The sequence below is a fragment of the Trueperaceae bacterium genome, assembly GCA_019454765.1.
GTDB lineage: Bacteria > Deinococcota > Deinococci > Deinococcales > Trueperaceae > JAAYYF01.
On the sequence record JACFNR010000002.1, the window covers coordinates 1 to 55,952 of the forward strand.

A 55,952-nucleotide genomic window follows, 5' to 3' on the forward strand; every position below is an offset into this window, starting at 1 on the left:
CAGGCGCGTGACCGACTGGCTGACGAGCTTCGGGCGGGCCGTGGCGGTCGGCTGAGCCGGGCGCCGAACCGGCCGAAGGGCCGGCTACCCCAAGAGGGCGCCCAATAGGGCGCCCAATAGGGCGCCCAAGACGCCCACGATCGTCAATCGGCGTCCCAGGAACTCAGGCGCCCAAGCGCGCCAGGTCGACTTCCGACGCGATGGTGCCGAAGGCGGCGTGGTGGCCAACGGCGACGACACGTTCGAACACCGCCTTGGCCTCCTGGACCCGCCCGTTGTAGTAGTACCAGTTCCCGACGCCGTAACCCTGCGTCGCGAGCGTCTTCTTGTCCCCATCGGTGGGGGAGAGTACGCTCTCGGGTTCGGCTCGACCCTTGTAGAGTTCGACGCGACGGTAGTAGGACGGCTCATTGACGTGCAAGTCGAGGCTCGTCGCCTCCAACAGGCGGGCGGCCTCGTCCGCGCGGCCGGCCCGCCGCAGGCTCATGTACAGCCAGTCGGTGGTGGCGACGGTCATGTCGTCGTCAACGCAGAGCTCCAGCGCCTGCGCGTACTTGGCCACCGCCTCGTCGAACTCGCCACGCAGGTAGTGAGCCAGGCCGTAGTGATACCAGGTGCTCGATAGGAGGGTTCCCTTGTACACGTCGCGGAGACGCTCGAGGTTGGTCGCCGTGATGGGTGTCGGTGTGACCAATAGCCGCGGTTCGTGCCCGAGGATCAGGCGCTCGACCTCGGGCATGAGCTCGGCCTGGTAGTACTCGATCTCGTCTGCTTGACCCTCCAGCAACGCGACGGCCTTCGCGAAATCGTCGACAGCGGCTGCGAACTGCCGCAGCGACACGTTGAAGTGGCCACGGTGGCGGTACAGCATCCCGGACCGAGGGTGGTTGGCGATGCCGTCCGAGAGCACGCGGACGGCCTGGTCATGGCGGTCCTGATACGAGTAGACCTTGGCGGCGAGCATGTAGCGAAGCGGTTCGGCGCTCATTCTGGTGGATCTCCTTGGGGTAGGACTCGGACGCCAGTGGCGGTCCCGGAGGGGAAGACCGAGGCTTGGAACGTGGTCGGGCCGTTAGGTGCCGTCAACATGGCGCGGAGCCGGCCCGCGGACTCTTCGGTGAGCGTGAACTCGAGCTGGAAGCGGTGCGACTCCTTCACCCCGCGGCGTTCGAGGTGGGGCATCATGCCGAAGGTGTACAGGTGGGTAGCCGCGGAGTGCTGGTCCCAGGCCTCGGCCGGGGAGGATTCCGTCAGGACCGCCAGCCCGCGGACGTCAAGGTTGCTGTACTGGGCAAGGAGCGTGAGGGCGCTGCCGACGTTGCGCGACTCCGTGACGAGCACGTGGGCCGAACTAGGCGTGAGCCGGCCGAGACTCGCCTTGGTTGCGGCTGTCAGTTGCGCCGTTATCCCGACCACTTCGCTTCGCAAGGAATGGGTCCTGAGTGCAGCGTCGACGCGAGGGACGAGCGTGCTGAAGGTGAGGGTGAAGTAGGCCTCGGCGTAGGCCGCGACCGTGGCCGCTTCGCCGCTCTCGAGGTGCTTTATCGAGGCCGAGTGGAAGGTCGGCACGACGCTGGCGGGAAGGACTTGGGCGACGAGGCGCGAGTACTTATCAGCTGCCGGGACGCTGGGCATGACCATGACGAGGGGCACTCGCCGCAACTGGCGTTGGAGTTGGGTGCCGAGGTGCTGTCTGACTCCGGCCGCGTCGAAGCCAAGAGCGTATGCGCGCCCCACGAGGTCCGCTAGCGCCTCTGTGAGTAGTGACTGCCGCAACTCGAGTCGGCTGGTCTCCGTCACCGCGGAGGACACGAAGGTGCCGCGGCCCCGGCGGCTCTTGACCAGGCCTTCTTGCTGCAGCGTGCGGTAGGCGAGGGCGACGGTGCCGGAGTTGATCCCGTTCTGCCCCGCGAGCTCTCGCACGGGGGGGAGCTGCGCCCCGGCGACGAGTTCGCGGCTGATGATGAGGTAGCGGATCTGATGCACAACCTGCAGGTAGAGGGGGATGTGCTCGTCGTCGGTCAGGAGCAGGGCTAGGGGCACCGGACCGCCCCGTCCAGGTGGTGGGGGCGTCGTAAGGTTCGGCGCCCCCACGGTAGGCGACATGGCCGGTTACGTCAGTGGGGAAGGGTAACGCCCTGCTCGGCGGCGCGTTGGGTGAAGGTCTTGCCGCCTTTCCCCCAGACGTCCATCGGCAGTTCGTAGAGGATGACCTGGGTGCCCTCGGAGAGCGCTCCGTTGGCGACCATCACCTCGGTGATCCCCTTGATGATTGCATCGCGCTGCTCTTGCGAGCGGCGCCCTAGTTCGACTCTCACGATTGCCATTTCGCTCCTTCGCGGCCGCAGCTACGCGGGTCTTCGTAGATGTCTGGCTCACCAGCGGATCCCCGCTGTGAACCTCCGACTTGAACTGGCCCGTCTGCCTGGCGGCACCCACCGCTGCGTCGCGGGTCTAGGCTTCGTCTTCCACTTCCTGTCGTTGAGCTGTGTATCAATGTACTGGTACGCAGACCATATCGCTTCGCTTCGCTCGAGTCAAGGCCAGGAGTTGGTGGACGGCAGCAGCATCTCTTGGTTCACCGCGCTCGTGTAAATTGCCGTCTGGCGCGGACGGAACCCTGGTCTCGTCCTGCCCGCTTCGGCCCCCTGCCACACCGCATTGACAAGCGAGCTCCTCGCCGCGCATGATGCGGGGCGTACTGGTACACCGACATGCGTTCGGGCAGTTGGACAGGTTGCCGCGCACGTGGCCTAACCCGTGCCCACGCCCCGCACCCACGGGACCCGAACGACGAAAGGACACGGCATGCGCATCGCCCTCGCCCGGTTCATCTCGGTCATGCTGGTAGCCACCCTGGGTGTGACCGCCTTCGCGCAGGAGACACCCACCAAGCGCGGCGGAGTGGTCCAGATCCCGCTGGCGACCCAGCCAGCGACGTTCAACCCCATCCTTCCTTCCGAGCTCGCCGCCGCCATCATCAACTGGACGATGTTCTCTCCCCTCACGGCGGTCAACCCGTGGACCAACACGCTCGAGCCCTACCTGGCCGAGTCGTGGGAAGCCGACGCCGACCTCACCACCTGGACCTTCCACCTGCGTGACGGCGTGCGGTGGCACGATGGCGTGCCACTCACCGCCGCCGACGTGAAGTTCACGTTCGACCGTGCACGCGACCCCGACGAGGGAGCGAACAACGCTGCGGACTTCGCCAAGGTGGTCTCTGTCGACGTCGTCGACCCGCTCACTGTCAAGGTGACACTCGAAGCGCCCGACGCCTTCTTCGCCGCGCGCCTCGCGCTCGGGGGTAACGAGATCATCCCGGAGCACGTACTGGGTGGCTATGACCTCCTGGCCGACGCCGTCGAGTTCAACAGTAAGACGCCGATCGGGAGTGGGCCGTTCAAGATGGTGCGCGCGGTCCCGGGCTCCTACTTCGAGCTCACCCGCAACGAAGACTTCTTCCTTGGAGCTCCCTACCTCGATGGCCTCGTCTTCCGCGTCGTGCCCGACGGCAACACCCGCGTGACTCAGTTGCTGACCGGCCAGCTCGACTGGGTCGACATCGAGCCGCCACAGCTTCCGGCCGTGAGCAAGGTCCCGCACGTCCAAGTCACAACCTTCGACAGCCTCGGATACCAACTGTTCGCCTGGAACCTTCGCAACCCGTTGTTCCAAGACACCCGGGTTCGCGAGGCGATGATGTACGCCGTCGACCGACGCAGCATGATCGCGACCGTCTCGCCCGGCCTCGGTTACGTCGATGACGTGTACATACCCCACAGCATCGATTGGGTGCCGCGTCCCGACGTGCAGTTCCGCGAGTACGACCCCGCCAAGGCTCTAGAACTCATGGCGGAGGCCGGCTGGACCAAGAACGCTCAAGGGATTCTGGAGAAGGACGGCGAAGAGTTCTCCTTCTACATCCTCGTCGACCGTGGTGACGTGCAGCGTGAGCAGATGGGCCTGATCCTGCAGCAGTACTACCAAGATCTCGGAATGAAGGTCGAGTACGTGCTGGCGGAGCGCGGCGGCCGCTGGCTGGAGGAGACTCAGAAGCGCACGTTCGACACGCGCCTGGCGGCCTTCCCGATGCCGAACATCGATTGGGCGCAGCGCCTCTACACCACCGATGGACCGTACAACTCGCAGTCGTACTCCAACGCCGAAGTAGACGAGCTTTTCTCCCAGGTCCTCGCGACGATCGACCAGGACGTTCAGGCGGCCCTACTCGAGAGGATCGGCGAGCTGCTTTACCGGGATCCGCCCAACATGGTCCTGCTCTTCCGCGAACGCATGACCGCTTCGAACGCCAACATCGGCAACATCCCGCCCAACAACATCAAGGACAGCATGCCGTACTCGCACCTGCTGTTCCGCCGCTGAGGTCGTAGCCCTCTTAGGGTGGTGGAACGCTTCCGCGATCCACCACCCCCACCCTGACAGGACGCGCGAAGAAGATGGCCGAATATCTGGCGAAACAACTCGTGGCCAGTGCATTGGTGCTGTTCTTGGTCATGACGGCCACCTTCTTCCTGGTGAAGATGGCGCCCGGCCAGCTCAGCATCCTGGCCGACCCGACGATGGACCCGGCCGTCGTGGCAAGCGTCGAGAAGCGCTTCGGACTCGACCGCCCACCCTTCGAACAGTACCTGCGGTGGGTGTCTCGCATGAGCCAAGGGGACTTGGGCACTAGCCTGGTCTACGGTCGCCCCGTTCTAGCGATGGTGACGGAGCGGTTGCCCGCCACCCTGCTCCTCGGCCTTGTCGCGCTCAGCATCACGGTACTCATCGGTATCCCGGCCGGGATAATCGCGGCGCGTTGGCCCAACTCGATGGTCGACCAAGCGCTGAGCTTCGTGGGAATCGTGGGCCTGGCGACACCCAACTTCTGGCTGGGCATCCTCTTGATCATCCTCTTCTCCGTCAAACTGGGTTGGCTGCCAGGGTCCGGCATGCAGACCATAGGACAGCCGTTCTCGCTCCTGGACCGTGCGAGCTACCTCGTGCTTCCCGCGATCGTGCTGGCGACCTCGACCACCGCCGAGATCATGCGCTATACGCGCTCCAGTTGGCTGGAAGTCATGAACCAGGATTACGTTCGCACCGCCCGTAGCAAGGGCCTCGCCGAACCGCGGGTGCACCTCAAGCACGTGTTCAAGAACGCCCTCATCCCGGTGCTGACCATCCTCGGGCTCGCGTTGCCTCGCCTCGTGGGCGGCTCCGCCATCGTCGAGTCGCTCTTCAGTTGGCCGGGCATCGGCTCGATGGCGGTCAACGCTGCCGTGAGCCGCGACGCCACCGTGATCTTGGGAACGACGCTCTTCGTGTCGGCCGGGGTGATCGCGAGCAACCTGCTCATCGACGTGCTATACGGCGTGGTCGATCCTCGCATCAGGTACGACTGATGCCTGCGAGTGCGACAAGCCGGCGCACCGCTCTTCAGGTGTTCCTTGCCAGCCTGCGGCGCAACAAGTTGGCGCTCTTCGGTGGGGCGTGGCTCGTCCTCACCTGTGGAATCATCCTGCTCGAGCCGCTACTCCCCTTGCCCTCGCCAACGCGCATCGACCTCGCCAACACGTTCGCCCCTCCCAGCGCAAGCCACCTGCTGGGGACGGACGAGAACGGGCGCGACGTTCTTGCCCGCCTCATCGACGGGGGCCGCGTATCGATCCTCGTGGGTCTGGTAGCCGCCCTGCTCACCATGATCGTGGGAGGAACGCTAGGGGTGGTGTCGGGATACGCCGGCGGCGCGATCGACCGGGTGATCATGCGGGTCACGGACGGCGTCTTGTCGATCCCGGTCTTCTTCCTGCTCTTAGCGGTAGTAGCCCTGTTCGGCTCGAGCATCACGGTGCTGGTCCTCGCGCTCTCGTTCACACGCTGGATGGGTCCGGCGAGGTTGATCCGCGGCGAGATCATGCGGGTCAAGGAGTTGGAGTACGCGGCCGCAGTGAGGGGCCTGGGCGCAGGTCATCTACGCATCATGTTCCGCCACCTGTTGCCACAGGCGATGCCGTCGCTGATAGTCGCCACCTCCATCGGCGTTGGGAACGTCATGCTCGTCGAGGCGGGCCTTAGTTTCCTCGGGCTGGGCATCACTCCTCCGACGCCCTCGTGGGGCAACATGCTCACAGCCAGCCAGTTCTACATGTGGTCGGCGCCGCAACTCGCCGTCTACCCCGGATTGATGATCCTGCTGACCGTGCTGGCGTTCAACGCCGTTGGCGACGTCATCCGTGACACGCTCGACCCTCGCCGCCGCGCCGGTGGGGAGTGAGGAGTAAGGTGTCGGGTCACGACCAAGAAGCAAGACAGTTCCACGTGCTGGTGAGTCACATATACGAAGAGCACTATGTCGAGGAACTCAGGCGCCTGTTCCCGGCCGTTGAGTTCACGCAGTTGCCGCCAACGGCGCCGTGGCCCGACCGGACGCCGACCGCGGACGCCATGTTGTATGCGGGCCTTAGGAAGCCGGACTTGAGTGCGCTGCTTCGGCACGCGCCGCGCCTCAGATGGCTTCACACCGGTTCCGCCGGCTTCGATTGGGTGATGGTCCCTGAGATCGAGGCTCAGGGGATCGTCGTGACGCGGTCCGCAGACGTGATGAGCATCCCGATCGCCGAGTTCGTCCTTGCCGCGATGTTGAGTCACGCCAAGAACCTGGCCCGGTTAGCCGAAGCTCAAGCGCAGCACGAGTGGATCCTCCCTCTACATCAAGAACTGCACGGCAAGGAGGCCCTCGTCGTTGGCGCAGGCAGCATCGGAACGCGTGTGGCGGGGCTTTGTCGTGCGTTCGGCATGCGGGTGGTCGGCGTGAACCGCAGCGGAGACATGGTCCCGGGGTTCGATGCCGTCCATGGCGCCGACTCGCTCGATGGTCTGTTGCCTAGCGCCCATTACGTGGTGCTGACGGCCCCCGGGACCAGCGAGACTCGAGGGATGTTCGGCTCCCGGCGTTTCTCACTCATGCGCCAGGGCGCCTACCTTGTGAACGTGGCGCGCGGCAGCCTGGTGGTCGAGGACGCGCTCATCGCCGCGCTTGCCTCGGGCCGGTTGGCGGGGGCCTGCCTCGATGCCTTCGCCGTTGAGCCGCTTCCTGCCGACAGCCGACTGTGGGAGACGGAAGGCGTGCTCGTGAGTCCCCACACCTCGTACCGCACGCCCGAGATCCGCCGTCGGGTGTTCGAGGAGTTCGCGGCTAACCTAGGTGCGTTCATGACAGGTGCCCCGTTGAAGGGACGCATGCGCAACCCCGAGCTTGGTTACTGAGGCGCGCACCTGTGGCCGTCCCCGACGCGCTACTTGCTCTGCGACAACGCGAACCCGCGCATGAACTGTTCCTGCAGCAGCATGAAGACGAGCAGCGGCGGCAGGATGGTGATGAGGGCGCCGGCCATCACGTAACCCCACTGCACCCCCTCGCCGGTCCCGATTATGAGGTTCAACCCCACCTGGACCACCTGCAGCTCCTCGCGCCGGATGATGACGCGCGGCCACAGGTACTGGTCCCACACGTAGACGAACTGGATGACCGCCAGCGCGCCGATGGTGTTGGCGCTCATGGGGACGAGTATGCGGGCGAGGAAGCGGAGGGGGCCGGCGCCGTCCATCTTGGCGGCGTCCGCCAGTTCGCGCGGGATGGAGAGGAAGTGCTGGCGGAAGAGGAAGATGCCGGTGGCGGACGCTAGGAACGGGATGGTGAGGGCGAGGAAGGTGTTGGACCAGCCGAAGCCGTGCGGGAGCGGTTGGAGGAACACCTTGGCGGGGTTCTGCAGCCACGCCCAGAACGCCGCCCACGACGCGGGTGGTCGCTGCGAGATGAGGTCGAAGAGGGGGACGATCAGGACCTCGGTCGGCATCATCAGGGTCAGGAGGATGAGGATGAAGACCAGCCCCTTGAACCGGAAGTCGAAGTAGACGAGGGCGAGGCCTGCCAACAGCGCGGTGAACGTCTTGCCGAGGGTGACGACCAGCGCGATGAAGAGCGAGTTGCGGATGAACATGCCGAGGCGGGCCTTCACCCACACGGCCTCCACGTTGGCGATGAGCTCGCTGCCGGGTACGAGGCTGGGGGTCAGGACGGCGGCGTTCGACTGCGTCGACTTGATGAGCGCGAAGAGCACCGGGGCCATCACGAGTAGGCACGCCAGGCCGAGGAGGAGGTGGATGGGCCAGCGCCGGGGCAGCATCACGCGCCTCCGTAGTACACGCGCCGCCCGCCGAAGCGGAACTGCAGGATGGTGATGAAGCCCACGAGCAGCAGGAGCACGACGCTCTCGGCCGCCGCGAAACCGAGGTTGGCGGCGCCGCCGAAGCCGTCCTGGTACACCTTGTAGATGAACGTGGTGGTGACGCCCGCCTGGTCGAAGGGCGGTGAGCCGACCGGTCCACCGGCGGTGAGGATGTCGATGAGGCCGAAGGTGTCGAAGAAGGCGTACACGAGGTTCGTGAAGAAGAGGAAGAACGTCATGGGCGAGAGCAGCGGGAAGGTGATGGCGAAGAAGCGTTGCAGCGGCGTGGCGCCGTCTATCTGCGCCGCCTCGCCGAGCTCGGCCGGCACGTTCTGCAGCGCCGCCAGGTAGAACACGATGTTGTAGCCGAGGTTCTTCCAGATGGCCGCCATGCTCACGACGGCGAAGGCCAGCAGCGGCGTGTCGAGCCAGCGGGGCTTGATGCCGAAGGTGGCGTTGAGGAGCTGGTTCACGACCCCGACCTCGGGGTTGAACATGAACAGGAAGATGGTGCCCGCCACGGCGGGGGAGAGTGCGAACGGCCAGATCAGGAGTAGGCGGTAGACGCGCGCGCCCTTGACCGGCTGGTTCGCGAGCGTCGCCAGCGTGAGGCTGACGGCGAGGCCGGCGATCACGACCACGCCGCTGAACAGCAGCGTCTGGAGCAGCACCTGGCGGAACCCGGGCGCCAGGACGCCCGTGAAGATGTTGCCGAAGTTCTCGAGCCCGATGTACTTCTGCGTGCCGAGGAACAGGTTGCTGCGGTAGAGGCTGAGCACGAACGACTGGATGACGGGGAAGTACAGGAAGACCAGCAGGATGATCAGGGTCGGCAGGAGCAGCAGCCACGGCAGGGAGCGGCTCCTGAAGACGGGGCTACCTCTCATGCGCACCTTCCGGAATCAGCGAGGGGGCCGCCGCGTGCGTCACGCGGCGGCCCCCGAAGGGACTCGGGGTCTGACCGAGGGTCAGAAGTTGGCGTTGTACTCGGCGAGCGCAGCGTCGGCGAGCTTCTTGGCCTCCTCGAGCGCGGAGTCGACGCTGGCGCCGGCCAGCACCTTCTGGATGGCCTGCTCGACGATGGTGCGGGTGGCCTGGAAGGTGCCCATCAACGCGCCGGCGGTGGCGGTGTTGGGGATGGTCTCCAGCAGCTGATCGAAGGCGGTGCTGGCGTTCGGGAACTCCTTGAACCAGCCCTCCTCGCGGAGGAGGTCGACGCTGCTCACGCGCACGGGGTAGTAGCCCGTGGCCTTGTGCCACGACACCATGTTCTCCGGGTTGGTCATGTAGAGGACGAAGTCGCGAGCGACGAGGAGTTCCTCCATCGGGTGGTCGCGCACGACCCACACGCTGGCGCCGCCTATCACTACGCCGTTGCGCGTGGTGCCGTCGGGGATGGGCAGCATGCCCGTCACCATGTCGAAGCCGCCGCCGATGGCGTTGGTGATGTTGACGAGGTCGGCCGTCGAGGTGATGTGGAACATGACCTTGCCGTTGGTGAAGATGGCGTCGGAGCCGTCCCAGTCCTCGAGCTTGCCGGTGTAGGTGTAGTAGCCCTTGTCGTTCATCGTCTTGAAGAAGTTGAAGACGTTCTTGACGGCGTCGGAGGTGAGCAGGACCTCGGTGGCGCGCGCCGAGCGGCCGTTGTCGTTGTTGGTGAGCATGGCGCCCTGCTCGGCCACCCACTGCTCGAGGAACCAGCCGTTGAGGCTCACGCCGAAGCACTTGACGTCGGACGTCAGGACGCCCGCCGCCGCGGCGGCGTCGCACGCGGCCTCGATCTCGCCGAAGGTGGTGGGCACGGCGGCGACGCCGGCGGCGTCCATCAGCGACTTGTTGGCGTAGAGGATGGGGCTGGAGGAGTTGAAGGGTATCGAGTAGACCTGCCCGCCGATGGTGTAGTAGTTGAGGACGGGCGCGATGTAGTCGGCGGTGTCGAAGTCGCCGAGCTCGCCGACGGGGATGAAGATGCCAGAGTCGACGGCGATCTGGCTACCGACCTCGTACAGCTGCACGAGGTGCGGCGGGTTGCCTTGGCGCGCGGCCAGGACGGCCGCCTGCTGCGTCTCGGGGTAGCTCCCCTTGCGTTCTCCCACCATCACGTATGGCCGGCCGTCCGCGGCGAGTTGAGCGTTGAACTCGCTCATGCGATCCTGGATCCAACCGGAACGGTTGGCGTCGCTGAAGGCGTACCAGAACTCGATCTCCGTCTGCGCCAACACCATCGACAGCGTCATGAGGGCGACAACGGCAACGACGATCCGCTTCATTCCTGACCTCCCTTGGGCCACGCGAAAGCGTTCCCCACGCGGTCCGTTTCACTAGACGTTACGGGAGTCTACCACCTGCCGCCCGCTCGAACGCCGCAGGGCTCGGGTCGGGCGTGGCCGTCTCGCGACCGACTCAGTCGCGCGGGTCGAAGCTCAGGGCAACCGAGTTGATGCAGTAGCGCAGTCCGGTGGGCGCCGGACCGTCCGGGAACACGTGACCGAGGTGGGCGCCGCAGCGCGCGCAGTTGACCTCCGTGCGCAGCATGCCGTGGCTGCGGTCCTCCGTGGTCGTGACGCGCCCCTGGCTCGCCACCTGGGAGAAGCTCGGCCAGCCGCAGTCGGAGCGGAACTTGTCGCCGCCCTCGAACAGGAGGGCGCCGCACACGACGCAGTGGTAGGCGCCGGCGGCGAAGTTATCCCAGAACTCGCCGCTGAAGGGCGCCTCGGTTCCTGCCTCCTGCGTGACGTGCCAAGCGAGGGCGCCGAGGCGCGCGCGCAGCTCGGCCGGCTTCTCCGTGCGGGTCTCCTCGTCTCTGCTCATGTCGCGAGTCTAGGTCGCTCGCCCCGCCGGCGGTGGCTCACTCGTACCTGAGCGCGTCTATCGGGTTCTGCCGCGCCGCCCGGCGAGCCGGGAGCGTCCCGGCGAGGAAGGCGATCGTCATCACCACCAGCGTCACCCCGAGGACCTGCAGCGGGTCGAACGCGAGCACGCGCAGCCCGGACAGGTCGGCGAGGGGGCCGCGGGCGAGCCTGTCGCTCACTATCGTCCCGAGGGCGATGGCCGCGAGCGCCCCCACCGCGCTGCCCAGGAAACCGATGACCACCGCCTCGGTGGAGAACAGCGCGAATATGCGACCGGCGCCCATGCCCATGGCCTTCATCAACCCGATCTCGCTGGTGCGCTCCTGCACCGCCATGAAGAGCGTGTTGACGATGCCGAAGCCCGCCGCCAAGAGCGCGATGCCCGCGAAGGCGTTGAGGACGCCCACCAACCCCATGATCACGCTGTTGACGGCGCCGAGCTGGTCCGCCAACGTCCGCCCCAGCATGCCGTGCTCGCGCAGGGCCGCCTTGAGCGCCGCGACGCCGTCGCGGCCGAGGGACGGCGTCATGTGGATGGTCGCGCCGCGGAAGACGCCGGTCACGGCCGCGGGGAGGCCGGTGGTCTGCGCGGCGTACAGGGCGTCCACCAGCGGGGTGGAGGCGGCGACCGCGTCCCCGAACAGGCTTGGTTGCTGTACTCCCGCCACCACGGCCTCGACGACGTGGAGCTTCGCGAAGCGGTCGGCGACGCCGATGGTGAGCGTCGCGCCGACCGCCTCGGCGGGGGAGGCGAAGCCCAGGGGCGTCACGTAAGCCAGCGGGAGCAGCAGCTCCGGCAGAGGAGCCCCGCCCCCGCGCGGTTCACTCACGCCGGCGGGCGAGATCTGCGCGCCGGCGGCCAGGTCGACGGTGAGGCCGCTAGGGGCGGGGGAGACGAACAGCTCGTAGCGCTTGCCGTCGCCGTGCTGAACGTACCTGGGCGCCACCAGCCGGACGGGCTCCACGCTGGCGACCCCCGGCAGGCCCCTCATGAGTGCGAGGTCGGCCTCGTCGAGCGCCTCGAGGTTGAAGCCTGGTCCGACCTGGATGACGGCGCGCTCGGGGTCGTACTCCTTGGGGCCGTCCGTCTGGCCGAAGGCGCCGCCGTCGCCCGACGACTTCGAGACCGCCATCAGGTCCTGCCCGCCCAGGCCGAGGATCTGACCGTCGATGTAGCGCGTGATGCCCGTGCCGAGGCCGTTCGTGAGTGTGAGCGTGAACGCGCCGACGAAGATAGCCAGCGCCGTGAGCGTCGTGCGGACCTTGCTGCGGAAGGTGTTCTGGATGGCCGTGGCGACGAGCTCGAGTGGCGTCACGGCAGGCATTGTCGCACACGCCCGCCGCCGCGCCGGTCGCCGGCTCGCGCCCCGACCAGCCCGGTGCGGGTGCCTAGCGCCGCGCTCTCATGGGTTGACGACCGCGAAGCGCGCCCCGTTCTCGTCGGCGCACACCGCGACGCGGCCGAAGGGGGAGTCCGTCGGTCCGGAGAGGACGTCACCGCCGCCGGCCTGCACGGCCGCCACGGCGGCGTCCGCGTCGTGCACCTGGAAGTAGACCGTCCAGGCGTCTTCGCCGGGGTCCGAGGCGCGCGCGCTCACGCCGGCGACCGGCTTGCCGCCGAGCTTCAGGAGCTGCCCAGGCCCGGACTCGCGGGCGGCGCCCTCGAAGCCGAAGAGCGCGCCGTAGAACGCCACCGCGGCGGGAGCGTCGGTCACGCTGACGTCGCACCAGACGAAGGCGCCGTGCTCGGCGCGCGCGGCGAAGCCGTGGTTGTGGAACGCCTGCCACATGCCGAAGCGCGCCCCGCCGGGCGCGACCGCGGCCGCGATCATCGCCTGCTGCGGGATCTCCGTTGGCTCCATCACGATGACCGCGCCCAGCTCGTTCGCCTTTGCCACGGCTTTGCGCACGTCGTCGACGGCGAAGTAGACGGTCCAGTCGGCCGGGCTGTCGGGGCTGGGGAGGACGCCGAGGCCGGCCGCGGCCCGCCCCGCGTCGAGGGCCGTGTGGTAGTAGGCGAGCTCGGAGGGCGCCACGCGGTACTCCCAGCCGAACACGTGCTGGTAGAAGTCGGCCGCGGCCGGCACGTCGGCGGCGGTGACGTCTGCCCACACGGGCAGCCCCTGCTGGATGGCGGTCTTCTCGACCATGACTACCTCCTGGCGCCCCCTGGGGCGCCCTGGCGCGCCAGGGCGCGCCCGCGGGCGCCGCGGTCGTCGGGGACGGCCGTCACCAGTACCTTAGCGCGCCGTCGGCGCTAGACTTCCGGCATGACCACAGGGGCTAACGGGAGGTGGTGAGCGGGCGCAACGGTGCCCCGGACGAGGCCGGCGCAACCTGGCGCCGGCGGCTGGCGCGCCTGCCGCCCGAGTCGTTCGCGCTCGTCATGGCCACCGGCATCGTCGCCAACGCCATCGACCTGGTCGGGTTGGGCGGGGCCGCGCTCCTCCTCACCTGGCTCAACCTCGTCACCTACGCCGCGCTCTGCCTCCTCTACCTCGCCAGGCTCGCACTCTTCCCCCGCAGGGTCGTGGCCGACTTCGTCGATCACCGCCGCGGACCCGGCTACTTCACCTGGGTGGCCGCCACCTCCGTCCTAGGGGGCCAGGCGCTCCTGCTCCTCGGCGACCGTCCCCTCGCCGTGGCCCTCTGGTGGCTGACGGCCGGGCTCTGGCTGTTCGTCACCTACGGCTTCTTCGCGGCGGTGACGCTGGGGCGGCGCAAGCCGCGCCTCGACCAGGCCATCGGCGGGGCCTGGCTCCTGGCGGTGGTGGCCACGCAGTCGGTCGCGCTCCTCGCCGGCCAACTGGGGTCGACCGGTTGGGGCGGCGCGGACGCCGCCTTCGTGGCGCTATGCCTCTTCCTGGCCGGAGGCATCCTCTACCTACTGGTCATCGGGCTCATCTTCTACCGCTTCACCTTCCTGCCCCTCGACGCCGCCCACCTCGCCCCGCCCTACTGGATCAACATGGGTGCGCTCGCCATCGCGACCCTGACGGGCGCGACCCTCCTCGCTCACCGCGCCGCCGAGCCGTACTGGGCGGGGTTGACGCCCTTCCTGCTCGGCTTCACGCTGCTCTTCTGGGCGTTCGGGAGCTGGTGGATCCCACTGCTCGTGGTGTTCGGCAGCTGGCGGCACCTGGTGGCCCGCTACCCGCTCGAGTACGCGGCCGAGTACTGGGGCCTCGTGTTCCCGCTCGGCATGTACTCCGTGGCAAGCCGCCAACTGGCACTCCACGTCGGCGTGGAGCTTCTGGGTTGGGTGGCGGACGCGTTCGCCTGGCTGGCGCTCGGCGCCTGGCTGCTGGCCTACGGCGGCATGTGGGCGTCCGGCTTCGGGTCGGGCTGGGGTCGAGGGCGGCGCCGGCCGGGTCGGCGGTGACGGCTACGACGGGCGGGGGGCGGCGCGGGTGAGACGATAGCGCCTGATGGCGCGCCTGCTGCACGTCGTTCATTGCGTCGACACGGAGGGACCGCTTCACGAGTCGCTGGAGGCGACCTTCGAGCGCGTGCGGGCCATGACGGGCGTGAGCCTGGCGCCGAGCCGACAGAACCTCGCCGCCCTGCAGGCCGGCGCCATCGACTTGGGCGGCAGCGAGGAGGCGGTGCGCGTGGCCGTCGCCCCCCGGCTGCTCGCCTACAACGACGACTGGGGCAAGGTCGACGCCATGCTCGACGAGCTCATGAGCCCCGCCTACCGCCTGCGTCACGCCGACCCCGCCGGCCGGCCGTGGACCTTCAACTGGTTCTGCGTGGACCACGTCGGTTACGACGTCAACCCCCGGCGCCGCGACATCGGCTACCACAACGTCTTCGACCATTACCGCGCCCGCCTGGCCGCGGCGGGCGGCCCGGACGAGGTCCACTGGCACGCCCACCCCATGCCCCCTTCGCGCGAGGCGCACCGCAACGCGACGTCCTACCTGCGCTCGCCGCACGTCTTCGAGACGCTGGCGCGTCGCATCCTCGAGCGGGAGTACTTCCCGAGCGTCTTCAGGCCCGGCTTCCACGTCGAGCGGCCCGACAGTCACTGGCTGCTCGAGCAGTACGTGCCGTTCGACTACGGCAACCAGGCGATGCCCGCGGGCGGCATCGAGGAGGCGCAGGCCGACCTGGCGGGCGGCCGCTGGGGCGACTGGCGCAGGGCGCCCGACGACTGGTCGCCCTACCACCCGGCGCACGACGACTACCAGGCGCGCGGCGCGTGCCGGCGCGTGATCTTCAGGTGCCTCAACGTCGGCACCCGCCTGCGGCTCCTGGACGAGGCGGAGGTGCGCCGCGCCTTCGCGCGCGCTGCCGCCGGGCGCACCACGGCGCTGGCCTTCACGGACCACGACTTCAGGGACATGCGGCCGGACGTGACGTTCGTGCACGAGCTGGTGCGCCGCGTGGCGGCCGACTTCCCCACCGTCGAGTGGCGCAACTCCGGAGCGCTGGCGGCGGCGCGTTCGGTGCTCGAACTCGCGCCACCCGGCCCGCTCGAGCTGAGCGTGAGGGTCGAGACCGGGGCGGGATCGGCGCGCGTCGACGTGGCCGCCAATCACGCCATCTTCGGGCCGCAGCCGTTCTTCGCGGTGCGCACGTGGGGCGGCGGCTACGCCTTCGACAACCTCGACGTGCAGGAGCCGTTCCGTGCCTGGAGCTACGTGTTCGACGAGCAGACCTTCCCGCCGCGCGCGGTGGAGGCGTTCGGGTTCGGCGCCGCGGACGCCTACGGCCAGACCGTGGCGGTGCGCGCGACCCTCTGACGGGCACGAAGCCAGACCGAGGACGGCCCGGCGGACGCCGGACCCCGGCGGACGCCGGACCCCGGCGGGCGCCGGACCCCGGCGGACGCCGGACCCTCTCAGGCGGCCTCGATGAGCCCGGCGCCTACACAGCGCGCCGCCGCCGCGTGCAGCTCCCCGAGGGCGATGCCGCTGCGCTCGTGCACCGCCAGCAGGTCGTGCTCGCCGTCGGCGAAGTTGAGCACCCAGAAGATGGCCTCCTGGGCGCCCACGTTGCTCGCGCCGACCGTAAGGTCCGGGTAGAGTCCGCGCCGCCCCAGTTGCGGCTCGCCGTAAGGCGCCAGGCTGCGGTAGCTGGCGCCGCCGATGTCGACGGCCCGGCACCACGCCTCGCAGGCGTCCACCGACTCCTGCAGCCGCTCGAACGAGATGAAGGCCTTGTCGTCGTCCGACGTGTGGTACTCGGGGTAGGTGCCGTACGCGCTCCGCATCAGGCTCCCGACCGGCAGCGCGAAGCCGGGGGAGGAGTACTGGCGTTCGTCGGAGCCGAGCGGTGAGAAGTCGCGCCACCTGGTCCCGCCGAAGGCGGGCAGCGCGACCCGCGCCGCGCGGTCGCCGAGGGCGTCGCCCTGCCGCGAGCGCTTGTAGGTCAGGGGCGCGCGGTCGCCGAGGCAGGTGAGGACGAGGCCCGCGTCGACGTGCGCCACGAGGTGCTCGCCGTGCAGGCTCAGGTAGGCCAGCGCGCCTATCGTCTCGGGGCCGAGCACGAAGCGGTAGCCGAGGCGGCGGGTGGGCCAGGCGGCCAGCCGCGCGTACAGGGCCGCGGCCACGAGCGGTCCGGAGAGCTCGTTGTTGGCGAGCGACGGGTGGCAGGTGTACGTCGACAGGAGCACCTCCCGCCCTGACGCGCCCGGCAGCAGGCAGTCGGACAGCGTCATGGACCCGCGGAACGTCTCCGTGTCGACGACCACCTCGTACTCCCCTTCAGGCAGGGCGTCGCGGCGCCGCTGCGTGAGGCAGAAGCCCCAGCGCGGCGAGTAGTAGGAGGTGGCGTAGGGGACGGCGTCCGGGCGATCGGGCAGCGAGTAGAGGTGGCGGTCGAGCTCCGCGCGCGTCAACCTGCCCCTGAACGCCGTCGAGTAGCCGAGCAGGTGCAGGTTCGAGTCGGCGTGATCGACGACCCTGGTGCCGTCCGGCCCGACGACGTAGGCCGCCCTGACGCGCCACTCGTCGGGCACCGTCCAGTCGAAGGCCCGCGTGCCGCTCGCGACCTCGAGCCTCGTCAACGGCATCGTCTCGCCCAGGATGTCGTGGGTGCGCCTGACGCCGTCGCCGGTGAGGCTGCGCGGGAGCGGCCACAGCCGGTCGAAGGTGGCCTCCAGCCAGGCGCGCTCGGCGCGCCGCGCGGCCGTGTCGGTCACGCGGCTCACGCGGCCGCGCTCACGGCGCGCTCGTCGGTCCCGGCGGTCGGCGCCGCGCCGCGACTCAGCGGGACGAGGCCGGGGAGCGCGGCAGCCTCGAGCCGGTGCTCGGCGGCGGCCGCGCGCAGCCGGGCCCGCAGGGCGTCACCTGCGAGCCGGTGCTCGGCGACCAGGGCGGTGACCCGCGCCACCGACCCACCCAGGTCGAGCGCGTCTCCGGCAGGCTGGGGCATGCCGAACTCCTCGGCCAGCGCCCGCAGCTTGTGCGAGTTGGAGCTGAGGGGCACGAACGGCGTGCCGCCGAGGAGCGCGAAGATGGCCGGGTGCCAGCGCCCGCCCACGTAGACGTCGGCTCCCGCCAACACGTCGAGTGCTTGCGGCACGGGCGTGGCCAGGCCGATGAGCGGCAGCCCGAGCTCGGCCGCCAACGGTCGGAACAGGCGCTCGTCGGGCAGGTCCGAGGCGGTGAGCACCACCTGGGTGCCGGCCGCCAGCAACGCGGCGGCCAACGCCGCGAACCCCGCGCGCGCCTCAGGGGAGCCCGCCGCGCGCACCAGGAGTGCGCTGCCGCCGACGGCGACGTACGGGCGCCCCGGGTCGAAGCGCGCCCGGTCGGGCCACACGTCGAAGTAGCCCGGCCGCCGCGCCTGGGGGAGCCACTCGTCGCGCGGCGACGGCGTCAGGGTGAAGGCCGCGTCGGGCACCAGGCGGCCGCCAGGTAGGAAGGCGGCGCAGGCCGCGAGCGACAGGCCGTCGCGGAACGTGACCAGGTCGAGGGTGGGGTAGACGCGCTCGGCGAAGGCCGCCATGGCCGGGTCGGCCAGGTCCGCCGTGTGGTTCACGAGGCCCACCCACTTGCCGAGCCGCTCCTTGGCTACGTGCGCCAGGAGCATGAGCGCGCGCCCCTTGCGTTGCGCGCCGTACACGGCGCCCTCGCCGTTCACCACCACGCCGTCGACCGGCCGTAGCCGCTCCAGCATCGATTCGAGGATGGCGCCGGCCAGCATCCGGTCCTCGGCGCGCTCCAGGCCGGACCGGTCCGCCGGGACGACGTCGGGCAGGTGCGGCCTTACCTTGTCGTACGCCGTCGCCGCCAGGGCCCGCACGAACGGCCGCCGGGGACCGTAGCGCGCCAGGAAGGCCGTGACCCGGCGCGTGCTGCGGCGGTCGGCGGGCGTGAGGCCCTGCAGCTCCTCCAGGTAGATGGTCGTCACGACCTCGTGCCCCGCCCCCTCGAGACCCTCCCTGAGGGCCGTGCTGGTGGCGCGGCAGCCCCAGTTGGGGTTGTGGGAACTGTCGTTGACGAGGCAGAGTCGCATGGCGTGGTTACCTGGTGGCCTCCGCCATCACCTCGGCGACGATCTCACCGGCCGTGTGGAGCGTCTCCTCGGGCAGCGTCGGGTGGACCTGGAACATCAGCGACGTCTCGCCGAGCTCGTGAGCGACATCGAGGGTGGCGGTCGGGGCGCGACCGGTGGTCGCGAACGCCAGCTCGCGGTAGACCTCGCTGCAGCTTCCCACCAGCACGGGCACGCCCGCCTCGTAGATGGTGGTCTGGACGCGGTCGCGCGTCCAGCCGGCTCGGAGCGTCTCTGGTCTCACGTAGGCGTAGAGCTTGTAGTAGGCGTGTTCGCTGCCCGTGGGCGGCCGCGGCACCCGCAGGCCGGGCAGCGGCTCGAGGTGGGAGCGCAGGATGGCGGCGTTGCGGCGCCTGTCCGCCACCGACTCCTCGAGCCGGGCGAGCTGGATGCGTCCGATGGCGGCCTGCACCTCGGTCATGCGCCAGTTGGTGCCGAACGACTCGTGCAGCCAACGGTAGCCGTTCGGGTGCTGCCTGTTGAAGACGGCGTCGTAGCTCTTGCCGTGGTCCTTGAACGACCAGGCGACCCGCCACGAGCGCTCGTCGTCGAGGGCGAGCAGGCCCCCCTCGCCGCCCGTGGTCATGATCTTGTCCTGGCAGAAGGAGAAGGCGGCGGCGTGCCCGATGCTCCCCACCGGCCTGCCGTGGTACGCGGCGCCGTGCGCCTGCGCGCAGTCCTCGATCACGGTGAGGTCGTTGGCGGCGGCCAGTTCGAGGATCGGGTCCATGTCGGCGGGCCAGCCCGCCAGGTGGACCACGATGATGGCCTTCGTGCGGGGCGTCAGGACGCGGTCGATGGTCTCGGCCGTGATGTTGCCGCTGTCGGGGTCGACGTCGGCGAAGACGGGGGTCGCGCCGCGCATGACCGCGGCGCTGGCCGAGGCGATGAACGTCCGCGGCGAGGTGACGACCTCGTCGCCGGGTCCCACGTCGAGCGCGACGAGGGCGAGTTCCAACGCGACGGAGCCGTTCATGACGGCGACGGCGTGGTCGCGGCCGAGGAACGCCGCGTACTCTCGCTCGAACGAGAACACCTCCTGGCCGGTCCACTGGTTGACCTTCCCCGACGTCAGCACGCGCTCCACGGCCGCGATCTCGTCCGGCTCGTAGTGGGGCCAGGGGGTCCAAGGTGCCCGCAAGACGTGATGGGTCATCTGGGCCATACGCTCACTCCCTCCGCGTCACGGTCGCGCTCGCGCTCGCGTTGGCCGCGACCAGCTGATCTCTGATGGTGCCGGCCAGCAGGCCGGCGTTGGCGGCGCCCACCGCCCGCCGCAGGGCGGCGACGACCGTGTGCCACAGGGTGAGTAGTTCGAAGCGCAGCGAACGGTCGTCGACGTGCGCCATGGCGATGCGCACCTTCGCCGGGACGAGGACGTCCTGGTAGAAGCCGTCGGGGTCGGCGGCGTCGGCGAGCAGGCGCTCCTCGTCCACCAGTTCGAGGCTGGCCACGGACGTGATGCCGGGCGGCACGTCGAGCACGCGGCGCATCTGCTCCGTGTAGTTTGCAACCACCTCCGGCACGTCCGGGCGCGGCCCGACCAGGGCCATCTCGCCCCGCACGACGTTCCATAGCTGGGGCAGCTCGTCGAGCTTGGTGCGGCGCAGCACACGCCCGAGCGGCGTGATGCGCGCGTCCGTCGAGGTGGTGACGCTGCCGCCCATGCGGTCGGCGCCGGCCACCATGGTGCGGAACTTCAGGATGGTGAACGGCGCCCCCAGGTAGCCGACGCGCACCTGACGGTAGATGACGGGGCCGGCCGACTGCAGCCTGATCACGAGCGCGATGGCCGCTAGCAGCGGCGACAGCAGGAAGAGGCCGGCGCCGGCCACGACGAGGTCGAAGGTGGAACGGGGGCGCAGGCGCAGGCTCGGTCGGAGCCGCGGGCCTGGCGCGTCGCGCCACGGCAGGGCGCTGCGCTCGAACGGCAGGCGCCCGGACGCCACTCGCGCCGCGCCCAGGAGGATGCCCAGGCCGTAGGTGACGTGGTAGGCGAGGAAGGAGGGCGGCAACGTGAGGAGCAGGCGCGGGTCGCGGAACGCGGCCGCCTGCTGGGCCGCCGCGGCGAGCGCCAGGAGGGCGTAGACCCCCGCCGTGGCGACGGACAGCACGCGCACGGCGGGCACGAAGGCGCCGAGCAGCAGGCCCACCAGCATGGCGGCGACGAAGATGGCCGGCACGACGTGGCGAGGCCGGAGCGAGTACGGCGCGACGTACCAGGTGAACGCGTTCCAACGCCCGGTGAGCAGGGCCTGACGCAGCAGGCCGCGCAGCGAGCCTTGGTTGAAGTACTCGGCCACGATGGTGGGGTCGAGCCACACGGTGCCGCCGGCCGCCCTGAGGCGGGCGTTGAACTCGTAGTCCTGGTTGCGCACGAGCCTCTCGTCGAAGAGGCCGTACCGCTCGAACGTCGTGCGCGGGTAGCAGCCGAAAGGGACGGTGTCGACGTAACCCGCCGCGCCGCCCGTCCGGAAGCGCGAGTCGCCCACCCCGAACTTGTGACACGACAGCGCCGCGACGGTCTCGGCGCCGAGGCCGCCGCCGCGGGGGAGGGTGCGCACGACCCCGCCCACGTTGTCGGCGCCGCTCGTCGCGAGGGCGGCCAGGCAGGCGGCCAGGTAGTCGGCCTGGTAGACGCAGTGGACGTCCATGCGCGCGACCACGGGCGCCGTGGCCCGCTCCAGCGCGACGTTCAGACCGGTCGGGACGATGTGACGGGGGTTGTCGAGCAGCGTGACGCGGGCGTCCGTTGCGGCGCGCGCCGCCACGATCTCGCGGGTGCCGTCGGTCGACATACCGTCGATCACGATCACCTCGAGCGTGCGCCCGTCGAGGCGCTGGGCGAGGAGGGAGTCGAGGCAGGGGCCGATGAAGCGCGCCTCGTTCCGGCACGGGAGGATGACCGACACGTCCGCCGTCATGCCGGCACCTCGTGAGCGGCGGCGGTGGCGCGGCCGCCGCCCGGAGCGGGCGTCGCCAGGGGCGTCGCCAGGGGCGTCGCCAGGGGCGCCGCCAGGGGCGCCGCCTCGGGCAGGTCGAGGTGATCGGCGAAGCGCCTCAGCCATACCTCCAGCGCCAACCTGGCGAAGATCTGCCGGTACCAGACGCCGCTGCGGCGCTCCCCGCGCTGCGCGTACCGCGCGTAGGTGGCCAGCAGCGGTTCGCGCCGGATCAGGCCGTGCCGGAAGAGGAGTGCGTCCGGGCCGAACATCTCGAGGGTCTTGGGGCGCAGCGCGCCTCGCAGCCACTCGCTCTGCGGGAGCGTGAAGCCCTGCTTGTCGCGGCGCCACACGGTCTCCTCCGGCAGGTCCGCCGCGAGCGCGCTGCGGAACACGTGCTTCGTGAAGCCGTCGCGCACCTTGAGGGCCGGGTCGAGGGGGAGGAGCTTCTCGACCAGGCGGTAGTCGAGGAACGGCAGCCGCACCTCGCGCCCGTGCGCCATCGACATGCGGTCCTCGTAGTGCGTCAGCTGCGGCACGCTCAGGGACGTGAGGTCGAGGCTCTGGCGCTCCTGCACCGTCATGCCCGGCGCCAGGCCCACCGGCACGTCGCGGCCGTACTGAAGCGCCGAGCCCAGGTCGGAGCCGACCACCGAGCCGACGCCGGGGAGGTAGCGCCTGGCCTCGGCGAGGCTGAACTGCTGCGCGAGGGTGCCGTGGCGCAAGGCCGCCCCCACTTCGCGCAGGGCGGCCGTCGGGTGGCGCGCCCGCAGCAGGGCCTGCAGCTGGAACCCCACGTACTTCCGGTAGCCGCAGAGGAGCTCGTCGGCCCCCTGCCCGCTGAGGACCACGCCCACGCCCAACGAGCGGGCCGCCTGCATGAGGAGGTAGTGCGCCACCGAGGTGAAGCTGCCGACGGGCTCGTCGTGATGCCAGGTGACCGTGTCGAGGAGGTCGAACGCCTCGTGCGGACCGAGGTCGATGGGCACCTTGTGGGTCTCGGCGCCAAGGTGGTGGGCGACGGCGTCCGCGTGCCGCGACTCGTCGAAGCGGGCGTCGGCGCTGACCGCCGACAGGAGGGTCAGCTTCACCTCCGGCCGCGCCGCGGCGGCCGCCGCGATGGCGCTAGAGTCGACGCCGCCCGAGAGCAGCACGCCCACGGGCACGTCGGCCCGCAGCCGCAGCCTCACCGCGTCGAAGAACAGCTCGCGGATCTCGGCGCGGAGGTCGTCCTCGGTGGTGGGAGGGGCGACGCGCGCGGCGTCCGGCGCCCAGTAGCGCCGCACGTCGACGTGGAGCTCGGCGGCGCGCAGGTCGATGGTGGCGTAGGTGCCCGGCGGGAGGCTCTCGATGCCAGCGAAGAACGTGGCGCTCGAGTGGTCGATCAGTGCCTGTTGCAGGTACGCCCTGACCGTCGCCAGGTCGAGGGGGCGCCGGCGAGCGTCCATGGCGAGCAGCCCCTTGATCTCCGAGGCGAACGCCACGCGCCCGTCGGACACGTCGAGGTAGAGCGGCTTGATGCCGAGCCGGTCGCGCGCCAGCACGAGCCGGCCGCCGCGCAGGTCCAGCCAGGCGAGCGCCCACATGCCGTTGAAGGCGTTGAGGGCCCGCTCGACGCCCCATTCGCGCAGCGCCGCGGCGACGACCTCCGTGTCGGAGTCGCTCGCGAACGTGACGCCCTCCGCGACCAGGCGGCGCCGCAGCGCGGCGTAGTCGTAGACCTCGCCGTTGTAGACGATGACGTCCAGTCCGTCAGGACCGGTCATCGGTTGGGCCGCCCTGTCGCTGAGGTCGATGATCGCCAGGCGCTGATGGCCGAGGCCCACCCACCAGTCGCCGACGCCCTCGACGAGGCGACCGGCGCCGTCGGGACCCCGGTGCGCCTGCGCCGCCTCTGCCAGGTCGAGGCGGCCAGCGACGGCCTCTCGCGGCATAACGCGCCGCCCCACGATCACGCCATCAATCCCGCACATGAACGGCTCCTCTCGTCCCCAGCGCGGCCCGCCACGCCACCAGGTAGGTGGAGATGGCGGAGTCGAGCGAAAAATGCTGCAGGGCCCACTCCTGGCCGGCCCGCGCAGTCGTGGTCCTGACGGCGGACCGCTCCAGGTAGCGCAGGCAGGCGTCGGCCGCGGCCTCGACGTCGTGGATGGCGACCACGCTGCCGTGCGCCGAGTCGGGCACGAGATCCCGGATCGCGAACGTGTCGGAGACCACGCAGGCGCAACCGGCCGCGAGGGCCTCCTTGACGACGTTCGGCACCCGCTCGGTGAGCGACATGAACAGGAAGACCTCGGCCCGCGCCAGGGCCTCCGCCACCGCCTCCTGCGGCAGGTGACCCGCGAAGGTGACGTCGCGCAGGCCCAGCTCGGCGGCGCGGCGCTCCAGCTCCGGGAGCTGGTCCCCGCCGCCCAACACCTCGAGCGAGGCGTATGGGGCGGCGGCGACCACGCGCGCGAAGGCCTCCAGCACGTCGAGCATGCCCTTCTCGGGGTCCAGCCGCCCGACGCTGACGATGCGGCCCCGCACCCTCGTGCCCGCGCGGCACTCGAACAGCCTGGTGGGGATCCCGTCGGGCACGACGTCGACGCGCCACTCCGCCACGCCGAACGCCGCGCAGATCTCCGCCACGTTGTCGTGCGAGAGCGTCCGCAACCAGGTGGCGCCCTGCGCCACGCCGGCAGTCAGACCGTAGCGCAGGTCGATGTCGTACGCGCTGAACGACATGGAGAGGACGGTGCCCGGCAGCTCGCGCTCGACGAGGAACCCGACCATGCTGGGGTAATGCGCCCAGCAGAGGTGCACCACGTGCGGCCTGCGCGAGCGGATCTCGCCGAAGACCTCGAGCACGCGCGGCAGGAGCACGAGGCTCCGGGCAAGCAGCTCCGGTTGGCGCCAGAGGCTCGTCACCAGCGCCCGCAGCAGCGCCAGGGCCGCGGCGGGGATGGTGGCGGCGACGCCGACGCCGCGGAGGAGCGAGGCGAACCGCGCCCGCGTCACCGTCACGGCGGCCAGGCCCCGCTCCCGCGTCAGGCGCGCGCTCGCCGGGTGCGCCGGCCTGAGAGCGTGCACCGTCACGGCGGCGCCGCGGCGCGCGAGCTCCCTCACGTCGTGCGACGTGAACGTCTCCGACGGCATGGGGAACCCCATGGTCACGTAGCTGATGACCAGGCCGTCGGCGCGCGGGGTCACGGCGCGACCTCGCGGGCGGGGAGCCGACGCGGCGCGGCGCGGGCCAGCAGGGCGGGCCCCACGTCGCAGGTGAGGAGGGCGAGCAACAGCCACGTCGACTTGTCGTAGGCGGAGCCCTTGGGCAACATGGCCACCACCAGCGTCAGGAACAGGAAGATGCGCGCCAGGCGGGCGGGCGATGGCGGCGCGATGAACTGGGCGAGGAGCGTGAGCGCCAAGGCGGCGACGTAGAGAGCCAGCCCGACGAGGCCGGTGCCGACCGCCACCGCCAGGAAGGCGTTGTGCGGCGCCCAGCCGTTGCCGAGGATCGGGCGGACGGCCGCGCGGAAGGCGTTGTTGCCGTAGCCGAAGGCGGGCCGCCCGATGAGCGCCAGCCACCCGCCGTGCCAGATCTCGGCGCGGCCCGTGAAGTCGGATTGGGTCAGGTCGTGGCCGAGGGTCGAGATGCGCTCCATGTTCGGCAGGGCCCGCTCCGCCAGGTCGGGTGGCAGCAGCGCCAGCGTGGTGACGGCGGCAGCCACGGCCACCACCAGCCCCACGCGCACGCTGCCGCGCAGGCGCACCGCGGCGAGGGGGAGCTGGGCGGCGACCAGGAGGGTGAGCAGGACCCCGCTACGCGAGCCGGTGAGCACGAGCGCGAAGGGCGCCAGGCCAAGGAAGGCCAGGTTGAAGACGGTCGAGAGAGGGCCCCTCCGCTGCGTCACCAGCCACCACGCCACGCCCATGGCGAGGGCGAGGATGGTGGCCACCTCGTTCTGGTTCTCGCCCGCCGAGGCTATGCGCCCGTCGATGCGGATGGTGTCGGGGCGGAACAGGAACACCCACAGGACGTTGACCGCCACCACCGTGGCGCCCAACACCAACGACTGCAGCACCGCGTTGCGGGCTCGAGCGTCCTGGCAGAGTTGCCACACCAGCCAGACGAGCAGGAGGAGCTGGACCATCGTCGTGAGTCCCTCGCGGCTCGCGTCGGTGTCGACGGTCCAGAAGTAGCTGAGGGCCAGCCACGCCGTGTAAGCCGCCGTGACCACGAGGAGGAGCGACGGCGGGCGCAGCCGCACCCGTCCGGGTTCCAGCAGGCTCAGGAGACCGAGCAGGGCCGCGGCGAAGCCGACCAGCCGCGCGACCGAGCCGACGCCCTCCAGCACGACGGCCTCCTCCCACGGCACGGCGAACACCGTCACGCATAGTGCCGCCAGCGCCACCCCGGCGAGTCCGCCGGGCGCCGTCCGGCTCGCGCCAGTCACCGCGCCGCTCCCGCGGCGCCGAGGCGGGTGAGCAGGCGTCCGGCGCCCTTGCCGATGGCGGCGCCGAGCAGGAGGGTGCCCGTGGCCGGCCGGGTGACGATGGCAGCGAGGGCGTAGCGGGCCGCGGCAGCGTACCGGCCGGCCACCACGCAATCCTCCACGTAGGAGAGCCCCCAGCGCGCGCCCATCCGGCGCTTCCAGCGGGCGATCGCCCCGGCGCTCAGGCCGCCACGCTCGCGCAGGAGGCGGCCGGGGACGTCCACCACCAGGTGGTCGTTGCGGAGCCGGCTCGCCGGCGGCGTGCGGAAGGTGGCGTTGTCGTCGTGCTTGTTCCAGACGGCGGCGACCGTGTCGACGAAGCCCACGTCGTTGCCCGGCAGCAGCGACAGCAGCGCCACGGTGTCGCTACCAACGCAGTCGTACGCGTAGAAGCCCGCGCTCAGGGCGAGGTCGCGGCGGTAGAGGGCGGCCGCGTGGGGGATGCTCACGCTGCCGGCCGCGTAGGCGAGCAGCAGGTCCAGGCCCGAGTTGAAGCGCGGCAGGCCGCGGTTCACCTCGGTGGCCTCGTAGCCGGTCCGGGAGGTGTAGTCGTGCGCGCGCCCGAAGACGAGCGCCAGGTCGGGACGCTCCACGAACAGCTCGACCGCTCGCGCCACGAACTCCGGGTCGAGCAGCCAGTCGTCGCCGTCGAGGTTGAGCACGAGGTCGCCCACGGCGTCCGCGGCCAAGGTGGCGCGGTAGTTGCCGGTCCGGCCGAGGTTCGTTACGCGCCTGACGTAGGTGAGACGCCGGTCGAGCAGGTACGGGGCCACGACGGCGGGCGTGGCGTCGGGCGAGGCGTCGTCGGCGACCACCACCTGCAGGGGGGCGTACGTCTGCGCCAGGGCGCTCTCCAACGCTCGCGGCAGGACGTCGGCCTGACCGTACGTCGGGATCATGATGGTGGCGATGGGGGCGGACGGGCTCACGCGGGCACCGCCTCCACGGGCGCGCCGGCGGCGACGGGGAGGGCGCGGGTGATGGCCGCCTCCACCACCCGGGCGCTGCGCAACGCGGCGCCGCGGGGGCCGGCGAACATGCTCTGCGCCAGGGGCCTTGCCGCCGCCACCAGCCCGGCCGCCAGTTCGGGGGCGGCGAGCGCGGTCGCCACCGTGCGCCTCAGCTCCGCCTCGGTGGAGGCGTGCGGCAGGCCCCGCGCGGCCCAATCGACCGGGGCGGTCTCGGGCAGCACCTGAACTGCCGGCACGCCGATGGCGGCAGCCTCGAGCAGCAGCGTCGTCTGGCTGCCGACGACGACGCCGGCCGCCGGCAGCAGGTCGTAGCTGTCGGCGCCCGTGACCACCTGCTCGCCCGCCACCACGCCTTCCGCGACGAGAGCGCGGTACTTCGCGAGGGACTCGCCGGGGTGGGGGCGGTAGCGCACCAGTCCCTTGGGCAGCCCCGCGAGCGCGCGGGCCGCCAGGCGGAGCGCGCGCGTGTCGACGCTCTCGTCGTAGTTGGTCCCGAAGTAGACGACGCCCGCGCCCGCGGCGGCGCCGGTCGCCTGGCGCGCCTTGAGCAGGAGCTCGAGCCTGGGGTTGCCGACCACCGTGGTAGGCGGCGTGGGGCCGGGGAACTTCTTGAGCTCGGCGCTGAAGTATGGCCCCCACGTCATGAGGAGCGACGCGCCGAGGAAGTCGTGCTCCGGCCAGGCGCCGCTGAACACCCCGTGCTGCATCAGGAGCAGGGGCACGCGCGCCTCCCGGAACGCGGTGAGGACGCCCGGGTCGAGGTTGGTGTGGATGGCCAGGCCGACCCTCGCGCCGGTGGTGGCGAGGGCGCGGCCCGTGATGACGGCGTCCCACGCCTGCACCTTCAGGAGCGTCCGGAGGTCGCGGCGGGCCCCGTCGTCGAGTCCCCAGCTCCGCGCGAACCGCTCCTCCTGTCCCCGCGCGGCGGCGTAGCGCGCTCGTGCCGCCGCCACGGCGCCGCCCGCCGCCTGGTGCCAACCGCCACCCGCGGCGAGGTGGGCGACGCGCGTGCCGCGCTTCTCCAGCTCGGCGGCGACGGGGACGAGAAGGGCGTGGTAGTCGTTGCGGGCGGGCACGTGCATCATCAGGACGTCGGCCGCGCCGAGCGGGTCGGGGTTGCGGGCCTGCCCCCAGGCGGAGCGGGCGGCGCGCGCCAGCACGGGCCAGGTCAGGGCGGCGCGCTCCGTCAGGGACGCGCGCGCGGCGCCGCGCGCGCCGGCCGGCGCGAAGAGCTGCTCGCCCGCCGCGAGGCGCCTCAGCAGGTGCGCGGCGTCCGCGAAGGGCGCCGCGTAGTCGGCGACGAGTTCCGCGTGGAACTCCGCGAAGCCGGGGACGGAGTCGCTGCACGCGGTCATGCCGGGCCCTCCCTGTCGTGGAAGACCTGCGAGTAGACCTCGCGGGCCTGGGAGAGGTCCGCGGGCCGCCCCACGTCCTGCCAGTACTCGTGGACGGGGAAGCTCGACACCTTGCGGGTGTTGTGCAGGAGCTCCACGAGTAGGCTCGTCATGTCGTAGTACTCTCCGGCCGGCACCAGCTCGAGGCACTCGGGCTCGAGGGCGTAGATGCCGGCGTTGATGAAGTAGTGCGTCACGGGCTTCTCGACGAGTTGGGTGACGTGCTCCTCGCTGAGCTCGACCACGCCGAACGGGACCTCTTGGCTGTAATCGCGCACCGCCATGGTGGCGGCCGCGCCGGTGGCGGCGTGGAAGTCGAGCATGCGCCGGTAGTCGACGCGCGTCAGCACGTCGGCGTTCATGACGAGGAGCGTCTCCTGCGGGAGGGCGGGCAGGAGCCCGAGCGCGCCCGCGGTGCCCAGGCGCCGGTCCTCGCGTAGGTAGGTGATGTGCGCGCCCCAGCGCGAGCCGTCACCGAAGTACCGCTCGATCATCTCGGCGCGGTAGTTGACGGAGATGGCGAAGCGGCGGAAGCCCTGCCGGCAGAACCCCTCGACGATGGTCTCGAGGATGGGGTGTGGCCCCACGTTCAGGAGCGGTTTCGGCGTGTCGCGCGTCAACTCGCCGAGGCGCGTGCCGAGGCCGCCCGCCATCAACACCACGAGGTTGTCGTGGAGCGCGGCGGGGCGCGGGAGCGCCACGGCCAGCGCCACGACCCTGCCGGCCTCGTCCACGAGCGGGATGCGGAACAGGGAGCTGCGCTGCATGAGGGCGTCGACGTACTGCGGGGACGCCCCGGCGGGCGCCGTGAGCGGCGCCTCGTTCTGGATGGTCGCCACGCTGTCCGACAGCTGCGCGCCCCTGAGGAGGCCGCGCCTGACGTCGCCGTCGGTGACGATGCCGAGGAGGCGACCGGCCGCGTCGACGACCAGGGCCGTCTGCAGCTCGTTGACGTCGATGGCAAGGATGGCTGTGCGGATCTCGTCGGTTGGGGCGACCTGAAGTCGCTTGGTGTCGGTGATGAACATCGTGCCCACGCTTTGCGCTCTCCGGGGGTGAGATGCCTAGCAGAGCGTTTCCGTGGAGTGACTGTAGTGCCGCGCGCCCGTCCGGGGTGTGCAGCCGTCACGCCCGCCCGGCCGGGCGCCTTGCGGCCTGCCCCGCGCGCCGCTCAGCCAGTCGGGCGACCGATCGGACGCGCGGGCGAGCCGACCACGACGGCGCCCGCCGGCACGTCCGAGGTCACGACGGCGCCGGCGCCCACGATGGCGCCCGCCCCCACGTGCAACTTGGGCAGCACGACCGCGCCGAGCCCGAGTTGCGCCTCCGCGGCGAGGGTGACGCCGCCTCCGAGTACCGCCCGCGGGGCGAGGTGAACGCCACGCTCGAGGACGCAGTCGTGCTCGACGATGGCGCCCGTGTTGACGATGACGTCGTCCATGAGGCCGGCGCCGGGGTTGACGACGGCGCCGGCGAGCACCTGCACCCCCTCCCCAAGCGCGACGCCCCGCGCCACGGTGGCGCGGGCGTGCACGACGGTGGCGAGGCGGTAGCCGTCCGCCCGGAGGCGCGCGGCGAGCGCGTGACGGGCCACGTGGCGTCCGAAGCCGACCACGGCCACGACGACGTCGAAGCGAAGCGCGGGGTACGCCTCCAGCTCGTCGTCGGCGCCCACGACGGGCACGCCGGCCAGGGTGGAGCCGTGCTTGCTCGCGTCGGGGTCGAGCACCGCCACGACCTCGCGCGCGCCGGTGGATCGGAGGGCGTCGAGCACCACGCGCGCGTGGCCGCCCGCGCCCAGCAGCACGACGGGCCGCGGAGCTCCCACCGGCGCCCCGGCACTCACGCCGTCACGCGAGGTCGTCCCACTCGAGCTCGTGGTCGGCGGGGAGGTCGCGCGCCACGGCGCGGCCGACGACGGCGGGGTACTGGTCGGGGTCGATGCCGGTGCCGGGGCGCTTGAAGTCCAGGTCCTCGAGGGCGAGCACCGTGCCGGCGCTCACCGCGCGGCGCAGGACGACGCGGCGCCGGAACTTGCGCCGCTTGGCCAACTCCGCCTCGCTGACGCGGCGCGCGCTGCCGCCGAGCGCTCGCTGCACGAAGCCGAGGTCCCGCGCGAGCTCCGCCAGCTCGCCCGGGTCCGCCGAGATGGCGTGATCCCACCCGGGCAGCTCCTTGTCGAGCGTGAAGTGCTTCTCCACCAGGCAGGCGCCGAGGGCGACCGCGGCGAACGCCGCGGCGGTGCCCAACGTGTGGTCGCTGAAGCCCACCGGGGTGCCGAAGGCGCTCTCGAGCATGGGGATGTTACGGAGGTTGACGTCGTCCGGGTCGGGGGGGTAGATCGACACGCAGTGGAGCAGGACGACCGGACCCGACCCGGCCTCCGCGAGCGTGTCGACGGCCCTGCCGACCTCGCCGAGGGTGGCCATGCCCGTCGAGAGCAGCACCGGCTTGCGGGTGGCCGCGACGCTGCGTAGCAGCACGGGGTGGTTGACGTCCATGGAGGCGATCTTGTAGGCCGGCACGTCGAGCTCGGCGAGCATGGCGACCTCCTCGGGCGCGAACGGGGTGGAGAGGAAGGCGATGCCGAGCTCGGCGCAGTGCCGCGCCACCTCTGCGTGCATGGCGGGCGTCAACTGGTACGCCTCCACCATCTCGCGCAGGCTGCCGAAGTGCTTCTTCTTGTCGGCGTAGCTCGTGTTGCGCTCGTACTCGGCCCGGCCGACCAGGCTGGAGGCGCTCCACGACTGGAACTTGACCGCGTCTGCCCCCGCCGCGTGGGCGGCCTCGACCAGGCGGTGGCAGAGCGCGAGGTCGCCGTTGTGGTTGGAACCTACCTCGGCGATCAGGTAGGGCTTGCGTCCGGGTCCGACGGGGACGCCGCCGATCCTCACGGGTTCGGGTGCGAAGTCGGGGTTCGGTTGCGTCACGAGATCCGTTGCCTCCAGTCACGAAGCCATTCCCACCACCGGTATATCCGCCCGTCGGCGTTCAGGGCGGTGACGTAACGGCGCAGCGCCCGTGGGTCGTCGACGACCTGGGCGCGGAAGGCGACGAGGTCGTCCCTGGCGGCCTCCACCAGCGCCTGCAGCGTGGGCGGCAGGGCGTGGCGCGGCAGGCGCGGCGCCAACAGCCGCGCGTGGTGGCCCGCCACCAACGGCACCGCCCGCTGCACCTGCTCGGCGCTGAAGGGGCGGCGCACGCCCGCCATGCTGCCGCGGTGAAGGCGGTAGCCGAGGCGGGGCGTGGCGTCGAACGCGAGGCGCGCGCCGGCGGCCAGCGCGCGCACGGCGACGAGCCAGTCGAGGAGCCTGACGCCCTCCTCGGAGGGGAGGGCGGCGAGGAGGGTCTCCGAGCGGTAGGCGGCGTTGCCGAACCCCACCACGTTGCAGCCGGAGAGCAGCTCCGGCCACGACGCGAAGGCGCCAGCCTCGAAGCGGCCGCCGCTCGGCGCGCCGGCGTCGTCGAGCAGCTCCATGGCGCACGCCGCGACGTCGGCGCTCGCCAGGGCCGCGCGCGCCGCCGCCACCCGACCGGGCAGGGGCACGTCGTCCGAATCCACCAGCACCACTCCCTGCGTGCCGGGCAGGACGCCGCGCAAGACGGCCACCCGCAACTCGACGGGGTCCTCGTGGCCCGAGTCGCGCAGCAGGCGGGTGCGGCCTGCGAGGTCGGCGGCCGCGGTCGCCACGTAGGGCGCCACCTCGTCCTCGTTGACGTCGTCGAGCGCCATCACGAGCTCGAAGTCGGCGTCGTCCTGCCGCGCCAGGCCGGCCAGGAAGGCGCCGAGGAACGGCAGGCCGGCCCGGTAGGCGGTCGTGAAGACGAGGAGCGGCGCGCTCACGCGCTCACGCGGGGTCGTGGCGGGGTGGGGTGGCGCCCGACGGGGCGGCGCCCGCCTCGAGCAGGGTGGCGGCCAGCTCGAGGTCGGCGGGCTCGTCGATGTCTAGGGCGTGGCGCCACGGGAGGGGCTCGCCGCGCACCCCGGGACCGTAGAAGGTGCCGGCACTCACCAGCGCGGCGGACCTGGCCCACCAGATCGCCCCGGTGGGGCAGTACAGGCTCGGGAGGTCCTGGCTGCGCCCCGCCAGGGCTTCGGGGAAGAGCGGCTCGATGGCGCCCGCCTCCCCCAGCCGCACGGCCCACCACGCGACCTGCCACCCGAACGGCGCCACCGAGACCTGGAACGGGGCGCCGGAGGCCAGGAACGCCGCCGCGCTGGCGCGCACGTCGGCGGCGTCGCGCAGCGGGCAGTTGGGGAGGAGTTGCGCGACGACCGGGTAACGGTCGGCGCCACCCAGGGCCCTGAGCGCGTCGAGCGTCACGGCCGAGCTCGGCGTGTGATCGTCCGCGAGGTCGGCGCCGCGCGCGAGCACCTCGGCGCCGGCCGCGGTGGCAGCCGCGGCGACCTCCGCGTCGTCGGTGCTGACCACCACCCGCCGGAAGGCGCCGCTGGCGAGGGCGGCCGTCACCGTGTAGGCGAGCAGCGGCTTGCCCCCGAGGCGCCGCACGTTCTTGCGGGGCACGCGCTTGGAGCCCCCTCGCGCCGGGATGACGGCGAGGGCGGCCGAAGGCGGTCCGGCGTCCTCCTCCGCCTCGGCCGAGCGCGGGGCCGGCGTCACGGTGCCGCCCGCAACGCGGGAGCGGGTGGCGTGACGGGGACGTTGGCGTAACGCTGGGCGTACGGGTCGGGCACGAGGCCGAGCTCGATGGCCCGCTTGACCTCGGCGATCCCGTCCGGGAGCCGCTTCGTGACCGCGAACCCCAGGCGCTCGCGGATCTTGCGGAAGGAGACCCGGTAGTCGCGCGGGTCCTCCTGTCTCTCGACGTAGCGGACGACGCCGCCCGGCACCTGCCGCAAGATGGCGTCGACGACGTCCTGCTTGCGGAAGTTCTCGGCGTCGTCGCCCACGTTGAACACCTCGCACGCCACCGCCTCGCGGGGCGCGGCGAGGACGAGCGCCGCGGCGCGCGCCAGGTCGGCGACGTGACAGTACGGGCGCCAGAACCGCTCGCCGAACACGACCAGCTCGTGGCCGGTCACCAGGTCGCGGGTGAACTCGTTCACCGTCAGGTCGAAGCGCATGCGCGGCGAGACGCCGTGCACGGTCGCGAAGCGCAACGAGGTGGGCGCGCACGTCGACGTCCTGCCCCGCTCGGCCAGGTACGCCTCCACCGCGACCTTCGTCTCGGCGTAGAGCGACACGGGGCGCAGCTCCGAGGTCTCGTCCATCACCGCGTCGGGGTCCGCCATCTTGCCGTAGTTGGAGCAGGTGGAGGCGAACACGAAGCGCTTCACCCCCGCCGCCTCCGCCAGGTCGAAGAGGCGCTGCGAGGCCAGCAGGTTCACCTCGCGCGCGAGTTCCGGCTCGCGCTTGCAGGCGGGGTCGCCCACGATGGCGGCGAGGTGGACGACGGCGTCGGCCCCCTCGAGCACCCGCCTGACCGCGCCCTCGTGCCTGACGTCGCCACGCTGGATCGTGAGGGCCTCGTCGTCCGCCAGCGGCAGCAGCGCCTCGCCGCCGACCCGCATGGCGTCGAGCACCCGCACGGCGTGCCCCGCGCGTAACAACTGCCGCACCAGGACCGAGCCGATGTAGCCCGCTCCTCCCGTCACCACCACGATGTCTCTCACGAGTTCCAGCCCTTCCGCCGCGCGCGGCGCTCTCATGCCGACCCGACCGGCTCGCCCTCCGGCCCGCGCCGTGCAGCGCGCGGCGGCTGCACGAGCGCCCTGAACTCGGGCGAGGTTGCCAGCAGGTCGTCGTAGGCGCCTCGCGCCACGATCGTGCCGCCCTCCACGAGGCAGATGAGGTCGCAGCCGCGCACGGTCGACAACCGGTGCGCCACGATCAGCACGGTGCGCCGGCCGGCCATGGCTTCCAGGGCGTCGAGCACGGCGCGCTCGGTGACGTTGTCGAGCGCGCTGGTGGCCTCGTCGAACACGACCACGGGCGGGTCGTGGTAGAGGGCGCGCGCGATGGCGAGCCGCTGCCGTTGACCGCCGCTGAGCCGCAGGCCCCGCTCGCCGACCTGGGTGAGGTAGCCGTCCGGCAGGCGCGCCACGAACCGGTCGAGCTGGGCGGCCGCGGCGGCGCGCCGCAGCGCGGCCTCGTCCACCTCCTCGCCGGGCACCCCGAAGGCGATGTTCTCGGCCACCGTGCCGTTGCAGAGGAAGGCCTGCTGCGAGACGTAGCCGACGCTCGCCTGCCACCCGCGCACGTTGGCGGCGTCGAGAGGGACGCCGTCGACGAGCACCGCGCCGCCGCTGGGGGTGAGCAGGCCCAGGATGAGGTCGACGAGGGTCGTCTTGCCGGACCCGGTCGTCCCGACGAACGCGACCGACGAGTTCTTGGGGATGGTCAGGTCGATGCCCGTCAGGCTCGGTGGTGACCCCGGGTAGGCGTACCAGACGTCGCGCAGCTCTATCGCCTCCCTCAGCCCCGTCGGCTCGCTCCTGCCGAGGTCGGTCCCGGCGGGAACCGCCAGGTCGCGCTCCAGCACGCCGAGCGACGGCAGGGAGAAGCGCAGCTGCGTGATCGCCTCGAACATCTGTTGCACGGCGGGCATGAGGCGGTAGCTCGCGAAGGCGTACAGGCCGATGAGGGGCAGCACCGTGGCCGTCGAGTGGTTGGTGGCGAGGAGCTGCAGGACGATCATGATGATGCCACCGAACGCGATGACCTCCAGCCCGTACTTCGGGACGACGTTGATGACCCTTTGGGTGACCGTGAGGGCGGAGAAGCGCTCGGAGGCGGCGCGGAAACGGTCGACGTAGGTCCGCTCGCGACCGGCGACCTTGACGTCCTTGACGCCGCCGAACGCCTCCGATATGGCTCGGAAACGCACGGCGTCGACCGCCAGTCGCTCGGCGCCGAGGCGCTGCAACGTGCGTCTGACGACGAGGAAGACCAGGGCGTAGGCGGAACCGAGGGCGGCGCTCACCGTGAGGGCCAGGACCGGGTCGACCACCACCAGCAGCGCGATCACGGACACGGCGGCCGCGAAGCGCGCCATCAGCTGCAGCATGGGCGTCAGCACCTTGGACACGACCTCGGAGACCTCGACGAGGATGTTCTTGCCGAGCTCGGCGGTGTCGGCCCTCAGGAAGGCGGCGTAGGGCCTGCCGAGGTAGGCGGCCATGAGCCGTGTCTGCCACAGGTGGTTCTGTCGCAGGGCGAAGCGGTTGAGGAGGTAGGTCACGAACACCGCGAAGCCGTTGCTGAGGACCAGCACCGCGAGGGACGCCGCCCCGAGGAAGAGGAGGAAGCTGGTCGTGCCGGTGAAGCCGAGCGCGTGGTAGACCGCGCCGAGGTAGCGGTTCCCGATGGCGTCGGTCGGGTTGGCCACCACCGCCAGGAACGGCATGACGGTCGCCACCCCCACGGTCTCCATGACGGCCATGAGGATCATCGCCGGCAGCAGCCAGTAGGCGCTGCGCCGCTGCGGCGGCGGGAGCAGGGCGAGGAGGCGCCTGGCGGTGGCGGGGATCACGGCTCAGCGGCCCTCGAGGAGCGCCGAGATGAAGGAGGCGGCGGGCAGGTAGATGCGCCGCGGCGGTTGGCCCCGCTCGAGCGCGGCGTAGACGGCGGCGGAGACCTCGGCGACCTTGCCGCTCGCGTCGAAGGGCGCGAGCGAGCCGAACGGCATGATGCCCCACTGGGCGCTGGTCAAACGGTCGTAGCCGGGGTCGTGGGGCGGTAGCGGCGCGGCGGCCAGGTCGGCGAAGGGGCGCTGACCGCCCACGTCGACCGCGAAGTCGGTGGCGCCGTTGTCGATGACGAAGGTGGCGATGCCGCGGGCCAGTCGCGTGAGGAACTCCGTCGACGCGAACGGCTCCATGCCCTCGGAGGCGAGCTCGAGCACGGTCTGCACCGTGTAGGCCGCGTATATGGTCGGCTGGAAGTAGTGCACGTAGGAGTCCTCGCCCTGGATGCCCTGCCCCCAGACGAACGCCGGCCCGCTGTCGGTCGGCTCGGCCAGGAACTCGTCCTTCAGGGCGTCGGCCAGCGACTGGGCCTCCGCCGTGTAGCCGTCGTCGCCCGTCAGCAACCCCATGTAGTGGAAGTAGCGCACCGTCTGCAGGTACGGATGCATGAGCTCGGTGTAGAGGTAGTCGTAGCCGGTGGTGCGCGAGCGGGCCCGCCACTTCGGCTCGAAGTCGTCCTTGAGGTAGCTGAGCCAGAAGTCGGCCCGTTCGGCGTAGTCCACGCCGCCCGGGCTGACCTGGTCGCGGTTCTGCTGGTACGCCCACGCCACCGCCGCCACCAGGCCGTGGGTCATGTCCTCGTCCATGGTGTGGTAGTCGTCGCCGTACCACTGCGAGTTGTCGGGGTCGTGGAGCCACGTCCAGTTGAGGTAGCCGTCGCCGTTCGTGTCGCGCAGGGTCGAGCGCGCCACCTGCATCGGCTTGTCGACCTCGTCGAGCAGGGCCAGGTCGCCGGTCAGGCGGAACACCTGGAGCAACGTGCTGACGTGGACGTTGACCACGCGCCCGATCTGGTAGAGGTCGCCGGTCGCGGCCGCCTCGAGGCTGTTGGGGTAGATGCCCGGGGCGCGCAGGGCGGTCCAGAACCGGTCGTACCAGACGCGCGCGTCGGGCGGCAGGGTGCTCGCGTCGAAGGTGGCGTCGGCCCGCAGGCCGGCCTCGATGGCGTTCCCGCCCTTGCAGGCGACGAGGGCCGCCACGAGCAGCAGGGCGGCGACCACCAGGGCGGCGGCCAGCGGCGTGGCGCGCGCGCGGCGCGCCGCCCCAGGGGCGAGTGGGCGCCCGGCGCCGCGCCGACCCCCCGTCACGGCGCCCCCCGCGACGTCTCGAGCCCGGCGGGGAGGGGGACGGCGTAGACGCTCCCGCCGGCCTCCGTGGCGGACGGCACGCCGACCAGGAGCAGGCCGGAGCCGGCGGCGAGCGACACGTAGCGAAGCTGCGGCGTGACGTGCTCCACGAGGGTCGTGGGCTTCCCGCCCTGCGCACCTTGCGAGTAGAGCAGGACCTGCACCCGGCCGCCGGTGAGGCCGTTGTCGGTGGCGACGGCCACCAGCAGGTAAGCGCCCGACAGGGCGACGTCGACGCCGAAGCGCTCGCCGCTCCCGCCGAGGGGGCCGACCCGCGTGAGGTACTCCCAGGCGGCGCCGACGCGCCGGTAGAGGAAGACGGGCCCCGAGCGGTAATCGCCGTAATCGCCGCCGGGCGCGCCGATCGCGAGGACGTCCGTCGTGACCGCCACGCTGCCGCCGAAGTAGTGGGCGTTGGCGTCGGGCGGCGGGCTCAGGCGTTGGACGAGGTCGGCGCCGTCGGGTCCGACGCGGTACACGTAGACGGCGCCGCTACCGTTGGGGCCGGGCGCGTCTTGCATGGCGCCGACCGCCAGGACGTCGCCGGCGAGGGCGATGCTCGAGCCGAAGAGGGCGCCGGGCGTCAGCCCGATCGGCACGAGCGCCGCCGCCTCGCGCCACTCCCCTCGCGCCCTCCGGTAGAGGTGCACGGCGCCCGGCCGGTACGAGGGCGCACCGGCGTGTTCCGCCCCCACCACCAGGAGGTCCCCTTGCAGCGCGACCTCGGCCCCGAAGTGGGTGGCCGCGCCGGCCGCGGGGGCGAGGCGCGCCGTGCGCGCCCAACCGTCCCGGGCGGGGCTGAACAGCTCGACCGCGCCGCCGCCCCAGGCGCCGACCGCGACCTCGCTGCCGCTGACTGCCACGCTCGCGCCGAAGAAGCGGCCGGCCCCCGGCTCCAGGGGCCGCAGCACCTGCGCCAGATGCCAGCCGGCGCCGTCCCGCCTGTAGAGGTAGGCGGCGCCCGCGGTCGTCTCCGTGCCGGCCGCCCCCACGGCGGCCACCTCGCCCGACCAGGCGAGCGCGACCCCGTAATGCCCGTCGGCGGTGGCGACGTCGGCCCCGCCGACGTGGGTCGGCGGGGCCGAGGCGGCGCTCGGGCGCGCGGTGGTCGCGAGGACCGCCCCGAGCAACAGGAGGGCGCGGCCGTGCCGGCGCCGGGCGGACGTGGGCGGCCCTCGACGCACGACCACGGGGCGGCCGGCTCGACTCCGGTGCGCGTCGTTGCGGCCAAGCCGGCGGGCAGGGACGGGACCGAGGGTCTTGTGGGCGAGCGTGATGCCGGGGTCGTGGTGCAGCATCGTTCGCCCGGACTATAGGAGCGCCGCCGCCGGCCCGCGGCGCGGGCGTCACAGATCTAGGCGCCCGGGGGCGCCGGCGGGTGGGGGCGCGGGCCGCTACCCCCACCCGCGAGGTCACTCAGCGGCCGCGCGTCACCGCGTCTAGGAACGCCGTGGCGCTCATGAACACCCGTCTGGGAGCGTCCTGGTCCCTTTCCCAGCGCTCGTTGAGCTGCTTGGCGTAGGAGGCGATCTTGCCGCTGGCGTCGGCCGTCACCAGGGCGGGCGAGTAGGCGTAGATGACCCACTGCTCGCCGGTCTTGGGTCCTTCGGAGTACTTGACGGGGTAACCGCCGATGGCGCTGGACCCGCCGACGGTGGGCGCGTAGCTGTCGACGCCGTTCATCATCAGCCTGGTGGCGCCGTTGGCGAAGAGCGTGAGGTCGGCCAGGTCCAGGTTCGCGGAGCCGTCGAGGGCGAGGTCCTGAGCGGCCTGCGTGACGTACTGGCCGTACACGATGGGCATCAGGTCGGGGTAGGCGTTGCCCTCGCTGACCATGCCCCACGGGTACACGTAGGCGCGCACCCCGTCGACCGTGACCTCCTTCAGGTTGAGCTTGAGCCGGGCCGAGCGCCGCTCGGCCTCGGCCGTGTAGGCGGAGTCGCCGGTCACCTTGCCCATGTACCAGAAGTAGCGGGTGTACTGCACCCAGGTGTGGAGGAGGTAGGAGTTGAGGAACTCCATGCTCGAGGCGCTCACCCTGCTCCGGGCGCGCCACTTCGCCTCGAAGTCGTTCTTGAGGTAGTCGGCCCAGAAGTCGGCGCGTTCGGCGTAGTCGACGCCGCCGGGGCTCCTAAGGTCGCGGTTGGCCTGGTACGCCCAGGCGACGGCGGCGACGAAGCCGTGGGCGATGCTCTCGTCCATCTCGTGCCAGTCATCGCCGTACCAGCTCCCGTTGTTGGGGTCGTGCAGCCAGCGCCAGTTGAGGTAGCCGTCCCCGTTGGTGTCGCGCAGCGTGCCGCGGACCACCTGCATGACGCGGTCCACCTCGTCGAGCAGGGCCAGGTCGTTCGTGTAGCGCAGGGCGGTGAGCATGGTCGTCACGTGGACGTTGACGTAGCGGCCGATCTGGTACAGGTCGCCGGAAGCCGCCGCCTGCATGACGTTCGGGTACTGGTCGGAGGCCTTCAGCCCGGCCCAGTACCTGTCGTACCAGAGCCGCGCCTCGCTACTCAGCGACGAGCGGCTGAAGTTCGGGTCGCCGCGGAGGTCGGTGGCGCCCGGGGCGGGCGGGGTAGGTGGCGGGGCGGGTTCGCCGGGGTCGGTGGGTGGCGGGGTGGGTTCGCCCGGGCCCGTGGGTGGGGGGGTGGGTTCGCCGGGCTCGGTGGGCGGCGGCGTCGGCTCCACCGGCTGGGTGGGCGCGCCGTTGGCGACGGTGAAGTCGGCCCTGAGGTCGTATGACCGCTGCCGCCACCTGGACTTCACGGTGGCCCGGCTTACCAGGTAGTGCTTGCCGTCGGCCAGCTTGGTGGTGTCGAGCATCACGTCGAACGGCGCCGAGGTGTCGGTCTCCACCAGGGCGCTCCTGCCCTTGCCGTCGACGTAGAACGAGACGGAGGTGACGTAGTTGCGGGGGTTGAGCGACACCCGGATCGTGCCGCTGACGGTGCTGCCGCGCAGCTCGTGCATCTCGGTCGACTGGGTCGTGGCCGCCGCGAAGACGACGTCGCCGTCCGTCAGCTGGGGACTCGGCATCGGCTCCTCGCCGGGGGTCGCGCACGCTCCCAGCAGCAGGACCGACGCCAGGACGGCGGCCAGCGGCAGTGCGGCCCGCCGGCGCGACGGGGTCCATGCGGTGGTGCCTTCTCTCTTCCTCACTCTTCCTCTCCTTCCGGTCGGCATGGCCGCGCCATGACCGCCTACGGGCCCTCCAGAAGCTCGAGGTGAGAGGAAGGAACGAGATCGCCCTCGGCCGGTTGCGCTACTGGCTCCGCGTAACCCAAGCGCCCACGTTGCGGGGTACGCATCTGCGCCTCAGAGGGGGTGGGTGTTTCACCCACTGACCCGGACGTAGAGTCGGTCCGCGCCGGCCCGGACGGGGCGTGGGCGGGGTGCCGCTCTCGACGCCAGAAGGTTACCGGCCCGGGGCCGCTCCCGTCTTAGCGGTGGATGAACCAGATGAGCGCGCCGGCGCGACGCGCCCAGCGCGCGCGTCGCGCACGGCGTGACGACGGTCTCATGTTGCGTGGGCCACATGCCACGTGGCCGCGGCGGCCGAGCTGAGCGCGGTTCAGGTCGACGGTCTGGACGTCGTCGCGGCCGTCGCCACCTCGCCGGGCCGGATCTCGACGGGGGCGGCGCGGCCGAGCGCCGCCGGGTCGTCGCGCCTGGCGTGGGTCACGACGAGGCCGTACACGAGCCCGCCGGTGCGCCGCACCGCCGCGAGTTGGCCGAGCAGGAGGCGTCGGCGGACGCGGCGCGCGTTGGTGACGATGGCGGTGCCGCTCACGAGGGGCGCCACCAGCGCCGCGTCCTGCGTGCTGCTCCACGGCGCCGTCCGGACGACGACGAGGTCGAACTCGTCGCGCCAGCTCTCGAGTTGCCGCGCGAAGGTGCGCCCGAGGGTGCCGGGCGCGGGGCGGGGCGACGACTCGAACAGGACGTAGAGCGGCTGCGAGTGACCGATGTCCACCGGGTTGGCCTGATAGCGGCGCTCGGCGTTCGCCAGGTAGGCGCTCAGGTCCGTCCCGTGCTTGGCGCGGTCGCGGTAGAGGCCGGGGAGGCGTGGCTCGGTGAGGTCGGCGTCGACCAGGAGCGTGCGGTGACCGTGATAGGTGGCCGCCTCCGCCAGGGCGGCCGCCACGCGCAGCGCCCCCTCGTCGCCGGTGGCGCTCGTCACCTGCACGGCCGCGGGCGGGCCGCCCGCGGCCGCGACGAGGCCGTCGAACAGGGTGGCGCCGAGTTCGGCCGGGTAGGCGCGCCGCCCGGTGGTCGGCGGGAGCAGCGCCAGCAGGGGCAGCCGCGTCGTCTTGAGCGCGTCGTCCGCGCCGTACACGCGCGGGTCCACGATCTCCTGCACCAGGACGAAGGCGTAGACGAGCGCCAGCGCGAGGAGCGCCGCCAGCACGGCGTTGAAGAGCGGGGTGGGAGCGACCGTCGTCAGCGGCGCCACGGCGCCCTGCAGGACCGTGACGCTGCCCGGGGCGTTGCTCATCAGGCGCTTCGTCCCCGCGAGGGCCTCGGCCGTCTCGGCCGCCTGGGCCTGCACGGCGGCGAGGCGCGCCGGGGCGTTGCCGGCGGTCGTCAGCTGCGCGATCTCGGCCGCCTCGGCCGCGCCGCGCTGCTCGAGCACCTGCGTGAGTTCCGCCAGGGCGGCGGCGGTGCGCTCGGCGTCCCACGCGACGACCCGGGCGGCGAGGGCGTTGGCCGTCTTGGCGGCGCCGGCGGCCGTGCGGTCCGTCACCGTCACGTAGACGAGCTGGGCGCGGTCGTCGGTGCTGATGGCGGTGCGGTCGCGGAGGCGTTGCACGGCGCTCGGCGTGTCGGCGATGCCCAGGTCCCGAAGGGTGCCGGCCAGCATCTCGCTCGACAGGGTCGCGATGCGGTAGGCGGTCACGTGCAGGGGCGGCACGGAGACGCTGGGCAGCCCGTACTTGCCGCTGTCGAAGCCGGAGGTCGAGACCGTGAGCACCGTCTGCGACGCGTAGCTCGGCGGCTGGCGGCGGTAGTAGGTGTAGACGGCGCCCGCCGCCGCGGTGGCCAGCAGCACGGCGGCCAGGAGTCCGCGCAGCACCAGGGCCACCACGCGATCGAGGCTCAGTACGATCTGCTCGTTCATCATGACTCCTCGGCCAGGGCGCCGGGTGCCGGTGCCGGGTGCCGCGATTATGTGGCCGGCGGCCGCCGGCAGCGGCTCAGGCGTCACGCCGGCGGCGGCCACGGGTGGGCGAGGGGGCTCGGCGCCCGGCGTCGGGCGGAGCGTGACTTATCATCGGGTCCAGTGACACCGGACCTCGCGCCGTCCGCGCCCGGCGCAACCCAGCGGCGTGGGTTGGTGATGGCCTTCCTGATGGTCACGATGTCGCTCGCCGCCATCGAGGGGACGATCGTCGCCACGGCCATGCCGAGCATCGTGGCCAGCGTCGGCGGGTTCGAGTTCTACGCCTGGGTGTTCGCCGCGTTCCTCCTCGCCCAGGCCACGTCCACGCCGCTGTACGGCCGGCTGGCCGACATGCACGGGCGCAAGCCCGTGCTCCTCGCCGGCATCGTGCTCTTCCTCATCGGCTCCGTCCTGTGCGGCTTCGCGACGACCATGCCCATGCTGGTGGGGTTCAGGCTCGTGCAGGGGTTCGGCGCCGGCGCCATCTACCCGGTGGTGTCGACGTTGGTGGGGGACCTGTACGCCGTCGCCGACCGCGGCCGCGCGCAGGGCTACCTGTCGAGCGTGTGGGGGGTGTCGGCAGTGCTCGGCCCCCTTCTTGGCGGCGCGCTGGTGGAGCGGGCGCACTGGGCGTACGTCTTCTGGTTCAACGTCCCGTTCGGCCTGGCCGCGCTCCTGGGCCTCGGCCTCTTCCTGCACGAGTCCATCGAGCGGAGCGGGCAGCACCTGGACCTGCTCAGCGCGGTGCAGATGTTCGCGGTCATCGGCGCCTTCATACTGCTCGTGTCGGAGGGGCCGCAGCTCGGTTGGTTGGCCGCCGCCGCCCTCGGCGCGACCACGCTGGGTGTCGGGACGCTGTTCGTGCGGCGGCAGCTGCGGAGCGCGGCGCCCCTCCTGGGCGTCGACCTGTGGCGCGACCGCATGATCCTCGTGTCGGACGCGGCCACCTTCGCGGGCGGCATGTTGATGATCGGCCTCATCACGTACTCGCCGACCTACGTGCAGGGCGTGATGGGCTACTCGCCGACCGTGGCCGGCCTCACCCTCACCACCATGTCCGTCGGTTGGACCCTCGCCTCGCTGGTGGCCGGTCGCCTGATCGTGCCGTTCGGGCCCGCCGCGACCGCGCGGGTCGGCGGGGCGGTGGCTGCCCTCGGCGGCCTCCTCTACCTGCTCGTCACGGCGGCGCGCGGGCCGTGGTGGGTGGCGCTCGCCTCCCTCGCCGTCGGCGTGGGGTTGGGGTTCATCATGACCACCATGATCGTCACGATCCAGTCGTCCGTCGGTTGGGAGCGGCGGGGCAGCGCGACCGCCGCCAACATGCTCATGCGCCTCCTCGGGAACTCGGTCGGCGCCGCCGTGCTGGGGGCGGTGTTGAACCTGGCGCTGGCGGCGCGGGCGGGCGACGGCGGCGCCGCGGTGCTGGCGCAGGTGCAGGCGCTGCTGGACCCGGCCGGCCCCTCGGCCGCGACCGACGTGGCCACCCTCGGGCTGCTGGCCGCCAGCCTCCACGTCGTCTACGTGGGGGTGTTCGCGATCGGGGTGCTGGTGTTCGTCCTCACGCTGGTCATGCCGCGTGGGAGGCGGTTGGCGTGACCGGGTCGGCGGCCAACGCCCCGCTCTGGGAGTCGGGCGGGTGGCGCCCCTACGCGCCCCTGCGTGGCGCGCGCGAGGCGGACGTGTGCGTGGTCGGCCTCGGGGGCTCCGGCCTCAGCGCCGTGATCGAGCTCCGGGCGCTCGGCCGGAAGGTGATCGCCGTGGACGGAGGCAGCGTGGCGGGCGGGGCGGCGGGGCGCAACGGCGGCTTCATGCTGGCGGGCACCGCGGCCTTCTATCACGACGCCAGGGCGAGCCTCGGCGCGGAGCGGGCGCGGCGCCTCTACCAGCTGACCCGTGACGGTCTCGCGGCCGAGGTGGCGGCCGCCGGCCCTGCGGCGCGACGGGTTGGCTCTTTGCGGATCGCGGCGGACGACTCCGAGCTCGAGGACTGCGAGGCGCAGTTCGCTGCCATGCGCGAAGACGGCCTGCCCGTGGAGCGCTACGCGGGCCCGGAGGGTAGGGGGCTGCTCTTCCCCGAGGACGCCGCCTTCGACCCGCTCGCGCGCTGCCGGCGCCTGGCGCAGCGGGCGGTGGCAGCGGGGGCCGAGCTGTACGAGGGGAGCCCGGCGCTGAGCGTCAGCGGATCGCGGGTAGTGACGCCCGACGGCGAGGTCGCGTGCGGGGCCGTGGTGGTCGCGGTCGACGGGCGCCTGGGTGCGCTACTGCCGGAGCTGCGGGGGGAGGTCAGGGACGTGAGGTTGCAGATGCTCGGCACCGCCCCGACCCGCGAGCTGCGCCTGCCGCGCCCCGTGTACCGTCGCTACGGTTTCGAGTACTACCAGCAGGACCCGGCCGGGCGCCTGGCGCTGGGCGGTTTCAGGGACCTGGGTGGGGCCGCCGAGTGGACGGCCGATGGGACGCCCACGACGCCCGTGCAGGAGCTGCTCGAGCGGTTCCTGCGCGACGAGCTCCGCGTCGCGGCACCGATCACGCACCGCTGGGCGGCGACGGTGAGCTACGTGGCCGGCGTGCTGCCCGTGGCCCGGCGCCTGCGCGGCGACGTGTGGGTGATAGGGGCCTACAACGGGACCGGCAACGTCGTGGGCGCCGTCCTCGGGCGGGCCGCGGCGCGGCGGGCGGCGGGGCTCGGGTCGGAGGCGTGGGACGCCTTCGGGGGGCGGTGAGGCGGGCGGACGCGGGGGCGCGCCGCGCCGCCCGCCGCGCCGGACCGGGCCTAGGCGCCGGGAGCAGCCCCGGGCGGCAGTCGGGCCCAGATGGGCCAGGCGTCGAGTTCCCTGCCGAGCTCGCGCCACGGCGGCAGGAGCTCCGTCATCAACGCCTTGAACTCCCGGCCGTGGTTCGGGACGAAGAGGTGCGCAAGCTCGTGCACCACCACGTACTCGAGGAGCGCCGGCCTTCGCTGGGCCAAGGCGAGGTTGAGCCAGATCCGGCGGGCGCGCGGGTTGCAGCTGCCCCAGCGCGTCGTCATCCGTTTCACGCCCACCGCGCTCACGCTGGTGCCGAGGCGCTCCTCCCAGCGCCTCACGAGGGGCGCCAGGTCAGTGAGGAGCGTCCGGCGGTGCAACGCCTCGACGGCGCGCCGGAGCCGGGCGTCGTCCGTTCCGGCCGGGGCCCGCAGCAGGAGCCGGGCTCCGGCCTGGTCGGGTTGGGCGCTTGGCGCGCGGCCGTCGGCGCGTTCGAGCGTGAGGGGCAGGCCGCGCAGGTAGTGGGTCTCGCCGTCGGCGTAGGCGGCGGCGCCGTGGGAGGAGAGCGCCCGGTAGCGACGCTGGTGGGTGGCGATCCAGTCGGCGCGTTCGGCGACGAGCCGCTCCAGCTCGCTCCGGGGGGTGCGGGGCGGCGCGACGAGCGTCACGCGCCCGTATGGCGGCCAGACGCGTAGGGTCAACCGTTCGACGGCCTTGTGGACGATCTCGACCTCGATGCCCGCGATCGAGGCGGTCGAGGCGCCGCCGCGCGGCTTCGGTTGGGGGCGGCCTGGGGGCATGGCGCAACTGTGGCACGGGGGGTGGGCGATGACAAGGCGGGCGCCGGCCGGCCACGAAGTAGACTGCCGGAGGCTCAGGCCGGGCGCGCCGACGGGCGCCCCCGAGGGGAGCACGACTTGTCGGGACCCAGCTGGCACTTGCCCAGACCGCGTGAGGGCTCCGTCGTTAGGGCGGCGCGGGCGTTCGTGAAGGCGCTCCATAGCCTGGCCGTGCTCGCCTTCGCCGTCGCCGCCGGTTACTTGATCTACTGCGGCTTCACGGGTGTTCGCACGGCGTGGGTGGGGTGGGCGCTCGCCGCCGTGGGGGTGGAGGCGCTCCTGTACGTCGGCTTCGGCCGCAAGTGTCCCCTGACGATGTTGGCCCGGTGGTTGGGCGACGACGGCGGGCACGACTACCTGTTCGAGTGGTTGTTGGGACGCAGGCGCATCTGGTTGGTGTCGCGCGTGTTGGCGGGCCTGGCGGGCGTGGGCGTCCTGTCGGTCGCGCTGGGAAGCCTCATCCGGTGGGTCCGTTAGGCCCGACACCCGGAGCGCGCGCGCAATAAAGTTGACACGACGGCGCTCATATCCTATGATGCCGGTGTTGGCGGTGGCGCCATGGTCGCTCCCCGGCGCCGGTGCGCCGCGCGCGCCCACACGGTCGCCGCCGCGGAAAGGGACACCATGGCACTGATCAAGAGCAACGTGCGCACTCGTCCCGTCGCGCGCTACCTGGCGCCCACGGGCACCTTCGACGACCTGTTCCAGCAGTTCGAGAGCCTCCTGCAGCCGATGGCGCAGCGCGGCGACGGCGGCTACCTGAGCCCGTACCCCGTCGACCTCTACGAGGACGGCGACAACGTCGTGCTCGAGATGGCCGTCCCGGGCCTGCGGCCCGACCAGCTCGACATCAGCCTCGAGGGGCGTCAGTTGACGATCCGTGGGACCCTGCCGGAGGCGGACGAGTCCGGGGGCGAAGGCCGCCGCTACTGGTCGAAGGGCATCGTGAGGGGCGAGTTCCAGCGCAGCGTGACGGTCCCCTCCGGCGTCGATCCCGAGAAGATCGTGGCGCGAGTCGACCAGGGGCTGCTCACGCTGACCATGCCCAAGGTGGTCGAGGCGAAGGCCCGCAAGATCCTGATCGAGGGGCAACAGGCCTGAGGCGACGCCCTGCGGAGGGCTGCCGGGGCGCGCGGGCGGGTGACGCCGTTCGCGCGCCCCTTCGTGTGCGCCACGTGGGCGCCGCGCGTCCTTCGCCGCGCCCAGGCGTCCGTCACCGCGCCCGGGGGTCCGGTGTCGGCGCGCCGTTCGTAAACGGTTGCGTCTGTTTCGCGCAGGTTAGCGTCCCAACCACGGCCACCACTGCTTGGTACTGTGCTACCCGACCTTTACCGGAGCGGTTCGAGTCGGTAAGATGCCGGTCGTAAGCGTTCCCACTTGGATTGGAGACCCCCGATGGCATTGACCGAAGTGATCGTCCTGATCCCGGAAGAGCGGGTCGGCGACTTCTACCGCGTCGTCGGCGCCTGGATGGGCGGCGCCAACCTGTTGGAGGAGCAGGCGCCGCCGCGCGGTCGCCGCAGGGCCCGCCCGGAGGGCGCGGCGCCGACGCTCTCGTCGAGCAGCCGCTACGCCCCCCTTCACCGGCACCTGAGCGGCCTCGGCAAGGACCTCAAGTCGTACGAGATGAGCTTCGACGAGATCACCACGGTCATGGGTGCCGACCTGCCCCAGTCCGCGCAGGATCACCGCGCGTGGTGGGCCAACACCGAGTCGCACTCGCAGGCCCTAGCCTGGATCTCGGCGGGCTGGAAGGTGGACGGGGTCGACCTGCCCAACCGCCTCATCCACTTCAGCCGCGCCAAGTGACCTGACGCGTCACTCCCGGCCAGGAGCCGGCGCGGGCCCGACCCCACGAGGGTCGGGCCCGCGCGCGTTCGCGCGCCGGCCGTGATTTGATGCGGGCATGAAGCTACCCGCCGAAGTGCTCGCCTACTCCCGCCAGGCGCTCGAACGCCTCGTCTCTATCCCGTCGGTGTCGGCCGAGGGGCGCGCTCTCCCAGAGGCCGCCGGCGCCGTGGCCGCGCTCCTCACCGAGCTGGGCGCCACCGCGGAGGTGCACGCCACGGCCGGCGCTCCCGTCGTGTTCGCCGAGCACCCGGCGCTGCCGGGTCACCCGACCGTCCTCTTCTACAACCACTACGACGTGCAGCCCGCCGACCCGCTCGAGCTGTGGCGGAGCGAGCCGTTCGAGCTGACCGAGTCGGACGGGACCTGGTACGGCCGCGGGGTGTCGGACGACAAGGGCGAGCTCGTCTCGCGCCTGGCGGCCCTGCGCTGGTACCGCGACGAGCACGGCACCATCCCGTTCGGCTTCAAGTTCGTCGTCGAGGGCGAGGAGGAGGTCGGTAGCCCCAACCTGGCCGGCTACGTCGCGGCGCACGCCGCGCGGCTGGCGGCCGACGGCTGCGTGTGGGAGTTCGGCGGCGTGACCTCGAGCGGCGCCCCCATGACGTACTTCGGCCTCAAGGGCATCGTGTGCCTCGAGCTGAGCGTCAAGACCGCCGGCTACGACCTGCACTCCGCGCTGGGGGCCGTCGTGGAGAACCCCATCTACAGGCTCGCCAGGGCCATCACCTCGCTGCGCGACGACGCCGGCCGGGTCCTCGTGGCGGGCTTCTACGACGACGTCGTGCCCCTTACGCCCACGGAGGAGGCGCTCCTCGCCGCGCTGCCAGACGAGGCCGCCGAGTTGGCCCACGAGTACGGGGTGACGAGCTACATCGGCGGCGTCACCGGGACCGAGTTCCAGCGCGTGCGCCTCACCGAACCGAACGTCAACTTCAACGGCTTCACGGCGGGCTACTCGGGCCCGGGCAGCAAGACGGTGCTGCCCGCCACGGCCAGCGCCAAGCTCGACCTGCGCCTCGTGCCCCGCCAGGATCCCGCCAAGGTCGTGGCGGCGCTGCGCTCCCACCTGGACGCCAACGGCTTCGCCGACGTGGAGCTCGTCGAGCTGGAGACGAGCGAGTTCGCCGCGAGGTCCGACGCCGACCACCCGTTCGTGCAGGCCACGCTGGGGGCCCTGCGCGACGTGTACGGGGTCGAGCCCGTGGCCTACCCGAACAGCGCCGGCTCCGGACCGATGCACCCGTTCCTCGAGCACCTCGGCCTGCCGGTCGTGGGCCTCGGCTGCGGCCACCCCGGCTCGCGGGCGCACAGCCCCAACGAGAACGTGAGGGTGAACGATTTCGCGCTCGGCGTGGCTTCGGTCAAGCGCCTGCTGGAACTCTTCGGCGGGTTGCCGCGCTGACGGTCGCGGGCGGCCCCGCCCGCGGCGGACGCCACCGGCGCCTGCGGCGGGGCCGGCCGCGCGCGGCGAGGCCCGGCCTCAGGCGAGCTCGCGCTTGAGGCGGTCGCGGTACAGCTTGCGGAACTTCTGGACCTTGGGGGCGATGACGGCCTGGCAGTAGGGCTGACGCGGGTTCCGGGCGAAGTAGTCGTCGTGGTACGCCTCGGCGGGGTAGAACGCCTCCAGCGGCCGCAACTCGGTGACGAGCGGGGCGTCGTAGATGCCGGCCGCGCTCACCTCGCGCATGACGGACTCCGCGGTGGCGCGCTGGTCGTCGCCCCGGTAGAAGATGGCGGAGCGGTACTGCGAGCCGACGTCGTTCCCCTGGCGGTCCTTGGTGGTGGGGTCGTGCATGGTGAAGTACACGCGCAGCAGGTCGGCGTAGCTGACCTCGGCCGGGTCGAAGTCGACGGCGACGACCTCCGCGTGCCCCGTCCTACCGGTGCAGACGTCCTCGTAGCTCGGGTCGGCGACGTGGCCACCGGCGTAGCCCGAACGCACCGCGCTCACGCCCCTGAGGCCATCGAACACGGCCTCGAGGCACCAGAAGCAGCCGCCGGCCAGCACCGCGGTCGTGGTGGTCTCGCTCATGGACCTACTCTAGTCCCGGGCCGCCTTCAGGCCCAGTCGCGCAGGAACTCGACGAGGAGCCTCACGCCGTAGCCGGTGGCGCCGGCGGGGAGGTACGGTCGCGACTTCTGCCCGTTGGCGAGGGCCATGCCGGCCATGTCGACGTGCGCCCACGGGTAGGCGGTGAACGCCTGCAGGAAGGCGGCGGCGGTTCCCACCCCGCCCTTGGCGCCACCCGAGTTCTTGAGGTCGGCGACCTGCGACTCGATGGCGGCGCGGTACTCCTCGAACAGCGGCATGGGCCACACCCGCTCGCCGGTGGCGTCCGCCGCCGTCTCGAGCCGGGCGCGCAGCGTCGGGTCGGTGGCGAAGAGCGACGCCGCCACCCCCTCGCCCAGCGCGACCACGCTGGCGCCGGTGAGGGTCGCGATGTCGATGACGGCGGCCGGCGCGAAGCTCCGGGCGTAGCCGAGGGCGTCGGCGAGCGCCAGGCGCCCCTCGGCGTCCGTCGACAACACCTCGACGGAGAGGCCCGTGCCGGCCACGAGCACGTCCGACGGCCTGAAGGCGGCGCCGTCCGGCATGTTCTCGACGCACGGGCAGAGCGCCACCACCCGGACGTTCAGGTCGAGCTCGGCGACGGCCAGCATGGCGCCGAGCACCGCCGCGGCGCCGGCCATGTCGCTCTTCATGGGGATCATGCCGTCCTTCTGCTTGAGCGACAGGCCGCCCGAGTCGAACGTGACCCCCTTGCCGACGAGCACGACGAGTGGCAGGTCCTTGCGCTCCTCCCTGTGCCCGAGCTCGATGAACCTGGGCTCGCGCGAGGAGCCTTCGGCCACGGCCAGGAAGGCGCCCATGCCGCGCGCCTCGGCCCACGCCCGGTCGTGGACGGCCACCCGCAGGCCCGTGCGTTCGGCCAGGGCCTGCGCCTGCCGCCCCAGGTAGTCGGGCGTGGCGTGGTCGGGTGGCAGGTTGACGAGGTCGCGCGCGAAGGCCACCCCGCGGCCGACGGCGTGAGCCGCCCGCGCGCCCTCCACGAGCTGGGGCAGGCGGGCAGCGTCGTGCTCCACGAGGGTGATCTGCTCGAGCCGGCGGGCGGGCCCGGCGCTCGGCGCGCGCCACCCGCCGAAGCGGTAGGAGGCGAGGAGGGCGCCCTCCAGCGTCGCCTGGGCGGCGTCGCTCGGCGCGAGGCCGCCGGCGCCGGCGCCGTGCACGACGGTGGCCAGCCTGGCGGCGCCCAGCTCGGCGGCGCGCAGCGCGGCGGCGGCGGAGGCGCGCCGCGCCGCCTCGGGACCGAAGGCGTCGGGGCGGCCGAGGCCCGTGATCAGCACGCGCGGCGCGCTCACGCCCGCGGTGGGGTAGAGGACGGTGACCTCGCCGAGCTTGCCGGTGACGTCGCCGCCGGCCAGCAGGCGGGAGATGGCGCCGCCGAGCGCCGCGTCCACGGCGCCCGTGGCGCCGCCCGGGGACGTGACGCCCTCGAAGAGGTTGACGACGAGGGCGTCGGCGCTCGCCGCCAGGACGTCGACGTGCGCCACGTCGGCGGCTGGCAGGTCGGGTAGGCCGAGCCTCGGGGAGGCTGACGGGGCGTTGTCGCTGGGCATCTTCCCTCCGGGGTGGCGCCGTCGGCGGCGCCGGGGTCCCATGCTACCGCCGACCGTCACGCCGGCGCGTCGGTGCCGGGTCGATTGCATTCTGGGCGCCGGGCCACTATCATCACCCAATCGGCCGCGTATGGCGATGCGAGAATGTTTCGCTCTGCGAGATGAAGCGGCCGCGTCACCGGGAGCCACGGATGCCGAACCAGTACGTGATCCAATCCGCCCTGCGCACCCTGCAGGTGCTGCTGGCCTTCGGCAAGCCGCCGCACCGCTTCGGCCTGGCGGACCTGCAGCAGGTCACGCCCTTCGAGAAGAACCAGCTGTACCGCTCGTTGCGCACGCTCGAGGCCGGCGGCTTCCTCGTGGCCGACAGCAGCGGGCGTTACACCGTAACCCCGCTCGTCAACGTTCTCGGCGCCGCCAGCGCGCACGGGCGCCCGCTCACGCTCGTCGAGGTCGCCTCGCCCCAGCTCGACCTGCTAGCGGACGAGACCGGCGAGGCCGTCAACCTCAACGCCCTGGCGGGCGACCAGTCCGTCTGCCTCGATCGGCGCGAGAGCCCGCACCGCGTGAGGCTGGCCTCCGTCCTCGGCCAGGCCTACCCCCTCCACGCCGGCGCCGGCCCGAAGGCCATCCTCGCCTTCCTGGACGAGCGCAAGCGCGACCAGATCCTGAGGCGGCTCCACACGTTCCCCACTTACTCCGGCGCCACCTTGAAGGACCCAGGGCAACTCGCCGCCGAGATCGAGGCGACCCGCCAACGCGGCTACTCGATCAGCGACGGCGACTTCGACGAGAGCGCCCGCGGGGTCGGTGCGCCCATCTTCGACGGCAGCGGTCACGTGATCGGCGCCGTCAGCGTCGGAGGACCATCGTTCCGCGTCGGCGAGGCCGAGCTGACGCGCTTCGCACCGCTCATCGTCCAGGTAGCAAGGACCATCTCGCAGGGCCTCGGCTACACGGCGTGAGAAGCACCAAGGAGGACCGCATGCCCCCGACCCGTTCCCCTCACACGTTCCGTCTCTTCCTCGCCGCGGCGCTGGCGTTCCTCGCCGTCGTGGCGACGGCCGGCGCCCAGGAGTACGACCCCAAGGGCTCCCTGACGTTCGCGACCAACGCGGACCCGACCCTCAACCCGTGGAACGCCTCGGCCGTCATCGAGTCGAACCTCATCAACACCATCCTCTTCGACCAGCTCGTGCGCTACGACCCCACCGACCTGCACCCGGCGCCGGGCCTGGCCGAGAGCTGGGAGGTGGCCGCGGACGGCCTGAGCTGGACGTTCCACCTGCGGCCCGAGGCCACCTGGTCGGACGGCGTGCCCTTCACGGCCGCCGACGTCGCCTTCACCTTCAACGAGGCCGTGCTCAAGAAGGAGCTGGGCGCGCGCAACTCGTCGGCGTTCTCGCCCGTCGAGCGCGTGGTGGCGGTCGACGACCACACCGCCGTCTTCGAGCTGAAGCGGCCGTTCTCCTCGCTCCCCTACTACCTGGCGTACTACGCAGGCATCATCCCGGCCCACGTGCTGGGAGGGGCCGAGAACCCGCTGACGGTGGCGTCGTTCAACAAGGCCAACCCCGTGGTGACGGGCCCCTACCGCGTGGGCGAGTTCGTGGCCGGCGCCTACGTCAAGCTCGTGCCCAACGAGAACTACTGGGGACCCGCGCCCAAGCTCGCCTCAATCACCTTCAACATCATCCCCGACGGCAACGCCCAGGTGGCGCAGCTGCTCGCCGGCGGGCTCGACATGGTCTCGATCACCAACCCGGCGCTCCTGGCCGGCGTGGCCAGCAACCCCAACCTCGAGGTCATCCGCCAGAGCCAGAACATCTGGTACTTCGTGGCGCTGAACCTCAACGACGCGCGCTTCCAGGACGCCCGCGTGCGCCAGGCGCTCCTCAGCGCCATCGACCGGCAGGCCATCATCGACGCCGTGCTCGAGGGCTACGGCGTGGTGGCGACGGGCCCCATCGCTCCGCTGCAGCAGGCCCTCTACGACCCCGAAGTGGCCAAGTGGCCCTACGACCCCGAGCGCGCCAAGGCGCTCTTCGCCGAGGCCGGCTGGACGCCCGGCCCCGACGGCGTCCTGCAGAAGGACGGCGAGCGCATGACGATCGACATGCCGACCGGCCAGTACGGCTACCTGGTTCCCTCCACCCTCCTCGTGCAGCAGTACTGGCAGGACGTGGGCGTCGACGTCAAGGTCGAGACCATCGAGTGGAACGCCTTCATCCAGAAGGCCGTCGTCAACCGCGACTACGACGCGATGCTCGCCTGGTGGAGCACCCCGCCGACCCCCGACCAGTCCGGCTACTTCGAGTCCTCCGCCGCGGTGACGGGCAACAACATCCCGGACTACCGCAACCCGGAGCTCGACGCCATCTGGGAGCGCGGTCGGGCCGCGACCACCGTCGAGGAGCAGGTGAAGGTCTACCGCGAGGCGCAGGAGCTCATCGCGCGCGAGCTGCCGTACCTCTTCCTCTGGTACCCCGACATGATCGCCGTCAAGAACACGCGCATAGGCGGGATGTACGACATCAACAGCGCCGCCAACTTCCAGTACTCCTTCAACTGGTTCGTCAAGCCCTGACGAGCCGGAGGGTAGGGTGACCGCGTTCGTACTCAGGCGAGTCGGCCTCGGCGTGATCGTGCTGTGGCTCGTCTCCGTGGTCACCTTCTTCCTCGTCCACCTGGCGCCGGGGGGGCCGTCGGCGGCGGTGAACTTCGAGGCCACCGCCGAGCAGCGCGAGGCGCTCCTCGAGCAGTTCGGCCTGAACGACCCCGTCCTCGTCCGCTACGGCAAGTGGCTGGCCGGGGTGGTCAGGGGCGACCTGGGCGTCAGCTACAACCAGGGACTGCCCGTCGGGCTGCTCCTCCGCCAGCGGCTACCCAACACCCTCACGCTCGGCCTCGCCGCCCTCGTGACCGCCACCGTGCTCGGCATCCTGCTCGGCACGGTGGCGGCCATCCACCGCAACGGCTGGGTGGATCACGCGGTCAGCACCATCAGCACGCTCGGCATGTCGATCCCCGGCTTCTGGCTGGGGATCGTCGCCATCATCCTCTTCGCCGTCGAGCTGCGGTGGCTGCCCGCATCCGGCATCGTCAGCTCGGGTAGCGGCGGCGCCCTCCTCGACCGGCTGCGCCACCTCGTGCTCCCGGCGGGAGTGCTGGCGTTCACCCTCATGCCCAACGTGGTGCGCGTGACCCGCAGCGCGCTGCTGGAGGTGAACCGCGCCGACTACGTGCGCACCGCGCGGGGGAAAGGCCTGTCGCCCAACCGGGTGCTCTTCAAGCACGCCTTCAAGAACGCCCTCGTGCCCGTGCTCGCCGTGCTCGGCCTCGTCACCACCGCCCTGTTCTCGGGCTCCGTCGTCATCGAGAGCGTGTTCGGCTGGCCGGGCCTTGGGCGCCTCGCCATCGAGGCCGCCAACGGCCGCGACTACCCAGTCATCCTCGGCGCGACGCTGCTCGCGGGCGCCATAGTGGTGGTCGTCAACCTGGCGGTCGACATGCTCTACGCCGTCGTCGACCCGCGGATCCGCCATGATTGACGCCGCGCCCCTCGTCGACCGCGCCGCCGTGAGCGCCGAGCGCCGCGCGCGCCGCGCCAGGCTGTGGCGGCGCGTCGGGCGCCAACCCCTCGGCCTGGCGGCGCTGCTCGTCCTCGTGCTGCTGGCCCTGGCCGTGACGCTCGGCCCGCTGCTCTACCCCCAGCAACCGAACCGCACCGACGCCCGCAACATCTTGAAGGCGCCCTCTGCAGAACACGTGCTGGGCACCGACGAGCTCGGCCGCGACGTCCTGGCGCGCATCCTCGCCGGCGGCAGGGTGTCGCTGAGCGTCGGCCTCCTCGCCATGGTCGTCGGCCTCACCATCGGCACCGTCGCCGGGGGCCTCGCCGGCTACTTCCGCGGCCGCGTCGAGGTGGTGATCATGCGCCTCGTCGACGTCTTCATGGCCATCCCCAACTTCTTCCTCATCCTCGTCGTCGTCACGGCGTTCGGCAACCACCCCGTCATGGTCATCGTGACCGTCGGCATCGGCTTCTGGGCGCAGATGGCGCGCGTGGTGCACGCCGAGTTCGTGAAGGTGCGCGGTTACGAGTTCGTCGAGGCGGCGCGGGCCCTCGGGGCCACCCACCCCCGCACCATGCTCAAGCACGTCCTGCCGCAGGTGGCGCCCCAGGCCATCGTCCTCGCCTCGCTAGGCGTGGGCTGGGCCATCCTGACGGAAGCGGGACTCTCTTACCTCGGGCTCGGGATCCAGCCGCCGCTGGCGTCCTGGGGCAACATGCTCCAGAACGCCCAGTCGTACCTGTGGTTGAAGCCCGTGCTCGCCATCTATCCGGGCCTGTTCATCGCCGTGACGGTGCTGGCCTTCAACCTACTGGGCAACGCCCTGCGCGACGTGTTCGACCCGCGCGGTTGACCGCGCGCCGCAGTTGAGCGCGGGCCGCGGCCGGGCGCCGCGACGGCGCGCCGCGACGACGCGCCCCCGCAGAACGGAGCTGACATGCAAGACAAGCGTTAC

At 71.8% G+C, this 55,952-nt stretch carries 47 protein-coding genes, 1 pseudogene and 1 riboswitch; of the genes and pseudogenes, 16 read left to right on the forward strand and 32 right to left on the reverse strand.

What is annotated here, in order from left to right; all coding sequences use genetic code 11:
* Nucleotides 1–163: 163 nt before the first annotated feature.
* The 3 genes from H3C53_00870 to H3C53_00880 form a co-directional block, all read right to left on the reverse strand.
* Nucleotides 164–988, reverse strand: a complete 825-nt coding sequence (locus tag H3C53_00870) for a tetratricopeptide repeat protein (protein ID MBW7915229.1) — start codon at nucleotides 986–988, stop codon at nucleotides 164–166.
* The gene (locus tag H3C53_00875) at nucleotides 985–2,043 is read right to left on the reverse strand and encodes a GntR family transcriptional regulator (GenBank protein MBW7915230.1); all 1,059 of its coding nucleotides are present in this window, start codon (nucleotides 2,041–2,043) and stop codon (nucleotides 985–987) included. Before H3C53_00875 ends, H3C53_00870 begins: the two co-directional genes overlap by 4 nt.
* Before the next feature lie 74 nt (nucleotides 2,044–2,117).
* Complete coding sequence (locus H3C53_00880; GenBank protein ID MBW7915231.1) at nucleotides 2,118–2,327, reverse strand: tautomerase family protein; 210 nt, start codon at nucleotides 2,325–2,327, stop codon at nucleotides 2,118–2,120.
* Nucleotides 2,328–2,808: 481 nt separating this feature from the next.
* Here H3C53_00880 and H3C53_00885 point away from each other — a divergent pair, with 481 nt between their 5' ends.
* The 4 genes from H3C53_00885 to H3C53_00900 all read left to right on the forward strand — a co-directional run bounded on the left by H3C53_00885 (nucleotide 2,809) and on the right by H3C53_00900 (nucleotide 7,272).
* Nucleotides 2,809–4,386 carry a hypothetical protein gene (locus H3C53_00885; protein MBW7915232.1) on the forward strand — a complete coding sequence of 526 codons (1,578 nt, stop codon included), beginning with the start codon at nucleotides 2,809–2,811 and terminating at the stop codon, nucleotides 4,384–4,386.
* 74 nt (nucleotides 4,387–4,460) lie between these two features.
* Nucleotides 4,461–5,408, forward strand: a complete 948-nt coding sequence (locus H3C53_00890; GenBank protein ID MBW7915233.1) for an ABC transporter permease — start codon at nucleotides 4,461–4,463, stop codon at nucleotides 5,406–5,408.
* A 38-nt stretch (nucleotides 5,409–5,446) separates the two neighbouring features.
* A complete protein-coding gene (locus H3C53_00895) occupies nucleotides 5,447–6,280 on the forward strand; it encodes an ABC transporter permease (protein MBW7915234.1) in 834 nt (277 codons plus the stop codon).
* An 8-nt stretch (nucleotides 6,281–6,288) separates the two neighbouring features.
* Nucleotides 6,289–7,272 carry a D-2-hydroxyacid dehydrogenase gene (locus H3C53_00900; protein MBW7915235.1) on the forward strand — a complete coding sequence of 328 codons (984 nt, stop codon included), beginning with the start codon at nucleotides 6,289–6,291 and terminating at the stop codon, nucleotides 7,270–7,272.
* Between the two features lie 29 nt (nucleotides 7,273–7,301).
* Here H3C53_00900 and H3C53_00905 read toward each other — a convergent pair whose 3' ends face one another.
* From H3C53_00905 to H3C53_00930, 6 genes are all read right to left on the reverse strand, one after another.
* Nucleotides 7,302–8,192: a carbohydrate ABC transporter permease gene (locus H3C53_00905; GenBank protein MBW7915236.1), complete on the reverse strand. Its 891-nt coding sequence runs from the start codon at nucleotides 8,190–8,192 to the stop codon at nucleotides 7,302–7,304.
* Nucleotides 8,192–9,121 (reverse strand): sugar ABC transporter permease, encoded by a 930-nt coding sequence (locus H3C53_00910; GenBank protein ID MBW7915237.1) that lies wholly within the window; start codon nucleotides 9,119–9,121, stop codon nucleotides 8,192–8,194. The genes H3C53_00905 and H3C53_00910 overlap by 1 nt, the downstream gene beginning before the upstream one ends.
* Before the next feature lie 81 nt (nucleotides 9,122–9,202).
* Nucleotides 9,203–10,504: an extracellular solute-binding protein gene (locus H3C53_00915; protein MBW7915238.1), complete on the reverse strand. Its 1,302-nt coding sequence runs from the start codon at nucleotides 10,502–10,504 to the stop codon at nucleotides 9,203–9,205.
* 133 nt (nucleotides 10,505–10,637) lie between these two features.
* On the reverse strand, nucleotides 10,638–11,045 hold the full coding sequence (gene msrB, locus H3C53_00920) for a peptide-methionine (R)-S-oxide reductase MsrB (GenBank protein MBW7915239.1): 408 nt from the start codon (nucleotides 11,043–11,045) through the stop codon (nucleotides 10,638–10,640).
* Between the two features lie 37 nt (nucleotides 11,046–11,082).
* Complete coding sequence (locus tag H3C53_00925; protein ID MBW7915240.1) at nucleotides 11,083–12,402, reverse strand: ABC transporter permease; 1,320 nt, start codon at nucleotides 12,400–12,402, stop codon at nucleotides 11,083–11,085.
* An 87-nt stretch (nucleotides 12,403–12,489) separates the two neighbouring features.
* Nucleotides 12,490–13,236, reverse strand: a complete 747-nt coding sequence (locus tag H3C53_00930; protein MBW7915241.1) for a VOC family protein — start codon at nucleotides 13,234–13,236, stop codon at nucleotides 12,490–12,492.
* Between the two features lie 236 nt (nucleotides 13,237–13,472).
* Here H3C53_00930 and H3C53_00935 point away from each other — a divergent pair, with 236 nt between their 5' ends.
* Together H3C53_00935 and H3C53_00940 are read left to right on the forward strand one after the other, a co-directional pair.
* Nucleotides 13,473–14,468, forward strand: a complete 996-nt coding sequence (locus H3C53_00935; protein MBW7915242.1) for a tellurite resistance/C4-dicarboxylate transporter family protein — start codon at nucleotides 13,473–13,475, stop codon at nucleotides 14,466–14,468.
* Between the two features lie 46 nt (nucleotides 14,469–14,514).
* Entirely contained in the window at nucleotides 14,515–15,834 is a 1,320-nt protein-coding gene (locus tag H3C53_00940; protein ID MBW7915243.1) for a hypothetical protein, read from the forward strand.
* A gap of 98 nt (nucleotides 15,835–15,932) precedes the next feature.
* Here the strand turns inward: H3C53_00940 and H3C53_00945 are convergent.
* The 20 genes and pseudogenes from H3C53_00945 to H3C53_01040 form a co-directional block, all read right to left on the reverse strand.
* Nucleotides 15,933–17,180, reverse strand: a pseudogene (locus tag H3C53_00945) (DUF4910 domain-containing protein).
* 59 nt (nucleotides 17,181–17,239) lie between these two features.
* The gene (locus tag H3C53_00950) at nucleotides 17,240–18,553 is read right to left on the reverse strand and encodes a polysaccharide pyruvyl transferase family protein (protein ID MBW7915244.1); all 1,314 of its coding nucleotides are present in this window, start codon (nucleotides 18,551–18,553) and stop codon (nucleotides 17,240–17,242) included.
* 7 nt (nucleotides 18,554–18,560) lie between these two features.
* On the reverse strand, nucleotides 18,561–19,748 hold the full coding sequence (locus tag H3C53_00955) for a DegT/DnrJ/EryC1/StrS family aminotransferase (GenBank protein ID MBW7915245.1): 1,188 nt from the start codon (nucleotides 19,746–19,748) through the stop codon (nucleotides 18,561–18,563).
* A 13-nt stretch (nucleotides 19,749–19,761) separates the two neighbouring features.
* The gene (locus tag H3C53_00960; protein ID MBW7915246.1) at nucleotides 19,762–21,516 is read right to left on the reverse strand and encodes a sugar transferase; all 1,755 of its coding nucleotides are present in this window, start codon (nucleotides 21,514–21,516) and stop codon (nucleotides 19,762–19,764) included.
* Nucleotides 21,513–23,507 carry an asparagine synthase (glutamine-hydrolyzing) gene (asnB, locus tag H3C53_00965; protein MBW7915247.1) on the reverse strand — a complete coding sequence of 665 codons (1,995 nt, stop codon included), beginning with the start codon at nucleotides 23,505–23,507 and terminating at the stop codon, nucleotides 21,513–21,515. The genes H3C53_00960 and asnB overlap by 4 nt, the downstream gene beginning before the upstream one ends.
* The gene (locus H3C53_00970; GenBank protein MBW7915248.1) at nucleotides 23,494–24,726 is read right to left on the reverse strand and encodes a glycosyltransferase family 4 protein; all 1,233 of its coding nucleotides are present in this window, start codon (nucleotides 24,724–24,726) and stop codon (nucleotides 23,494–23,496) included. Before H3C53_00970 ends, asnB begins: the two co-directional genes overlap by 14 nt.
* Complete coding sequence (locus tag H3C53_00975; protein ID MBW7915249.1) at nucleotides 24,723–25,973, reverse strand: O-antigen ligase family protein; 1,251 nt, start codon at nucleotides 25,971–25,973, stop codon at nucleotides 24,723–24,725. The genes H3C53_00970 and H3C53_00975 overlap by 4 nt, the downstream gene beginning before the upstream one ends.
* Complete coding sequence (locus H3C53_00980; protein ID MBW7915250.1) at nucleotides 25,970–26,941, reverse strand: glycosyltransferase family 2 protein; 972 nt, start codon at nucleotides 26,939–26,941, stop codon at nucleotides 25,970–25,972. Before H3C53_00980 ends, H3C53_00975 begins: the two co-directional genes overlap by 4 nt.
* A complete protein-coding gene (locus tag H3C53_00985; GenBank protein ID MBW7915251.1) occupies nucleotides 26,938–28,338 on the reverse strand; it encodes a hypothetical protein in 1,401 nt (466 codons plus the stop codon). Before H3C53_00985 ends, H3C53_00980 begins: the two co-directional genes overlap by 4 nt.
* Nucleotides 28,335–29,405: an NTP transferase domain-containing protein gene (locus tag H3C53_00990; GenBank protein ID MBW7915252.1), complete on the reverse strand. Its 1,071-nt coding sequence runs from the start codon at nucleotides 29,403–29,405 to the stop codon at nucleotides 28,335–28,337. Before H3C53_00990 ends, H3C53_00985 begins: the two co-directional genes overlap by 4 nt.
* Nucleotides 29,406–29,548: 143 nt before the next feature.
* Complete coding sequence (locus tag H3C53_00995) at nucleotides 29,549–30,205, reverse strand: NeuD/PglB/VioB family sugar acetyltransferase (protein MBW7915253.1); 657 nt, start codon at nucleotides 30,203–30,205, stop codon at nucleotides 29,549–29,551.
* Between the two features lie 22 nt (nucleotides 30,206–30,227).
* Nucleotides 30,228–31,271, reverse strand: a complete 1,044-nt coding sequence (locus H3C53_01000) for an N-acetylneuraminate synthase family protein (GenBank protein MBW7915254.1) — start codon at nucleotides 31,269–31,271, stop codon at nucleotides 30,228–30,230.
* Nucleotides 31,272–31,303: 32 nt separating this feature from the next.
* Nucleotides 31,304–32,221 carry a hypothetical protein gene (locus H3C53_01005; protein MBW7915255.1) on the reverse strand — a complete coding sequence of 306 codons (918 nt, stop codon included), beginning with the start codon at nucleotides 32,219–32,221 and terminating at the stop codon, nucleotides 31,304–31,306.
* A 4-nt stretch (nucleotides 32,222–32,225) separates the two neighbouring features.
* Complete coding sequence (locus tag H3C53_01010) at nucleotides 32,226–32,999, reverse strand: acylneuraminate cytidylyltransferase family protein (GenBank protein MBW7915256.1); 774 nt, start codon at nucleotides 32,997–32,999, stop codon at nucleotides 32,226–32,228.
* On the reverse strand, nucleotides 32,996–34,048 hold the full coding sequence (locus H3C53_01015) for an NAD-dependent epimerase/dehydratase family protein (GenBank protein MBW7915257.1): 1,053 nt from the start codon (nucleotides 34,046–34,048) through the stop codon (nucleotides 32,996–32,998). The genes H3C53_01010 and H3C53_01015 overlap by 4 nt, the downstream gene beginning before the upstream one ends.
* Nucleotides 34,045–35,871: an ABC transporter ATP-binding protein gene (locus H3C53_01020; GenBank protein MBW7915258.1), complete on the reverse strand. Its 1,827-nt coding sequence runs from the start codon at nucleotides 35,869–35,871 to the stop codon at nucleotides 34,045–34,047. The genes H3C53_01015 and H3C53_01020 overlap by 4 nt, the downstream gene beginning before the upstream one ends.
* Before the next feature lie 3 nt (nucleotides 35,872–35,874).
* On the reverse strand, nucleotides 35,875–37,173 hold the full coding sequence (locus tag H3C53_01025; protein ID MBW7915259.1) for a hypothetical protein: 1,299 nt from the start codon (nucleotides 37,171–37,173) through the stop codon (nucleotides 35,875–35,877).
* Nucleotides 37,170–38,510 (reverse strand): hypothetical protein, encoded by a 1,341-nt coding sequence (locus H3C53_01030; protein ID MBW7915260.1) that lies wholly within the window; start codon nucleotides 38,508–38,510, stop codon nucleotides 37,170–37,172. The genes H3C53_01025 and H3C53_01030 overlap by 4 nt, the downstream gene beginning before the upstream one ends.
* Nucleotides 38,511–38,628: 118 nt before the next feature.
* Entirely contained in the window at nucleotides 38,629–40,368 is a 1,740-nt protein-coding gene (locus H3C53_01035; protein ID MBW7915261.1) for an Ig-like domain-containing protein, read from the reverse strand.
* A gap of 83 nt (nucleotides 40,369–40,451) precedes the next feature.
* A riboswitch (cyclic di-GMP riboswitch) is annotated at nucleotides 40,452–40,536 on the reverse strand.
* A 244-nt stretch (nucleotides 40,537–40,780) separates the two neighbouring features.
* On the reverse strand, nucleotides 40,781–42,328 hold the full coding sequence (locus H3C53_01040) for a hypothetical protein (protein MBW7915262.1): 1,548 nt from the start codon (nucleotides 42,326–42,328) through the stop codon (nucleotides 40,781–40,783).
* A gap of 162 nt (nucleotides 42,329–42,490) precedes the next feature.
* Between H3C53_01040 and H3C53_01045 the strand changes: the two genes are divergently transcribed.
* Both H3C53_01045 and H3C53_01050 read left to right on the forward strand, forming a co-directional pair.
* Nucleotides 42,491–43,966 (forward strand): MFS transporter, encoded by a 1,476-nt coding sequence (locus H3C53_01045; protein MBW7915263.1) that lies wholly within the window; start codon nucleotides 42,491–42,493, stop codon nucleotides 43,964–43,966.
* A complete protein-coding gene (locus H3C53_01050; GenBank protein MBW7915264.1) occupies nucleotides 43,963–45,093 on the forward strand; it encodes an FAD-binding oxidoreductase in 1,131 nt (376 codons plus the stop codon). The genes H3C53_01045 and H3C53_01050 overlap by 4 nt, the downstream gene beginning before the upstream one ends.
* A 50-nt stretch (nucleotides 45,094–45,143) precedes the next feature.
* Here H3C53_01050 and H3C53_01055 read toward each other — a convergent pair whose 3' ends face one another.
* A complete protein-coding gene (locus H3C53_01055; protein MBW7915265.1) occupies nucleotides 45,144–45,914 on the reverse strand; it encodes a M48 family metallopeptidase in 771 nt (256 codons plus the stop codon).
* Between the two features lie 138 nt (nucleotides 45,915–46,052).
* On the opposite strand from H3C53_01055, the gene H3C53_01060 reads away from it, so the two are divergent.
* The 4 genes from H3C53_01060 to H3C53_01075 all read left to right on the forward strand — a co-directional run bounded on the left by H3C53_01060 (nucleotide 46,053) and on the right by H3C53_01075 (nucleotide 49,206).
* On the forward strand, nucleotides 46,053–46,430 hold the full coding sequence (locus H3C53_01060) for a hypothetical protein (protein ID MBW7915266.1): 378 nt from the start codon (nucleotides 46,053–46,055) through the stop codon (nucleotides 46,428–46,430).
* 147 nt (nucleotides 46,431–46,577) lie between these two features.
* The gene (locus tag H3C53_01065) at nucleotides 46,578–47,054 is read left to right on the forward strand and encodes an Hsp20/alpha crystallin family protein (protein MBW7915267.1); all 477 of its coding nucleotides are present in this window, start codon (nucleotides 46,578–46,580) and stop codon (nucleotides 47,052–47,054) included.
* A gap of 294 nt (nucleotides 47,055–47,348) precedes the next feature.
* On the forward strand, nucleotides 47,349–47,762 hold the full coding sequence (locus H3C53_01070; protein MBW7915268.1) for a hypothetical protein: 414 nt from the start codon (nucleotides 47,349–47,351) through the stop codon (nucleotides 47,760–47,762).
* 97 nt (nucleotides 47,763–47,859) lie between these two features.
* Nucleotides 47,860–49,206 carry a M20/M25/M40 family metallo-hydrolase gene (locus H3C53_01075; protein MBW7915269.1) on the forward strand — a complete coding sequence of 449 codons (1,347 nt, stop codon included), beginning with the start codon at nucleotides 47,860–47,862 and terminating at the stop codon, nucleotides 49,204–49,206.
* Between the two features lie 78 nt (nucleotides 49,207–49,284).
* Here the strand turns inward: H3C53_01075 and msrA are convergent, their stop codons facing one another.
* Both msrA and H3C53_01085 read right to left on the reverse strand, forming a co-directional pair.
* Nucleotides 49,285–49,836: a peptide-methionine (S)-S-oxide reductase MsrA gene (gene msrA, locus H3C53_01080; GenBank protein ID MBW7915270.1), complete on the reverse strand. Its 552-nt coding sequence runs from the start codon at nucleotides 49,834–49,836 to the stop codon at nucleotides 49,285–49,287.
* Nucleotides 49,837–49,862: 26 nt separating this feature from the next.
* Complete coding sequence (locus H3C53_01085) at nucleotides 49,863–51,422, reverse strand: leucyl aminopeptidase (GenBank protein ID MBW7915271.1); 1,560 nt, start codon at nucleotides 51,420–51,422, stop codon at nucleotides 49,863–49,865.
* 191 nt (nucleotides 51,423–51,613) lie between these two features.
* Here H3C53_01085 and H3C53_01090 point away from each other — a divergent pair, with 191 nt between their 5' ends.
* From H3C53_01090 to H3C53_01105, 4 genes are read left to right on the forward strand one after another with little or no spacing between them, the layout of a single operon-like run.
* Nucleotides 51,614–52,387 (forward strand): IclR family transcriptional regulator, encoded by a 774-nt coding sequence (locus H3C53_01090; GenBank protein ID MBW7915272.1) that lies wholly within the window; start codon nucleotides 51,614–51,616, stop codon nucleotides 52,385–52,387.
* A complete protein-coding gene (locus tag H3C53_01095; protein MBW7915273.1) occupies nucleotides 52,384–54,009 on the forward strand; it encodes an ABC transporter substrate-binding protein in 1,626 nt (541 codons plus the stop codon). The genes H3C53_01090 and H3C53_01095 overlap by 4 nt, the downstream gene beginning before the upstream one ends.
* A gap of 16 nt (nucleotides 54,010–54,025) precedes the next feature.
* Nucleotides 54,026–54,973, forward strand: coding sequence for an ABC transporter permease (locus tag H3C53_01100; GenBank protein ID MBW7915274.1), 948 nt, complete (start codon nucleotides 54,026–54,028; stop codon nucleotides 54,971–54,973).
* Nucleotides 54,966–55,850: an ABC transporter permease gene (locus tag H3C53_01105; GenBank protein ID MBW7915275.1), complete on the forward strand. Its 885-nt coding sequence runs from the start codon at nucleotides 54,966–54,968 to the stop codon at nucleotides 55,848–55,850. Before H3C53_01100 ends, H3C53_01105 begins: the two co-directional genes overlap by 8 nt.
* Nucleotides 55,851–55,952 lie beyond the last annotated feature (102 nt).

What these genes read in the sequence shown, in the direction of transcription:
- H3C53_00960 (MBW7915246.1), bottom strand. Translation starts at nt 21,516, where the DNA reads ATGACGGCGGACGTGTCGGTCATCCTCCCGTGCCGGAACGAGGCGCGC.
- H3C53_00880 (MBW7915231.1), bottom strand. Translation starts at nt 2,327, where the DNA reads ATGGCAATCGTGAGAGTCGAACTAGGGCGCCGCTCGCAAGAGCAGCGC.
- H3C53_00890 (MBW7915233.1), top strand. Translation starts at nt 4,461, where the DNA reads ATGGCCGAATATCTGGCGAAACAACTCGTGGCCAGTGCATTGGTGCTG.
- H3C53_01075 (MBW7915269.1), top strand. Translation starts at nt 47,860, where the DNA reads ATGAAGCTACCCGCCGAAGTGCTCGCCTACTCCCGCCAGGCGCTCGAA.
- H3C53_00950 (MBW7915244.1), bottom strand. Translation starts at nt 18,553, where the DNA reads ATGCGACTCTGCCTCGTCAACGACAGTTCCCACAACCCCAACTGGGGC.
- H3C53_00915 (MBW7915238.1), bottom strand. Translation starts at nt 10,504, where the DNA reads ATGAAGCGGATCGTCGTTGCCGTTGTCGCCCTCATGACGCTGTCGATG.
- H3C53_01015 (MBW7915257.1), bottom strand. Translation starts at nt 34,048, where the DNA reads ATGAGAGCGCCGCGCGCGGCGGAAGGGCTGGAACTCGTGAGAGACATC.
- H3C53_01030 (MBW7915260.1), bottom strand. Translation starts at nt 38,510, where the DNA reads ATGCTGCACCACGACCCCGGCATCACGCTCGCCCACAAGACCCTCGGT.
- msrB (MBW7915239.1), bottom strand. Translation starts at nt 11,045, where the DNA reads ATGAGCAGAGACGAGGAGACCCGCACGGAGAAGCCGGCCGAGCTGCGC.
- H3C53_00940 (MBW7915243.1), top strand. Translation starts at nt 14,515, where the DNA reads ATGGCGCGCCTGCTGCACGTCGTTCATTGCGTCGACACGGAGGGACCG.
- H3C53_01040 (MBW7915262.1), bottom strand. Translation starts at nt 42,328, where the DNA reads ATGAACGAGCAGATCGTACTGAGCCTCGATCGCGTGGTGGCCCTGGTG.
- H3C53_00910 (MBW7915237.1), bottom strand. Translation starts at nt 9,121, where the DNA reads ATGAGAGGTAGCCCCGTCTTCAGGAGCCGCTCCCTGCCGTGGCTGCTG.
- H3C53_01090 (MBW7915272.1), top strand. Translation starts at nt 51,614, where the DNA reads ATGCCGAACCAGTACGTGATCCAATCCGCCCTGCGCACCCTGCAGGTG.
- H3C53_00985 (MBW7915251.1), bottom strand. Translation starts at nt 28,338, where the DNA reads ATGACCGCGTGCAGCGACTCCGTCCCCGGCTTCGCGGAGTTCCACGCG.
- H3C53_00905 (MBW7915236.1), bottom strand. Translation starts at nt 8,192, where the DNA reads ATGCTGCCCCGGCGCTGGCCCATCCACCTCCTCCTCGGCCTGGCGTGC.
- H3C53_00955 (MBW7915245.1), bottom strand. Translation starts at nt 19,748, where the DNA reads ATGACCCATCACGTCTTGCGGGCACCTTGGACCCCCTGGCCCCACTAC.
- H3C53_00930 (MBW7915241.1), bottom strand. Translation starts at nt 13,236, where the DNA reads ATGGTCGAGAAGACCGCCATCCAGCAGGGGCTGCCCGTGTGGGCAGAC.
- H3C53_01055 (MBW7915265.1), bottom strand. Translation starts at nt 45,914, where the DNA reads ATGCCCCCAGGCCGCCCCCAACCGAAGCCGCGCGGCGGCGCCTCGACC.
- H3C53_01065 (MBW7915267.1), top strand. Translation starts at nt 46,578, where the DNA reads ATGGCACTGATCAAGAGCAACGTGCGCACTCGTCCCGTCGCGCGCTAC.
- H3C53_01085 (MBW7915271.1), bottom strand. Translation starts at nt 51,422, where the DNA reads ATGCCCAGCGACAACGCCCCGTCAGCCTCCCCGAGGCTCGGCCTACCC.
- msrA (MBW7915270.1), bottom strand. Translation starts at nt 49,836, where the DNA reads ATGAGCGAGACCACCACGACCGCGGTGCTGGCCGGCGGCTGCTTCTGG.
- H3C53_00885 (MBW7915232.1), top strand. Translation starts at nt 2,809, where the DNA reads ATGCGCATCGCCCTCGCCCGGTTCATCTCGGTCATGCTGGTAGCCACC.
- H3C53_00935 (MBW7915242.1), top strand. Translation starts at nt 13,473, where the DNA reads ATGGCCACCGGCATCGTCGCCAACGCCATCGACCTGGTCGGGTTGGGC.
- H3C53_01105 (MBW7915275.1), top strand. Translation starts at nt 54,966, where the DNA reads ATGATTGACGCCGCGCCCCTCGTCGACCGCGCCGCCGTGAGCGCCGAG.
- asnB (MBW7915247.1), bottom strand. Translation starts at nt 23,507, where the DNA reads ATGTGCGGGATTGATGGCGTGATCGTGGGGCGGCGCGTTATGCCGCGA.
- H3C53_00990 (MBW7915252.1), bottom strand. Translation starts at nt 29,405, where the DNA reads ATGTTCATCACCGACACCAAGCGACTTCAGGTCGCCCCAACCGACGAG.
- H3C53_00870 (MBW7915229.1), bottom strand. Translation starts at nt 988, where the DNA reads ATGAGCGCCGAACCGCTTCGCTACATGCTCGCCGCCAAGGTCTACTCG.
- H3C53_01070 (MBW7915268.1), top strand. Translation starts at nt 47,349, where the DNA reads ATGGCATTGACCGAAGTGATCGTCCTGATCCCGGAAGAGCGGGTCGGC.